This window comes from Dehalococcoidia bacterium (assembly GCA_022449765.1).
GTDB lineage: Bacteria > Chloroflexota > Dehalococcoidia > Lucifugimonadales > Australimonadaceae > UBA2963.
Genome location: JAKUPZ010000006.1, coordinates 1 through 57,671, shown reverse-complemented (window position 1 = coordinate 57,671; position 57,671 = coordinate 1). Strand labels below are relative to the sequence as shown.

Annotated in this window: 58 protein-coding genes, 4 tRNA genes and 1 pseudogene (1 of these 63 running past the window's edge); 40 read left to right on the top strand and 23 right to left on the bottom strand. The window is 43.8% G+C overall.

Annotation, left to right across the window (positions count from 1 at the left end; genetic code table 11):
• The 7 genes in view from MK127_04010 to MK127_03980 are tightly spaced (at most 60 nt apart) and all read right to left on the bottom strand, a layout consistent with a single transcriptional unit that may run on beyond the window.
• On the bottom strand, window positions 1–390 hold the 5' portion of the coding sequence (locus MK127_04010) for a DUF3341 domain-containing protein (GenBank protein MCH2531960.1). 123 nt of this gene lie to the left of the window's left edge; only the first 390 of its 513 coding nucleotides appear in the window; its start codon is at window positions 388–390; its stop codon lies beyond the left edge, outside the window.
• Window positions 391–399: 9 nt separating this feature from the next.
• Window positions 400–1,773, bottom strand: coding sequence for a polysulfide reductase NrfD (gene nrfD, locus MK127_04005; GenBank protein MCH2531959.1), 1,374 nt, complete (start codon window positions 1,771–1,773; stop codon window positions 400–402).
• A gap of 14 nt (window positions 1,774–1,787) precedes the next feature.
• Window positions 1,788–3,161, bottom strand: coding sequence for a hypothetical protein (locus tag MK127_04000; protein ID MCH2531958.1), 1,374 nt, complete (start codon window positions 3,159–3,161; stop codon window positions 1,788–1,790).
• Complete coding sequence (locus MK127_03995; GenBank protein ID MCH2531957.1) at window positions 3,154–3,819, bottom strand: 4Fe-4S dicluster domain-containing protein; 666 nt, start codon at window positions 3,817–3,819, stop codon at window positions 3,154–3,156. The genes MK127_04000 and MK127_03995 overlap by 8 nt, the downstream gene beginning before the upstream one ends.
• Before the next feature lie 60 nt (window positions 3,820–3,879).
• Window positions 3,880–6,126: a molybdopterin-dependent oxidoreductase gene (locus MK127_03990; protein MCH2531956.1), complete on the bottom strand. Its 2,247-nt coding sequence runs from the start codon at window positions 6,124–6,126 to the stop codon at window positions 3,880–3,882.
• Window positions 6,127–6,134: 8 nt separating this feature from the next.
• Entirely contained in the window at window positions 6,135–6,707 is a 573-nt protein-coding gene (locus MK127_03985) for a cytochrome c family protein (GenBank protein MCH2531955.1), read from the bottom strand.
• Between the two features lie 21 nt (window positions 6,708–6,728).
• Window positions 6,729–7,031 (bottom strand): hypothetical protein, encoded by a 303-nt coding sequence (locus tag MK127_03980; GenBank protein MCH2531954.1) that lies wholly within the window; start codon window positions 7,029–7,031, stop codon window positions 6,729–6,731.
• 286 nt (window positions 7,032–7,317) lie between these two features.
• Between MK127_03980 and MK127_03975 the strand changes: the two genes are divergently transcribed.
• From MK127_03975 to MK127_03955, 5 genes are all read left to right on the top strand, one after another.
• The gene (locus MK127_03975) at window positions 7,318–7,533 is read left to right on the top strand and encodes a twin-arginine translocation signal domain-containing protein (GenBank protein MCH2531953.1); all 216 of its coding nucleotides are present in this window, start codon (window positions 7,318–7,320) and stop codon (window positions 7,531–7,533) included.
• A 54-nt stretch (window positions 7,534–7,587) separates the two neighbouring features.
• Window positions 7,588–8,403, top strand: a complete 816-nt coding sequence (locus tag MK127_03970; GenBank protein MCH2531952.1) for an SDR family oxidoreductase — start codon at window positions 7,588–7,590, stop codon at window positions 8,401–8,403.
• A gap of 116 nt (window positions 8,404–8,519) precedes the next feature.
• Window positions 8,520–8,927 carry an Lrp/AsnC family transcriptional regulator gene (locus MK127_03965; protein ID MCH2531951.1) on the top strand — a complete coding sequence of 136 codons (408 nt, stop codon included), beginning with the start codon at window positions 8,520–8,522 and terminating at the stop codon, window positions 8,925–8,927.
• Window positions 8,928–8,994: 67 nt separating this feature from the next.
• Window positions 8,995–9,070 (top strand) — tRNA-Phe (locus MK127_03960).
• A 14-nt stretch (window positions 9,071–9,084) separates the two neighbouring features.
• A tRNA-Gly gene (locus MK127_03955) sits at window positions 9,085–9,159 on the top strand.
• Between the two features lie 61 nt (window positions 9,160–9,220).
• Here MK127_03955 and MK127_03950 read toward each other — a convergent pair.
• The 3 genes from MK127_03950 to MK127_03940 all read right to left on the bottom strand — a co-directional run bounded on the left by MK127_03950 (window position 9,221) and on the right by MK127_03940 (window position 13,420).
• The gene (locus tag MK127_03950; GenBank protein MCH2531950.1) at window positions 9,221–10,360 is read right to left on the bottom strand and encodes an amidohydrolase; all 1,140 of its coding nucleotides are present in this window, start codon (window positions 10,358–10,360) and stop codon (window positions 9,221–9,223) included.
• A gap of 20 nt (window positions 10,361–10,380) precedes the next feature.
• Window positions 10,381–11,682: an aromatic ring-hydroxylating dioxygenase subunit alpha gene (locus MK127_03945; protein ID MCH2531949.1), complete on the bottom strand. Its 1,302-nt coding sequence runs from the start codon at window positions 11,680–11,682 to the stop codon at window positions 10,381–10,383.
• A 91-nt stretch (window positions 11,683–11,773) separates the two neighbouring features.
• Complete coding sequence (locus MK127_03940; GenBank protein ID MCH2531948.1) at window positions 11,774–13,420, bottom strand: methylmalonyl-CoA mutase family protein; 1,647 nt, start codon at window positions 13,418–13,420, stop codon at window positions 11,774–11,776.
• Window positions 13,421–13,558: 138 nt separating this feature from the next.
• On the opposite strand from MK127_03940, the gene ruvB reads away from it, so the two are divergent.
• The 4 genes from ruvB to MK127_03920 all read left to right on the top strand — a co-directional run bounded on the left by ruvB (window position 13,559) and on the right by MK127_03920 (window position 16,333).
• Window positions 13,559–14,593, top strand: coding sequence for a Holliday junction branch migration DNA helicase RuvB (ruvB, locus tag MK127_03935; GenBank protein MCH2531947.1), 1,035 nt, complete (start codon window positions 13,559–13,561; stop codon window positions 14,591–14,593).
• Between the two features lie 33 nt (window positions 14,594–14,626).
• The gene (locus MK127_03930; protein MCH2531946.1) at window positions 14,627–14,947 is read left to right on the top strand and encodes an NIPSNAP family protein; all 321 of its coding nucleotides are present in this window, start codon (window positions 14,627–14,629) and stop codon (window positions 14,945–14,947) included.
• Between the two features lie 48 nt (window positions 14,948–14,995).
• Window positions 14,996–15,069, top strand: a tRNA-Gln gene (locus tag MK127_03925).
• 58 nt (window positions 15,070–15,127) lie between these two features.
• The gene (locus tag MK127_03920) at window positions 15,128–16,333 is read left to right on the top strand and encodes a Gfo/Idh/MocA family oxidoreductase (protein ID MCH2531945.1); all 1,206 of its coding nucleotides are present in this window, start codon (window positions 15,128–15,130) and stop codon (window positions 16,331–16,333) included.
• On the opposite strand, the gene MK127_03915 is transcribed toward MK127_03920, so the two are convergent.
• Window positions 16,334–17,680, bottom strand: coding sequence for a Rieske 2Fe-2S domain-containing protein (locus tag MK127_03915; GenBank protein ID MCH2531944.1), 1,347 nt, complete (start codon window positions 17,678–17,680; stop codon window positions 16,334–16,336).
• A gap of 149 nt (window positions 17,681–17,829) precedes the next feature.
• Between MK127_03915 and MK127_03910 the strand changes: the two genes are divergently transcribed.
• Window positions 17,830–19,158: a Rieske 2Fe-2S domain-containing protein gene (locus tag MK127_03910; protein ID MCH2531943.1), complete on the top strand. Its 1,329-nt coding sequence runs from the start codon at window positions 17,830–17,832 to the stop codon at window positions 19,156–19,158.
• A gap of 31 nt (window positions 19,159–19,189) precedes the next feature.
• On the opposite strand, the gene MK127_03905 is transcribed toward MK127_03910, so the two are convergent.
• A complete protein-coding gene (locus MK127_03905; GenBank protein ID MCH2531942.1) occupies window positions 19,190–19,921 on the bottom strand; it encodes a hypothetical protein in 732 nt (243 codons plus the stop codon).
• 226 nt (window positions 19,922–20,147) lie between these two features.
• Between MK127_03905 and MK127_03900 the strand changes: the two are divergent.
• The 5 genes and pseudogenes from MK127_03900 to MK127_03880 all read left to right on the top strand — a co-directional run bounded on the left by MK127_03900 (window position 20,148) and on the right by MK127_03880 (window position 23,665).
• Window positions 20,148–20,309, top strand: a pseudogene (locus MK127_03900) (DUF427 domain-containing protein).
• Window positions 20,310–20,567: 258 nt separating this feature from the next.
• Window positions 20,568–20,804 (top strand): DUF427 domain-containing protein, encoded by a 237-nt coding sequence (locus MK127_03895; protein ID MCH2531941.1) that lies wholly within the window; start codon window positions 20,568–20,570, stop codon window positions 20,802–20,804.
• A 91-nt stretch (window positions 20,805–20,895) separates the two neighbouring features.
• A complete protein-coding gene (locus MK127_03890; protein ID MCH2531940.1) occupies window positions 20,896–22,590 on the top strand; it encodes an amidohydrolase family protein in 1,695 nt (564 codons plus the stop codon).
• Between the two features lie 15 nt (window positions 22,591–22,605).
• A complete protein-coding gene (gene msrA / locus MK127_03885; GenBank protein MCH2531939.1) occupies window positions 22,606–23,145 on the top strand; it encodes a peptide-methionine (S)-S-oxide reductase MsrA in 540 nt (179 codons plus the stop codon).
• Between the two features lie 79 nt (window positions 23,146–23,224).
• Window positions 23,225–23,665, top strand: coding sequence for an OsmC family peroxiredoxin (locus MK127_03880; GenBank protein MCH2531938.1), 441 nt, complete (start codon window positions 23,225–23,227; stop codon window positions 23,663–23,665).
• 61 nt (window positions 23,666–23,726) lie between these two features.
• Here the strand turns inward: MK127_03880 and MK127_03875 are convergent, their stop codons facing one another.
• The gene (locus MK127_03875) at window positions 23,727–24,944 is read right to left on the bottom strand and encodes a hypothetical protein (GenBank protein MCH2531937.1); all 1,218 of its coding nucleotides are present in this window, start codon (window positions 24,942–24,944) and stop codon (window positions 23,727–23,729) included.
• Window positions 24,945–25,091: 147 nt separating this feature from the next.
• On the opposite strand from MK127_03875, the gene MK127_03870 reads away from it, so the two are divergent.
• The 4 genes from MK127_03870 (at window position 25,092) to MK127_03855 (ending at window position 29,749) form a co-directional block, all read left to right on the top strand.
• Entirely contained in the window at window positions 25,092–26,585 is a 1,494-nt protein-coding gene (locus tag MK127_03870; protein MCH2531936.1) for an ethanolamine ammonia-lyase reactivating factor EutA, read from the top strand.
• A gap of 1 nt (window position 26,586) precedes the next feature.
• On the top strand, window positions 26,587–27,579 hold the full coding sequence (locus MK127_03865) for an aldo/keto reductase (protein ID MCH2531935.1): 993 nt from the start codon (window positions 26,587–26,589) through the stop codon (window positions 27,577–27,579).
• 2 nt (window positions 27,580–27,581) lie between these two features.
• Window positions 27,582–28,202, top strand: coding sequence for a histidine phosphatase family protein (locus tag MK127_03860; GenBank protein MCH2531934.1), 621 nt, complete (start codon window positions 27,582–27,584; stop codon window positions 28,200–28,202).
• A gap of 191 nt (window positions 28,203–28,393) precedes the next feature.
• Entirely contained in the window at window positions 28,394–29,749 is a 1,356-nt protein-coding gene (locus tag MK127_03855) for an amidase (protein MCH2531933.1), read from the top strand.
• Here the strand turns inward: MK127_03855 and MK127_03850 are convergent.
• Window positions 29,746–31,614 carry an ABC transporter ATP-binding protein/permease gene (locus MK127_03850; GenBank protein MCH2531932.1) on the bottom strand — a complete coding sequence of 623 codons (1,869 nt, stop codon included), beginning with the start codon at window positions 31,612–31,614 and terminating at the stop codon, window positions 29,746–29,748. The genes MK127_03855 and MK127_03850 overlap by 4 nt on opposite strands.
• Window positions 31,611–33,401: an ABC transporter ATP-binding protein/permease gene (locus tag MK127_03845; protein MCH2531931.1), complete on the bottom strand. Its 1,791-nt coding sequence runs from the start codon at window positions 33,399–33,401 to the stop codon at window positions 31,611–31,613. Before MK127_03845 ends, MK127_03850 begins: the two co-directional genes overlap by 4 nt.
• A 155-nt stretch (window positions 33,402–33,556) precedes the next feature.
• Here MK127_03845 and rimI point away from each other — a divergent pair, with 155 nt between their 5' ends.
• The 9 genes from rimI (at window position 33,557) to MK127_03800 (ending at window position 39,999) form a co-directional block, all read left to right on the top strand.
• A complete protein-coding gene (rimI, locus tag MK127_03840; GenBank protein MCH2531930.1) occupies window positions 33,557–34,204 on the top strand; it encodes a ribosomal protein S18-alanine N-acetyltransferase in 648 nt (215 codons plus the stop codon).
• Window positions 34,201–34,824, top strand: a complete 624-nt coding sequence (locus MK127_03835; protein ID MCH2531929.1) for a histidine phosphatase family protein — start codon at window positions 34,201–34,203, stop codon at window positions 34,822–34,824. The genes rimI and MK127_03835 overlap by 4 nt, the downstream gene beginning before the upstream one ends.
• Window positions 34,817–35,590, top strand: coding sequence for an endonuclease III (locus tag MK127_03830; protein ID MCH2531928.1), 774 nt, complete (start codon window positions 34,817–34,819; stop codon window positions 35,588–35,590). The genes MK127_03835 and MK127_03830 overlap by 8 nt, the downstream gene beginning before the upstream one ends.
• Entirely contained in the window at window positions 35,587–36,108 is a 522-nt protein-coding gene (locus tag MK127_03825) for a SprT-like domain-containing protein (protein MCH2531927.1), read from the top strand. The genes MK127_03830 and MK127_03825 overlap by 4 nt, the downstream gene beginning before the upstream one ends.
• A 349-nt stretch (window positions 36,109–36,457) precedes the next feature.
• Window positions 36,458–37,387, top strand: a complete 930-nt coding sequence (locus MK127_03820; protein MCH2531926.1) for a TIGR03619 family F420-dependent LLM class oxidoreductase — start codon at window positions 36,458–36,460, stop codon at window positions 37,385–37,387.
• A gap of 16 nt (window positions 37,388–37,403) precedes the next feature.
• Window positions 37,404–38,438 (top strand): N-acetyl-gamma-glutamyl-phosphate reductase, encoded by a 1,035-nt coding sequence (argC, locus tag MK127_03815; protein MCH2531925.1) that lies wholly within the window; start codon window positions 37,404–37,406, stop codon window positions 38,436–38,438.
• Between the two features lie 18 nt (window positions 38,439–38,456).
• Window positions 38,457–38,533: transfer RNA gene (locus MK127_03810), tRNA-Glu, on the top strand.
• 34 nt (window positions 38,534–38,567) lie between these two features.
• Window positions 38,568–39,434, top strand: coding sequence for an LLM class F420-dependent oxidoreductase (locus tag MK127_03805; protein ID MCH2531924.1), 867 nt, complete (start codon window positions 38,568–38,570; stop codon window positions 39,432–39,434).
• 4 nt (window positions 39,435–39,438) lie between these two features.
• Window positions 39,439–39,999, top strand: a complete 561-nt coding sequence (locus tag MK127_03800; protein MCH2531923.1) for a cysteine hydrolase — start codon at window positions 39,439–39,441, stop codon at window positions 39,997–39,999.
• Here the strand turns inward: MK127_03800 and MK127_03795 are convergent.
• The 4 genes from MK127_03795 to MK127_03780 are packed head-to-tail and all read right to left on the bottom strand — an operon-like array spanning window position 39,992 to window position 44,156.
• Entirely contained in the window at window positions 39,992–40,534 is a 543-nt protein-coding gene (locus MK127_03795) for a tripartite tricarboxylate transporter TctB family protein (GenBank protein MCH2531922.1), read from the bottom strand. The two genes, MK127_03800 and MK127_03795, sit on opposite strands and share 8 nt — an antisense overlap.
• Complete coding sequence (locus MK127_03790) at window positions 40,534–42,039, bottom strand: tripartite tricarboxylate transporter permease (GenBank protein MCH2531921.1); 1,506 nt, start codon at window positions 42,037–42,039, stop codon at window positions 40,534–40,536. Before MK127_03790 ends, MK127_03795 begins: the two co-directional genes overlap by 1 nt.
• Before the next feature lie 32 nt (window positions 42,040–42,071).
• Window positions 42,072–43,076 carry a tripartite tricarboxylate transporter substrate binding protein gene (locus MK127_03785; GenBank protein ID MCH2531920.1) on the bottom strand — a complete coding sequence of 335 codons (1,005 nt, stop codon included), beginning with the start codon at window positions 43,074–43,076 and terminating at the stop codon, window positions 42,072–42,074.
• A 48-nt stretch (window positions 43,077–43,124) separates the two neighbouring features.
• Window positions 43,125–44,156 (bottom strand): amidohydrolase, encoded by a 1,032-nt coding sequence (locus tag MK127_03780; GenBank protein ID MCH2531919.1) that lies wholly within the window; start codon window positions 44,154–44,156, stop codon window positions 43,125–43,127.
• A gap of 194 nt (window positions 44,157–44,350) precedes the next feature.
• Between MK127_03780 and MK127_03775 the strand changes: the two genes are divergently transcribed.
• From MK127_03775 to MK127_03765, 3 genes are read left to right on the top strand one after another with little or no spacing between them, the layout of a single operon-like run.
• Window positions 44,351–44,764 carry a heme-binding protein gene (locus MK127_03775; GenBank protein ID MCH2531918.1) on the top strand — a complete coding sequence of 138 codons (414 nt, stop codon included), beginning with the start codon at window positions 44,351–44,353 and terminating at the stop codon, window positions 44,762–44,764.
• Window positions 44,754–45,830 carry an Ldh family oxidoreductase gene (locus MK127_03770; protein MCH2531917.1) on the top strand — a complete coding sequence of 359 codons (1,077 nt, stop codon included), beginning with the start codon at window positions 44,754–44,756 and terminating at the stop codon, window positions 45,828–45,830. The genes MK127_03775 and MK127_03770 overlap by 11 nt, the downstream gene beginning before the upstream one ends.
• Window positions 45,831–45,853: 23 nt before the next feature.
• Window positions 45,854–46,846 carry an NADPH:quinone reductase gene (locus MK127_03765; protein MCH2531916.1) on the top strand — a complete coding sequence of 331 codons (993 nt, stop codon included), beginning with the start codon at window positions 45,854–45,856 and terminating at the stop codon, window positions 46,844–46,846.
• A gap of 14 nt (window positions 46,847–46,860) precedes the next feature.
• Here MK127_03765 and MK127_03760 read toward each other — a convergent pair whose 3' ends face one another.
• Window positions 46,861–47,757, bottom strand: coding sequence for an LLM class flavin-dependent oxidoreductase (locus MK127_03760; GenBank protein ID MCH2531915.1), 897 nt, complete (start codon window positions 47,755–47,757; stop codon window positions 46,861–46,863).
• Window positions 47,758–47,821: 64 nt separating this feature from the next.
• Here MK127_03760 and arfB point away from each other — a divergent pair, with 64 nt between their 5' ends.
• The 3 genes from arfB to MK127_03745 are packed head-to-tail and all read left to right on the top strand — an operon-like array spanning window position 47,822 to window position 49,465.
• The gene (arfB, locus tag MK127_03755) at window positions 47,822–48,244 is read left to right on the top strand and encodes an aminoacyl-tRNA hydrolase (GenBank protein MCH2531914.1); all 423 of its coding nucleotides are present in this window, start codon (window positions 47,822–47,824) and stop codon (window positions 48,242–48,244) included.
• A 45-nt stretch (window positions 48,245–48,289) separates the two neighbouring features.
• A complete protein-coding gene (locus tag MK127_03750) occupies window positions 48,290–48,760 on the top strand; it encodes a glycine/betaine/sarcosine/D-proline family reductase selenoprotein B (protein ID MCH2531913.1) in 471 nt (156 codons plus the stop codon).
• Window positions 48,761–48,784: 24 nt separating this feature from the next.
• Window positions 48,785–49,465 (top strand): hypothetical protein, encoded by a 681-nt coding sequence (locus MK127_03745; GenBank protein MCH2531912.1) that lies wholly within the window; start codon window positions 48,785–48,787, stop codon window positions 49,463–49,465.
• On the opposite strand, the gene MK127_03740 is transcribed toward MK127_03745, so the two are convergent.
• The 3 genes from MK127_03740 to MK127_03730 are packed head-to-tail and all read right to left on the bottom strand — an operon-like array spanning window position 49,462 to window position 52,244.
• Window positions 49,462–50,736 (bottom strand): MFS transporter, encoded by a 1,275-nt coding sequence (locus tag MK127_03740; protein ID MCH2531911.1) that lies wholly within the window; start codon window positions 50,734–50,736, stop codon window positions 49,462–49,464. The two genes, MK127_03745 and MK127_03740, sit on opposite strands and share 4 nt — an antisense overlap.
• Window positions 50,737–50,739: 3 nt before the next feature.
• Complete coding sequence (locus MK127_03735; GenBank protein ID MCH2531910.1) at window positions 50,740–51,276, bottom strand: hypothetical protein; 537 nt, start codon at window positions 51,274–51,276, stop codon at window positions 50,740–50,742.
• Between the two features lie 11 nt (window positions 51,277–51,287).
• Window positions 51,288–52,244, bottom strand: a complete 957-nt coding sequence (locus MK127_03730) for an NAD(P)-dependent oxidoreductase (GenBank protein ID MCH2531909.1) — start codon at window positions 52,242–52,244, stop codon at window positions 51,288–51,290.
• 114 nt (window positions 52,245–52,358) lie between these two features.
• Between MK127_03730 and MK127_03725 the strand changes: the two genes are divergently transcribed.
• The 6 genes from MK127_03725 to MK127_03700 form a co-directional block, all read left to right on the top strand.
• On the top strand, window positions 52,359–53,567 hold the full coding sequence (locus MK127_03725; protein MCH2531908.1) for an MFS transporter: 1,209 nt from the start codon (window positions 52,359–52,361) through the stop codon (window positions 53,565–53,567).
• 101 nt (window positions 53,568–53,668) lie between these two features.
• Complete coding sequence (locus MK127_03720; protein ID MCH2531907.1) at window positions 53,669–54,877, top strand: amidohydrolase; 1,209 nt, start codon at window positions 53,669–53,671, stop codon at window positions 54,875–54,877.
• Window positions 54,878–54,879: 2 nt separating this feature from the next.
• Window positions 54,880–56,055, top strand: coding sequence for a Rid family hydrolase (locus MK127_03715; GenBank protein ID MCH2531906.1), 1,176 nt, complete (start codon window positions 54,880–54,882; stop codon window positions 56,053–56,055).
• Between the two features lie 2 nt (window positions 56,056–56,057).
• Window positions 56,058–56,579, top strand: a complete 522-nt coding sequence (locus MK127_03710; GenBank protein MCH2531905.1) for a thiamine pyrophosphate-binding protein — start codon at window positions 56,058–56,060, stop codon at window positions 56,577–56,579.
• Window positions 56,580–57,143 carry a thiamine pyrophosphate-dependent enzyme gene (locus tag MK127_03705; GenBank protein ID MCH2531904.1) on the top strand — a complete coding sequence of 188 codons (564 nt, stop codon included), beginning with the start codon at window positions 56,580–56,582 and terminating at the stop codon, window positions 57,141–57,143.
• Window positions 57,140–57,671, top strand: a 532-nt coding sequence (locus MK127_03700; protein ID MCH2531903.1) for an amidase family protein, incomplete at its 3' end; no start/stop codon positions are given. The genes MK127_03705 and MK127_03700, both read left to right, overlap by 4 nt.

Here is a 57,671-nt window from a genome sequence, read left to right as displayed (position 1 = left end):
GTAAAGTCCCATATTCTTTCGTGGGAGCCGTGATTCAAAAAGTACACCAAGTACCGTAAATATTATGGCTCCTAACATGGTGTTTTCGTACATGATAATAGTCATAGGAGGGATGCTCAAAAGAGGCTTTCCTCCTGTAACAAGAGGGTAAGAAATTTGAGTTCCAGCCGTCCATAATAGGCCCAAGGCGAAACCTACGAGCGCTCCAATAAGCGGGAACATGTATAGCCTCGTTTCAGGTTCATGCTCACTAAAAGAGCCTTCAGGATAAGGGCTGCCTGAATAGATATCGATGTCTTCCGGAGGAAATCCTTTATCATGCAGCTGGGTCATAGCGCCTGCTACCTGTTCGGGATCTTGGAAAAGTCCCAGTAATTTTTTATTTGCCATACCTCTCTCCTAATCCTCTTTAACCAAAGCAGGTACTACTCGGTTACCGACTTTTACTTCTTCAATAAGTCTTTGTCCCTCTTTTATTTCCCAGATAGGTATCAGAGGGAAGAATTTGCTAAACACGAGCAATAAGAAGCACACAAGTGCAATAGATGCGACAACCAGTGTTATTTCAACAATGCTTGGTGCATAAGTATCGTAATTGAAGGTCCAAGGACCTTTCCTCATCAAAGCCGGTACTATAATGATTAGCCTTTCAAGGAACATACCTACGTTAACGAGAAGGCTTGTCCAAAGCATCCAGGTGAAACTCCGACGTACTCTTCTAAACAGCCATAGTGGGACAGGAATAATATAGGAAGCTGTAATAAACACGAGGAAGAACCAGCTCCATGGAGCTTCAAATAGCCTCAGATTCCATACCGTAAGTTCCTGCTCTTCTTTAAGCCAGAAAGCGAACACAATATCAAGCCAGAAGAAAAACAGCCATGCTGTGGCAACAACAATAAGCAATCGAGCCACGGCATCTATATGTTCTTCCCAAATGTAATTTTCTAATTTGTAAAGTTTTCTCATAACTATCATCAGTGTGACGACAGCTGAAACTCCGGAATGAACTGCTCCGATAACGAAGTAAGGTGCAAAAACAGTGACGTGCCAAGATGGCACTAAGCTGACACCAAAATCCCAAGAAACAATACTGTGTACTGAAACGAATACAGGAAGAATTAGCGCTGATAGCAAGATCCCTGCTATTCCCTGGAGCTTCCATTGTCGAGGATTCCCATGCCAACCAAGCGCAAGGATTCCGTAGACAGTTCTCTTCCAACCTGTACTTCTGTCCCTGATAATGGCTAAATCAGGAATAAGAGCTGTGTAAACGAACAGTATGCTAGAAGTTAGGTAAGTGATAATTGCGGTCGGATCCCAGACCAATGGGGATCGAACGTCGGGCCAAATACCACGTGCCCAGTCGTAAGGGAAGACCCAATAAAAAATTCTCCAAGGCCTACCAGCATGTATTAGGGGCTGCAGCAATGAGGTCATTAAAGCAAAGACAGTCATCGTTTCAGCTGCGCGAACCATAGGCCTTCGCCATTCAGCTTGGCTTAGGCGAAGTATCGCTGAAATCATTACTCCAGCATGACTAATACCTACCCAGAAGATGAAGTTAGTAATGAAAAATCCCCAGAATACTGGTTGGTGTAAGCCAGTTACGCCTAGACCTTTATTCATCATGAAGCCAAATGCGCCAGCACCTATGGCAACCATAAGCCCTAGCGCTGATACAAGTATCACCCACCAGGTAGGCGTACGGAACACAACGTCTAGAAGTTCTTTATTTATTTGAGCGTCAGTTAATGTTCTGCGGTAATACATTCATTTAATCCGTACTAATGCGACTTTGATATTACTCTTACGTGGCGGTTTAAGTACCGTCTAACTTTCACTAATCTTAAACCTTCAGCAACTTCCCAGATTGAAACAACCGGAATAATTTTACTTATAGCCATAAATACCATTATGCAGGCAGCAAGTGAGCCCGCAATAATCATTACGTCAGGTGCTGCAGGCCACTGTGTTGCAGGTCTAGGGTCTAGCACATGCTGCCCTGGATCGACAACTGAGAACGCAGATACAAAAAGCCTTACCTGATTTACGAAGGCTCCAATTAAAATTCCAACACTGACGATGGTTGGCCCCCAAATACTCTTACGTACCGGGCTCCAGACCAGCGCAATCAAAGGAGCAATGAAATTTAGGAATAACGAGATGAGGAAATGAACACGGTATTCCTCAAGCACGAGGAATCGCAAAATTTCACTCTCACCGGGCTGCCTTCCATACCAAAAGGTAATGAAGCTAGCCCAAAAGAAGTAAAACCATAACAATGAAAAGGCTAAAAGAGGTTTTGAAAGAGCCCAAAATTGATCTATCCCGAAATATCTTTCGTAGCCTGCAAATCGGCGCATGCAGTACATAACTACTAATGTCATCGCGACAGCACCTTGGAGCCCGTTCACAACTACAGTCGCTGGTATGATCGCATCTTTATAACCAGGTAAGAGCCCGTGATTAAAATCAGAGATCATAAGAGTTTGGACTAGTGGGTATGTAAGTAAGTACATTACTCCCATAAGGAGAGTAGCTTGATACATGATTTTCCATTGTCTCGTCCCGCCTATCCAACCTAATGAAAGCCATTTAATGAACCTTTGACGAGGCGAGGCAGGCAGGTATTCACTCGCAGCAGCAAGATCTGGTACGGCACATGTCCACAGCATGACTAATCCAATCAATACCAATGTTCCGTAGCCCATAATGTCCCATAGCATAGGAGCACCCTGAGGCCATTCGAACCAGATGCTCATCCTACCTTCAAGTGGAGGCAATGCGATGATTGCAGGGATTAATAGTGCCATCACCACAATTCCTGTGAGTGCCATGTTCTCGTTCATTCGTGTAAACGAACGTCTCCAATTGGCTTTGGTAAGCCGTAGACCTGCGGAAATGACGGGCATTGCAGTAAACGTAGTTACAATAAAGGCTAATGTCGCAACCAAATATCCCCAGTTTGCCCTACTGGCATTGTCAAATCCGTCATTCAGTCTAATAACAAAGCCAACGATCCCGAGCAAGACAAGGAAGCCCAGTACAGCCATTGTGATCCAATAACGTGAGCTAATGACTTGGAATTTCCCTAGGACATCCTGCGCAACTTCGCGATGCGTAGGATAAGGGCCTATTTCTGGAACCTCATTATGCATCTACTTCAACCTGCTTAAGATATTTCACGCTTGGATTGGTACCAAGCACTTCAAGAACACGATACCCTCTTTCATCTTCCCATTTTTTTGATACTTGAGTTTGAGAATTGTTTAAGTCTCCAAAAACCATAGCGTCGGTAGGACAGGCTTGAACACATGCAGGATTGAAAGATTGATCAGCTACTTCTTTCCCGCCTCGAGTTGCCCGTCGAATACGTTGAATGCACATTGTGCATTTCTCCATAATTCCTCTGCTGCGGACAGTAACATCAGGGTTTAATTGGTTTTTTAATTCTTCGGGCCATACTGGTTCCCAGTAATTAAATAATCGGGCGTGATAAGGGCAGTTATTCCCACAGAATCTCGTACCCACGCACCTGTTGTATACCTGAACATTCAATCCTTCATTGTTGTGATAAGTCGCATATACAGGACAAACAGATTCACATGGGGCATTGTCACAGTGTTGGCAGAGCATAGGAAGGAACCTAGCCTTTACATTGGGATATGTTCCCTCCCAATAGCGTTCAATTCGGATCCATTCGATAGCCCGGCCTTCAAGGAAAGTGGACTCCTGATTGATAGGTATATTATTTTCGGATTGACACGCAATCACGCATGCTTGGCATGCTGTACAGCGATCAAGATCGATTACCATACCCCATTTGTGATCCGGCCTCTTTTTTGTTTTTGTCGATACCATCAACTAATCCTATTCTTAATGATGTTTGTGACCATTACTGCCTGCATGATGGTCTCGATGAACAAGTATCAATTCCTCATGTGGCAGTTGACGCGCAGGTTCAATTCCCTCAAGTTTTGGAAGATCACCTTTGCGGTTTGTCCTTGATACATTTACTCGGGTACCACCCCATGCAAATGATCCAGTAATAACTTCTTCAGTGGGCTCAATTATGTCGAGAACATTAGCTCCACGTTTTGCCGCGTAGCTTGTGAAGGCTCTATGGCCTTGGCCCATTGGAATAGCAACTACCTGCGGAGGTGTTGCTGGGTTTATATATACAAGTCCTCGAATCGCATTAGTTGTATTAGATTCGACCAGTACGATGTCATGATCTTTGACATCAAGCTCCTTTGCAGTAATGGGATTTAGTTCAACCCATGTAGTCCACGCAGCGCTGGTCAATGGGTCAGGAGCCGATTGGGCCCAGGGCAGATGAGAATACTCGCCAGCCCCTATTCCTACGCCTTCAAAAGGGACTAAGTAGAAAGGATACTTGTCTGAGTCAACAGAATTAACTTTTGGAGCCTTTTTTGCAAGCGGAGGTAACTGGGCAGAAGCTTTGTAGGTAGAGTCCATATTCCACCATCCACCTCGCTCGAGGGAGCGTTTCCAAAATTCCTCAAAAGTTGGCTGCTTAACTGATCCTGCATTCAATTCGTGCAATTTTTTGGCAGAGCTCCGCAGGGCATCGCGCATATCTACCCATGGAAGTCCGAGCTCTAAAGACTTGGAAGTTTGTAGCAAAGCGTCCCCAAAACTGATCGTGTTATGAAACCTGTTTACCACGGGCTGCTGGAAGGCAATAGTCGTGTATCCTGGGCCTGGGTTTGGTTCGTCAGAACCCCATTCTTCGAGGGGCGAACTTCCGGGCAGTATTAAATCGGCCATTTCAGTTGTTTCATCTAGGAAGCTGCTGAAACTGACGATCGTCTCTAAATTGGACAATGCCTCTCGTGGATTGATTGAGCGAGGAAGACCGTATGCAGGGTTAGCGTCTCTAACAAGAAGTACTTTTGTTTTCCCACTCCGCATATCTGACAGAATATGTTTCCATTTATTCAAGGTGGCCCCTGGAATATTGCGCGAATGAGGGTTGGGGTTGAAAATTAATCCCCCTTTGTGATTCACAGAACCCACTAGAGCGTTCAATGCATAGATTGCATGTAAATTAAATAGGCCATTTGCCTGTGCACCGGCAAGGCCGCCACCAATTGCCAACGCAGGGCCATTTTTGGGGTCAGCAAATTCACGCGCAAGGGCCATAATATTTTCAGCAGACACGCCTATCTGAGAGGCCACTGCTGAAGGTTGGAAGTCGTTGTAAGCTTTTTCAATTGATTCCCCGCCGGTCAGTTGCTTTGCAACTACGGAATCTCCAAGCCCTTCACTAATGATCGTGTAGATCATAGCCATTGCAAGTAATCCTTCGGTTCCTGGGTTCGCATATATCCATTTGTCGGCGACTGCTGCAGTTGCAGAATAACGAGCGTCAATATGAATTAGCTTGCCTCGGGATCTTTCCTTCCCCTGGCGAAATTCTCCGTACCCACGCATGAAGTGTGTTGTGTCACCCCACGTTCCTAAAAAGTCTGCACCAACACTAAGAATTAAACCTGCATTTGCAATATCGAAGTCTGGAATAGTATCTGTGCCAAACAGATCGGAGAAAGCTCGCCTTAAGACTGAATCTCCTAACGTGTCGAATGCAACATGCTCTGATCCATATGAATCTGAAAAAGTCGCAACAACATCAGCAAGCTGACCTCTCAATGGAGGGGTTGCAAGGATAACTGATTCAGGAGCAGCCTCTTTTAAGATAGTAGAGAGGCGTTCAATAGCCTCTGGCCATTCAATTTTACGGAATGGACCGCCTTTTGCGATCCGCACCATTGGGTGTTTTATGCGGTCTGGGTGGTATAAAGCCTGAAGCAGAGATTCCGAGCGAATCCCATGCTTACCAGTATTCATGGGGTAATCAGGATTGCCTTCTATTTTCTTAGCGCGACCCTCCATAACCCTAACTAGAAGCCCTTCGCTTGCAGCTCCAAGTTTTACAGTCGTTGCGTAATAATTATCTCTTCCAGTAACAAGATCCTCAGGCAATTCCACTGGGCTTTGCACTTGAATTTCATGATCAGGAACACGACAGCCATTGAATATAACTGCTCCTAGGCTTGTAGCTCCTGCCCATTTTAAGAATTGTCTACGCGAAAGTGCCATTTACCTTCCTAATAATGACAGGTTGTGCAGTCTGTAGGCGCGCTATTTTCGCGATGACAGTCGACACAATCCCTCATTTTTAGATTTCTAACTTGTTCTACAACTTTCATACTTGCAATATCACCATGGCATGTGGAGCAGGAAAATCCTTGTTGGATATGTGGAGCATGGAGAAATTGCACATGATCTGGCAGACGGTGAACCCGAACCCAATTTACAGGATCCGGCGTTTCGCCCAAAGTACCAATTAGTTTTTTGATCTCAGTTTCTGCAGAAGACGATTCTGATTTTGCACCAGTTATCCGATCAAAATCATGGCAGAAACGGCATTGATTGACCGCAGGAATACCAGCAGTCTCTTCGGCAGAGACTGTCCTATGGCAAAACTGACAGTCCAGTCCTGCAACATTGATATGCACTTGGTGAGGAAAGGCAATGGGTTGTTCTGGCCCGTCGCCAAATCCTAAGACCGCAGGCGGCTGACTCCACCAGGATTGCAGAACAAAATATGCTACAAACGCAAGCAGCAGGGCTACGGCTAGTCCAATTGCTGGGATCACTATTTTGGTAAGTGTATTCATTAAAGAAAATGGCCTAAGTGGCTACTGACCACCTCGATTGAAAATATCAGGAATTACAAAAAGCCTGTCTATAAATAGATAGATGGCATAAGCGGCCATACCTGCAAAGAAAAGCGCGGCAGCGTAAAGTGGCGCACGCATCTTTTTTGCAATGGCTTGGGGAATATCTCTGGATGCAGCTAACGATGGAATCATTCCATGAGCTAAAAGCATAGAAGCTGCAAATCCAAGAGCTGCTCCAAGAATCAGCCATAGTGATGCAAGTAGCTTGCTTAAAGCATCCCAATTTTCTAGAGATATGTAATTCGGATCTGGACCAGTCATTGACACCTAATCTCGCGACATCTGAATTATAGATCCCTGCGATCATTACTTACTGGCGGGGTATAGTTGACATTACATCAACCACACGCTCACGTTAAACCAGCGTAGTGGGGGTGTCAACACCTATTTGTGACGAATTTCGCATATGGAATTTAAAGTGAGTCTTGTATCCGTAAATACTGATGGAAATCAGGTAAACTTGCTTAAGGAAATCTTTTAAACAATCACTTTTTGGCCTTGAAAATGATTCTGATAAATCTACAATAGTCTGTATCAAGGAGACACTATGTCAGACCAAACAGTTTCTTCGCCCCAAGGCAATGTATCGCGTAGGGGCTTTTTAAAGAAAGTCGCTCTTTTGGGTGCGGCAGTATCCTCTTTAGGGCTTTTGTCCAAAGGGCAAGTATTAGGAGTAGGGCGAGGGAAAAAGTCAACTCCTGCAAATTTGCCAGGAGCAGGTTCAATATTTCAGCCACGTGGTGACGGGAGAACGCAAAAGTAAGTGTTGATGCTTATGGCGTGATAATTGGCACTTGAACACCAATGAGGAGGGGATATGGCCGATTTAGCTGATGAGCACCCGCGCATGATGGCAGGCCTTGGCCGACTTCATGGTAAAGTCGCGATTGTTACGGGTGCAGATAGTGGTATAGGGCGAGCCACTGCCAGGCTTTTTGCACTTGAAGGGGCAAAAGTTGTCTGTGTTGATATTGCGGAGCGAGGAAACCCAAGAATCGATCAATTGATAAGCAACGATGGCGGTGAAGCAGTCTTTGTATGCGAGGACGTTAGCCAAGAATCTGGCTGTTTAGCAATGGTGAAAACGGCTAGCGAACAATTTGGTGGACTTGATATTTTGTTTTTAAATGCAGGTACAGGAGTCCGGCAGAAAATACACGAAATGTCTGAGGAAGCATGGGATCACGTTGTTCAATTAAATCTTTATGGGATTTTTCATGGAGTCCGCGCTGCACTACCAATTTTTATGAGACAGGGTCATGGCAATATTGTTTGTACCGCATCCAGTCTAGGTATTTTGGCTAGTCCTAACTATCCTGCATATAGCGCTACTAAGGCAGGAATAATTAACCTTACTCGCCAATTAGCTATTGATTATGGGCCAGAGATCAGAGTCAATTGCGTTTGCCCTGGGCCAATAGAAACCAATCGCGTTCGAGAATATCCCCCAAGAGCTCGTCAAGTGACGGAAGAGCAGAAAATCGCCAGTGAAAAGCGCGTCGCTGGTTTACACCGCTTGGGACTCTCGGAAGAAGTTGCATATTGCGTACTTTTTCTGGCTTCGAATGAGTCTTCTTACGTAACGGGGCATGCGTTAGTAGTTGATGGCGGGCAAACTATCACGGCACAGTGACTTTTATATGGTTTGACCTTAAAGCCTGCCCAGTATAGGGTTGCTTTGGTTCAACTCATCGTACCTAGAGGTGCATCCTGGACGAGTTAGATAGAAAGATAATAGAAATCCTGCAAATTGATGGTAGGGCGACACATGCTGAAATGGCACGCCAGCTAGAAGTCAGCGAAGGGACTGTAAGGCGCAGGCTTTCGAAGCTTCTTGAGGATAGAATTATCAGAGTGCTAGCTATGGCTGAACCTGAGCAATTGGGTTTTCACACATCCGCCTTTATAGGCCTTCAAGTAGACCCCTCACGTGTAGAAGGCGTTGCAAATGAGTTGGTTAACTTGCCTGAAACGGAGCATGTAGCTATTACAACTGGCAGCTATGACATTTTCATTTGGGTAAATCTGGCTAGCTCTGAGGCCCTTGCTTCATTCTTGCATCATAAAGTTGGTACTGTTGAAGGAGTGAGGCAAACGGAAACCTTTGTTAGCTTGGAGACCCGAAAGCGAACAGCTGGACCAGGTTTGCCAAATTAATACATATTTTGTTTGACTGCTATTTTCTTGACAGTACACAAACTGCTTCGTAGCATTAATCCCTCAGGCCGAGGTAGCTCAGTCGGTAGAGCACAGCACTGAAAATGCTGGTGTCCCCAGTTCGAGTCTGGGCCTCGGCACCACGTTTTTAGTATTTGGGGAAGTGGCTCAGGGGTAGAGCGTCTCCTTGCCAAGGAGAAGGTCGCGGGTTCAAATCCCGTCTTCCCCTCCAGGAAAACAAAAAGAAGGCAGCAACGCTGCCTTCTTTTATTTTAGTATCTAAAAAATATTGATTAGGCTTTGGGTGCAGCAAGCATAGGCGCTTCAACTTTGTAAAACCTTGCGCAGTTGTCCCATAAAATTTTTCGCTTGTCCTCATCTGAAATCCCGAGTTCCATGAACGCATCAACTGCCTCTGGGTATCGGGAATCACCATGTGGATAATCAGTAGAAAATACAAGTTGGTCACTCCCAACGTAGTCGATGGCATATTTTGCCGGTTCTTCATCAGGTTCTACAGATACCCAGCATTGCCTTTTAAACAGCTCAGTTGGAGATATTGTCAGCTCTGGCATGTAAGCATCTAATTCTCTTTCATGTGCCTCTTCTACGCGCCAAAGTAGCCATGGTAGCCAAGCACAATTGGCTTCCAAGAACGCTACTCTAAGTTCAGGATGTTTTTCCAATATTCCCCCGCCTATGAAACTACCCATACCCATCATTTGCTCGAAGGGCTGGGAGTAGATACGCCTGAGCATGAAATTGTCAAAATGCTCTCCTGCTTGTTTAGACATCGACCCAGTAGCTTCATGAAACCCGATGGGTATATCTAGCTCTTCAAGGACATTCCACAAGGGCTCGAAATACGGATCATGCCATGGCTTTCCGATCACAACATTTGATCGAACAAAAACTGCTTTAAAGCCCAATTCATTTACAGCCCGCCTGGTTTCTTTGACGGCGTCATCGATGTCATAAACCGAAATCATTCCTGCCCCATACATACGGTTAGGATCTAGCGAGCAAAAATCGTACATCCAGTCGTTATATGCCCTTGCTATAGCCGCAGCGAACTCAGTGTCCATGTTAGGGCGAGTAAGCACACTTAATCCTCTGCTTGGAAACATTACTGCTACATCAATGCCCTCAGTGTCCATTGCTTCAAGTTGTACTTGGGAAACCCATCCACGTTCAGAGTCAGTTTTATAGAGTTTTTGATTACGTTCGTAATTGTGCCCCAATCTATTAATACCACCAGGCGTGGCTTTATCGCCGTCCTCAGGCCAAGTAACCCTTAGGTCTCTTACGTTTTCAGATGTTAGGCCTATAGGGGCATGCACTTTGTATTTTTCATCAATGTACTTTTGCCAAAGGTCTGGTGGCTCCATGATGTGCATATCACTGTCGAAAACCAAAAATCCATTTTTAGACATCTTTTTCTCCTCTGAAAACCTTATCCGCGATTGCTCGCAATAATTTCTTCGGCATGTTGATCCCAGCTTGAGAGAACTGACTGGATATCTTCTTTTAGTTGATCACTTTCACCCGCTTGCGCTGTGAAATATTTGGATATCCTGCTCACTTCTTGGAGTGAAGGCCATCTTTCTAAGGGCAATTCAATGCATTTATTTTTACTGGGATCGCGAATGACATTCATCGGATCTCCGCCGTCTTCGACAATTTGCATTTGGTCGCTGAGTTGCTTGCGAAGCAGGATTATCCCTCTATCGGATTCCCCTAGTTTTTCACCCACTCGATCTGCATTAGAACCTTGGGTTATCCATGCCACGAAATCTTGATGATTGACTAAATCCGGGATTAAATTCCCCGCATTGTCATATATGGGAACAATAAAATGCGGAACTTTTTCCTGCTTAGGTAGAGTAGTACCTGGAGCTGCCTTGTAGAAGAACCAGGTGATGTGCAGAGTAGTTTCGTCATCTACGGGGGTTCTGAATTGGAAGTTGCATTTAACCCCGTCACCCACAAACAGAATGTTTGGGAATAATGCGGGATGTCCTACCTTCCAGTCATGATCATCTTCGGTTGTACCTTCTACTACACGACGTTTAATTATTCCATGTTCAAATTCAGTAAACCCTATTTTTTTGTGGTTACGTGGCAGTATCGGGCTTAAATCTTCCTCTGCACCTAGGGCTACGGCCTTTTCACGTTGCTGTTGGACCCCCCAATATCCGTGTAACCATTCAAGATGAACTGGGTCATGCGAGTTTTCTTGGCATTGCAGCCAATTGCATGGAAGCTCAGCTATCCCTATGTCAGAAAAACCGTTTTCGTAGGTGAACGGTTCCCACATTGGAATTAAGGGCGCAGGGGTCGGACCCATGTATGCCCATAGGAGACCTCCCATTTCCTGAACTGGATATCCAGCAACTTTAACTTTTTCTTTAAATCTGCCGTCAGGCCTTACTGTTTCTTCAAAGGGCTGTTCAATGCACTGCCCGGTTTCGTCCATCATCCACCCGTGATACATGCATCTAAGTCCATTTTCTTCGGGGATTCCATACGAAAGATCGACTCTTCGATGAGGACAAAATCGCTCAATAAGCCCAAGAGTTCCAGATTTATCTTTATAAACGACTAGGTCTTCACCCAAAAGACGCACGGACTTAGTCGGTTTTCCGTCTAATTCTGTAGCAGCTGCGAAGGGATGCCAGTAACGGCGCATTAATTCACCCATTGGAGTGCCAGGCCCCACTTGCGTGAGTCGTTCATTATCTAATGCAGAAAGCATAATTTCCTCCCAGGAATTATTAACCGCATTGTAGCACTGTAAAATGGCACAACAATCCCCGGAAAACCTTAACCTTGATAGTCAACAGAGGCTAAAGCAAATTAGCAGCTTCCGAGCGGTATGTTCCAAATTCGTTCCTTAGCGTGTCACAAATTTCACCAAGAGAGGTGTAAGCCTGAACACACTCAAGTATTGCAGGCATGACGTTTGTTGTGCTTCGTGCAGAATCTTGTAATCGCTTCAATGCTGCTTCACAGGCTGAATTATCGCGTTCTTCACGTACTTGTTTCAGACGCTTTATCTGTCGCTCCGCAGCATCTTTAGGTATTACTTGTAGTTTAACCTGCTCATCGAAGTCATTGGTGAAGGCATTAACTCCAACAATTACCCTTTCACCACTCTCTACTAATTTTAGATGCTTGTATGCAGAATCTTCGATTGCTTTTTTTTGAAATCCTTTTTCAATTGCTGCAACTGCTCCGCCCAATTTATTAATTATTTCCATGTATTCTCGCGATTGTTGCTCGATAGTATTGGTGAGATTTTCTACGAAATAGGACCCCCCCAGAGGGTCAATCGTATCAGCTACGCCGGACTCATTGGCTAACACTTGTTGTGTTCGAAGCGCAAGCGTGGCTGACTCTTCTGTAGGTAGTCCAAGAGCTTCATCTTTTGAATTAACGTGCAGTGATTGGGTCCCACCAAGTACGGCAGCTAAGGCCTGAAGCGTGGTTCGAATAACATTGACTTCAGGTTGTTGGGCTTGAAGAGTAACCCCCGCAGTTTGAGTATGAAATCTTAATACCCATGATCTTGGATTTTTTGCTTTGAAATGATTTTTCATTATATCGGCCCACATTCTTCGAGCGGCTCTAAATTTTGCAGCTTCCTCGAAAATATTATTGTGCGCGACGAAAAAGAAAGAAAGCCGATCCGCGAATTCGTCAACATTTAGCCCCGCATCAATCGCGCTTTGTACATAAGCCATTCCATTGGAGAGTGTGAAAGCTAACTCTTGAGGTGCTGTTGCCCCAGCCTCTCGCATATGATAGCCACTGATACTTATAGTATTCCAAAGAGGAACTTCTTTAGCGCAGTATGAAAACATATCGGTAATTAAGCGCATTGATTGCTTTGGAGGAAAAATGTAAGTGCCTCTAGCGATATACTCTTTCAAAATATCATTTTGCGTAGTGCCTCCCACTTTTTCATGAGGAACCCCTTGCTTATGTGCTACTGCAAGGTAGAGAGCTAAGAGCATTGGTGCGGTGGCGTTAATCGTCATGGATGTGGTCACGTCACTGAGAGGTATCTCATCAAACAATATTTCCATATCAGCAAGAGTAGAAACGGGAACTCCAACCTTCCCGATTTCTCCATAAGCCATATTATGATCTGCGTCGTATCCCGTCTGGGTAGGTAGGTCAAACGCCACAGAAAGGCCAGTTTGACCTTGGGACAGTAGATGCCTATATCTTGAATTGGAGTCTTCTGGCGTCGAGAACCCGGCGTATTGACGCATTGTCCAGAACCTACCTCGGTACATAGACGGCTGAACCCCCCGGGTATAAGGGTATTCGCCTGGGAACCCTATTTTTTCGTCGGGACTTTCTCCGTAGTAAAGCGGCTCAATTGGAATTTCAGACTCTGATAGAAAACTTGACTTTCTCTCAGGAAATTTAGCCTTGGCAGGGTCATAGGTGTTTTGTTTCCATCGATTGAGTTCCTGATCGCTCATAAAGACCTCTCATTTTCGTCAGCCGCAATGTATCTTCAATAATAGCAAATTGGCAGCTTAAGCTAATTCATGGAAATATGTCATTGCCCATTGCTTAAAGCCGTATATACAATCATTCTGCTGAATACAGGAATTGCTATGACTGATCGGATAGTTTCAGGAAACATAAATGATGAGGATTCTTATTCTGAGGGAGGCTTGCGCCCGCGGAAACTATCGGACTATGTTGGCCAAGACAAAGTTAAGGATAACTTAGTTATTGGGATGGACGCAGCTAAGCAGCGCGGTGAACCTCTTGACCACGTATTACTTTATGGCCCTCCAGGGTTAGGTAAAACAACTTTAGCCAGTATTATTGCGGCTGAAATGCAATCTAATATTCGTATCACCGCAGGCCCTGCTGTTGAAAGACCAGGAGATATGGCCTCGTTACTTACTCAGGTAAAGGCCGGAGATGTACTGTTTATTGATGAAATCCACAGATTAGGAAAAGTTGTTGAGGAAATTTTATATCCTGCAATGGAGGACTTTTCTTTGTCTTGGGTTATGGGTAAAGGTCTTCAGGCACAAAGCATAAACCTGAAAGTAGAGCCATTTACCTTGATCGGTGCGACCACAAGGTATTCAATGCTTAGTGCCCCGCTAAGGGACCGATTCGGTACAGTATATAGATTGGATTATTATGATCAATCGGCTATGGAATCTATAGTTAGAAGATCAGCCGGCATTATGACTTTAGAGATTGATCAAGGTGGAATCACTGAGATAGCTCGTAGATCACGAGGAACCCCGCGAGTAGCAAACAGGCTACTTCGAAGGGTAAGAGATTTTGCTCAAGTTAGAGCTGATGGACGTGCCACACAAGAAGTGTCATCGCAAGCCTTGGGACTGCTTGAAGTGGACCATCTGGGGTTAGATGAAATTGATCACCGGCTTTTAACCACTATTGCTGAAAAATATGACGGAGGCCCTGTAGGCATCGATACTTTGGCGGCATCTACTGGTGAAGAATCGGATACTCTCATGGACGTCTATGAACCTTATTTAATTCAATTAGGTTTTTTGAATAGGACACCGAGAGGGAGAACGCTTACACGTGCTGCATATGAACATTTGGGTATGAGTTTGCCCTCAAAATTCAACATAACGCAGCCGAGCATGTGGGAAAATTAAAGTGAGAAGTGGAAATAAATAATGATTTATGAAATGCGTACATACACTGCAATGCCTGGAAAACTGCGTGCTCTTGCGAAACGGTTTGAAGACACAACGCATCAAATGTTTTTGAAGTACGGGTTTCGACCATTGGGCTACTGGACTGAAGGAATCGGAGACAACACGAAGCTTCATTACATCCTTGAATGGGAAGATGATAATGAACGCCTATCAAAATGGGCAGAATTCCGAAAAGATCCCGAATTAGCAACTGCATTTGCAAAATCTGAGGAAAATGGCCCACTAGTGGCAAATATCCAGAATTCAATTTGGATTAAAACTTCATTTTCGCCGACTATTTCAATTGATTAAGGGTGATGACGCCATGGCTTAATTAAGAGTAGAATGTGCTTTTGACTTTGCCCCGTGGTGCAGTGGTAGCACAGCAGACTTTGAATCTGTTGACTTAGGTTCGAATCCTAACGGGGCAGCCAATTCTTCTCCCCACTAAAAATAAGAGTCTTGATTAAGAATAGATGGACAAAAAGTGAAATGAAAAGGCAAGAGTTACGCATTGGTGTTATTGGGTTAGGACGCGCGGGATCGGGGATGTTAACAGCCTTGGCTCAGCACCCTAATGTCCAAGTCACTGCTGCTGCTGATTTATACCCTCAGCATTTGGAAAAATTCAAATCTGAATTCGGGGGTGAAGCCTACAAAAATGCAGCAGATTTATGCAGCAGTAATTCGGTCGATGCAGTTTATATTGCAACGCCACATGCGCTACATGTCGAGCATTTTTTAATGGCTGCCGAAGCCGGAAAACATGCAATTGTAGAAAAACCGATGGCACTTTCGATGGACGACTGTGATGCCATGATAGCCGCTTCGGAACGCTTGGGAGTTCATTTAATTGTGGGTCATACCGCGAGCTTCAATCCAGTAGTACAAAAAATGAGAAAGCTTGTTGTTGAGAAAGAATTTGGGGAACTCGCATTTATGAGTGCTACCGCATATACCGATTTTCTGTACCGCCCGCGAAGACCCGAGGAACTTGTCAGTAAGCTTGGTGGAGGCATCATGTACAACCAGATACCTCATCAAGTGGATGCTATTCGTTTCATAGCGGGAGGATTGGCACGAAGTGTGAAAGCATCAATGTATGACTTGGATCCACTTCGACATACAGAAGGAAGTTGTAATGCCTTTTTGGAGTTTCATAACGGGGTATCGGCAACACTAACCTATAGTGGCTATGATCATTTTGAATCGTCTGAATTATCCAACAATCAAGGCCCCAAAAAATCTACCCAATACGGTTCTACTAAGCGAATTCTATCCTCCGCAGTCGATGCTGAAGGCGAAGTGGCGATGCGCGTAGATACAGGATTTGGTGGGATTAACTCTGTTTTCAGCTCTGCTAAACCCCAAACATCTGGATCTCTATTGCAAGGAGAATTGGGTTCTTTCATTGTCACTTGTAATAATGGTGATCTTCGTATGCTACCTGATGGCGTAGGTGTTTATTCGGATGATGGATTTCAGTTAGTTAGCCCAGAACCTTGGGTAGGGTTACAAGGAAGAGGCGCGGTTATTGAAGAGCTTTACCACGCAATTTTTTCCAAGAAGAAAGTGATACATGATGGTCGATGGGCAAAAGCTACAATGGAAGTGTGCCTTGCAATGATTGAGTCTGCGGGGTCAAGAAAAGAAGTTATGCTTAATCACCAGGTTCCTACTCTAGATTTTGACAGTTAGCTACACCGCTGAGTAATTCACGCTACTAGAAGCATGCCTAAAATATTCTGATCCCTCAACCCAGTTTTCGCTTCGGGCTAGAACGACTGCAGCTGAGCGCACATTGTACCCAGTTGGATTCTGTACAGAGATGGGTTCTATTCCGTGCTCATTCAGTAGCTTTGCTGCGCGTATGAGTGCCTTTCGAGTTCTGATAATGGCACTATCACTGATGCCAAGATGCTCATTTCCGCGATTGACTATAGTCCCCATGGTTTCTTGCATACCTGAATCCTGTACCCAGGTGCCTGGAAGTCCCGTATATTGAATTTCCTTTTGTATATCCCAGTCAATATTGAAATCGTTGTCGATATGATGCTTCGGCCACCAATTCGCCTCAGGCTTGCTAGAAGGTGGAAGAAATGCATGTACCGTAGGATGTAATCCTTCTTGACCTTCCCTTGGCCCGTTCTGCAGGCCTCTTATCATAGTGGGGCTTAATTCTTCAGTTGGATGATAAGTAAAGCAAAGTGCAATCGTATGCTCGTCATCCATTGGGATCCATGCATGCCCACTGAACGCAGGGTTATCGCCATAAGGAGGGATAATAGTGTGGAATGGATATAAGAATTGTGTGATACGCCAGTAGTAAGAGTCTTTTTCAGCGTTACGTTGTGCACCAATTAACACTCCATAATCAGTATCTAGTACTTGGAAGCGTGGATGTCGGTCATTCATTTTGTAAACTAGACCTTGTTGATAAGTACCACCGGTACGCTCCGTCCCGGAAAAAGGATCGACGAATCTTGAATGTAAAAACCCTGAATGCGAGGAATCAATTTCGCCTTCCATTGCCTGCATATAATTATTTTGAGCTACTCGCTTTGTGAGATAGCAATGTGCTTCAGGCACCAAGTTCCACTGGAGCTCCGGTAAATCTGGTGGGGTGTCTTGTTTAGGGCCCATGTATACCCAGATAACCCCGTTCCTTTCCCTAGTCGCATATGTTTTGATACTTACCTTGCTCTTGAAATTCGATTCAGGTGGTTCTGACGGCATGTCTATGCAATGCCCTTCTTCATCAAACTTCCAACCGTGGTAAACACACCTAATGCCTTCTTGTTCATTTCTACCAAAAAATAAAGATGCTCCTCGGTGAGGGCACGAAGGGACCATAGCTGCTGTTTGCCCTGAACTAAAACGCATTACCAAGAGGTCTTCGCCCAGTAGCCTAGTACGATGGGGCTTACCATCAGCAACTACTTCAAATGACAAGATGCCAGGAATCCAATATCTTCGCATGAGTTCCCCCATGGGAGTACCTGGCCCTACTCGTGTCAATAATTCATTATCAGATTGCCTCAACATTTACGTGCCTTCCTTTAACTAGCGAGACGCAAGCAAAGCTTATTTCGGATAAAATACCACATATGAACTATATTGTTTTAGGGATTTCCATCTCTTCTTAAAATAGTTAATATTTCTAATAGAAAATCTGAATTTTCACTGGAGGGAAAATGCTTACCCAAGAGCAGAATGACCGTCTAACGCAGGTAGGACCAGGTACTCCTATGGGTGAGCTTATGCGTCGATACTGGCACCCAATAGCTGCTAGTGCAGAATTGGATTTGGACAATCCTACTAAAGAAATTAGATTATTAGGCGAGGATCTAGTTTTATTCCGAACTACAAAGGGAGTAGTAGGTGTAATCGAACCGTCATGTGCCCATCGAAAAGCAAGTCTGGCATATGGGGTTCCTGAAGAAAACGGTATCCGATGTGCCTATCATGGGTGGATTTTCGATGAGAATGGTCAGTGCGTTGATCAACCTTCAGAACCTGAAGGTTCAAAATTCAAAGAAAAAGTGAGAATTAAGGCCTATAAAGCTCAGGAAATAGCTGGGGTTATTTGGCTTTACTTAGGGCCTACGCCTGCTCCCCTTTTGCCCAATTACGATATGTTGGTTTGGCCTGGTGTTCGCACAACTTGGTCAGTTGAACTTCCCTGTAATTGGTTACAGTGTATGGAAAATTCAATGGACCCTCTTCACTTTCAATGGCTTCATCGTTATTGGGGTGGCTGGCAAATGAATAAATTAATGCCGATAGAGCAGCGCGATAGCTGGAACAGGCAAATTGGCGGTAGAGGAGCAGATCATAAAAAAATTGGGTTTGAAGTTACAGATTATGGGATTATAAAGCGACGACTAGTTGGAGACGAGACTGAGGAAAGCGACCATTGGAAAATGGGTCATCCTATATTTTTCCCTAATATTTTGAGAATCGGACAAGATTTGCAATGCAGAGTACCGGTGGATGATACCCATACACTACATTTCATGCTTGAGTGGCGCGCGTTACGTTCGGGTGAGGAATCAACCGACTATATCCCACATGAAAAATTTGAGCCCTTTGACGAATTAGGAAAAATTCGACGTGACTATGTAATTGGTCAGGATCAAGTTGCTTGGATTATCCAAGGAAGCATTACTGATCGAACTACCGAAAGGTTAGGCGTTGGAGATATTGGAGTCATAATGTATCGCAGGCTTCTCGAAGAGCAAATGCGATTAGTTCAAGAAGGGGAAGATCCGATGAATACGTATCGAGATGCTTCTCAAAACGAAATAATTATTGCTCCATGTGAAAGCTTTGATTATCCAGGTTATGAAGGTATTCCGCGAGGACCATTTACCAATATTGTTGTAAATAACACAGTGGAAGCAACATTGTCTGGTGAGGGTGAAATTTTAGAAGAGTTTGTTGAAGCTGAAAAAGTTATCGATACGCCTGGGCAATTTTCGCTTCTGACCCCGCCATTGAAGAATGACATTCATGCCAAGTAAATCCTTACTCAAGAATCAGAATAAGAATTTGCTAAGAGAAATATCCATAAATTATTACGCAGCCGAACGCTGTGCTGGCTAGCCCCGCTATGAACGCAATGTAAGTATTGAAATTTTTTGCGTTGGCAGTGAGCGCAAAAGGAACACTAAGCGCTATTGTTATTGCACACATTGATATGCATGTTCCTACTCCAAACATCACTAAATAACCAACTCCAACCCAAATAGACTCTATTTGAGGAAGAAGTACAAGCATTACTGCCGCACTACCCGCAAGTCCATGGATTACCCCAATAACGTACGATTTCGTTCGAAAGGAAGGCTTGCTCATACTCCAAAAATTATGGGTAGAGATTTTTATCGGTTCGATTTCAGTAGCATGGGTCGCGTGAACATGTAAGTGGGATTGTCCGTCATGCTCATGTTGGTGTAGGTGAAGGGTCCCTCTTTGGAGGTTATAGAACACTTGGAACCCTAGGAAAAGCAACATGAAGCCTACAAAAAGCTCTAGAGTTGGTGCGAAATTAACGTAATGCGTTAAAACTGCCTCTTTTAATAAAAGGATAATGATTCCTAAAACAAAAAGAGGAGTTGTGTGGCCTAGGCTCCACGATAACCCTACCCAAATTCCCTTCCATGCGCTGGCCTCTTCTTTTGCGATCACAGAAATAGCTACTACATGATCCGCGTCAGTAGCATGCTTTAGGCCCAATAAAAATCCAAGCGCCAGGGCAGCCCAAGCCCCAGTTTCTAGTTCTATCATTCGCTTTACCTCGGGTTATAGCGATAATATATCGTGACTGCAGGTTTCCTGCATGTTTTTCAGTATTCTTTAGCTTCGGGAGGTCAGCATGACACAAGCTTTCAGGGCATTAAGTGCAAACGCTCAAGGGATAAATGAGCACTTGGCATTTATGGAGCCCACTTCTAAGAAAATCCGAGTGGAGTTTGCGGGAGAAACAATTGCAAGTAGTAGCAGGGTTCTCATAATGCATGAGACAAACCATCAGCCTGTTTATTATTTCCCTTTTAGTGATGTCCGGATGGAACTTTTGGAGACCTCAATTCGCTCAACGCATTGACCAATCAAAGGGGATGCTCAGTATTGGAGCATCAGAGTTGGGGATTCATTCAGTGAAGACGCGGTGTGGTGCTATTCGGAACCGCTTGAAGACTGCCTTGATATTCGCGGGTATGTTGCATTCTATTGGAGCAAAGTGGATGCTTGGTTTGAGGAAAATGAGCAGGTGTTTTTCGGTGTCAAAGATCCTTACACAAGGGTCGATTGTCTTCGTAGTAATCGCCTAATTGAAATCTATATAAATTCACTGCTCGTAGCTAAAACTACTAGTCCAATTTTGCTCGTAGAGACGGGTCTCCCAAGGCGTTTTTATATTCCATTATCCGACGTGATAACTTCATACCTTGCGCAAAATTCTCGAAAAATTCCTTCACCTTACAAAGGTGAGGCGCAATACTATGACTTTAAGAACGAAGAAGAATCCATTGAGGATATAGCTTGGGTTTATAACAATCCGATCCCGGAAGTCTCTGCGATTCAAAATTGCATTTGTTTCCCTCAAGGTAAAGTAGACATGTATGTGGACGGGGTTTTGGAAACCCGCCCCAAAACTCGCTGGGATTAGCATTCTCTATTTGTATTGCTGGAACTCGCCACTCGGAGTAGTCTTTGAGCCTGATTGGGATAGTTGGTGAAACGTACTTACAGGAGGGAATATGTACGATTTACTGATAAAAAATGGTCGGATTGCTGATGGTTCAGGGATGCCTTCATTTATTGCGGATGTTGGCATTGTAGAAGGACGAATAACTGACATAGGCCACCTTGGGACATCTGCTCGCCAAGTAATTGATGCTTCTGGCTTAGTCGTAGCACCTGGTTTCATTGATAACCATTGTCACTTTGATGCTCAGGTTACTTGGGATCCGTTATGTACTTTTTCTCCACAACACGGTGTTACAACCGTAATTTTTGGCAATTGTTCGCTAACTCTGGCACCTACTAAGCCTGAAGATCGCGAAGACCTCGCTATGATGCTTTCGAGAGTTGAGGCTATTCCGATGGAAAGCTTAAAAGAAGGAATACCTTGGGAATGGACTTCCTTTGGTGAGTATTTAGATTTTATTGATCAAAATCTTGGTATTAATGCGGGTTCACTTGTTGGTCACTCAGCTATAAGACGCTGGGTTATGGGTGAAGATGCTTATGAACGTGAGATAGCTACTGAAGCTGAATTATCGCAAATGAAAGATTTACTCAGAGAGTCTATTCAGGCTGGAGCTTTAGGGATCTCATTTAATCGCAATCGTGGGCATATGGATTTATTGGGCCGACCTATTCCTGGAATTGTACCTCCCGTAGAAGAGTTATATGAGCTTGCAACTGCGCTCAAAGATGTTGGGGCAGGAGTCATCCAATGCGGGGCTGCGTACCCATTAGAAATTAGAGATGGGTTTGCGACAAGGCTTGGTGAAGTTTCACATAGACCGGTTGTATACAATCAAATCGTTCATAATTCAAACGAACCCGATAGATGGAAAATGCATCTTGATCTAGTGGAGAAGCGGATAAGCGAAGGGTACCAAGTATACCCGGTTGTGAATCCCCGCCCTTCAGCACAGCGTTTCACAATGCGAAATGCGCAAATTTTTGACCGACTCCCAACGTGGCGACCAATAATGCTTGGTACAGTACAGGAGAAAATAGCTGCTTTTAATGATATGGATCTAAGAGATGCTTTGAAGAAAGAAGCAGTTGATGGCGATGATTTGCCGATCGGCGCATTACCAATTAAATGGGATCGTATTTTAATTACCAGAACATTGAAAGAGGCCAATCGTCATTTCCAAGGTATGAGCATTGCTGAAATGGCTCAATCCCAAGGGAAAGAGGTATTAGATGCCTTCTTAGAATTGATGGTAGATGAAGAACTGGGGACAGGGCTGCAAAATTCACAGCAGGGAGCTGACGGTGGAGTTATGGCTGCGTTGATATCCAGTCCTTATACCTTGATAGGCTTATCTGACGCTGGAGCGCATGTAGTTTTTGAGGCAGGTTATGGGTACAGCACAATGGTCCTTGGTAGATGGGTTCGTGAAGAAAAAGCCCTTTCATTAGAGGAAGCTGTAAGAAAGCTAACGTTTATGCAGGCCTCTATATATGGATTGTATGATCGAGGCCTGATACGCCCAGGATTTAATGCAGACATAGTTATTTTTGACCCTGATACAGTGGGTGCTTTGGAACCTGAGGAAGTGGATGACTTACCTGGTGGATTGACCAGATTAAAGCAAGAAGCGATAGGAGTTTTATTTACAATTGTGAATGGGGAAATTCTATTGAAGAATGGGATACATACAGGTGCTCTTCCTGGCCGCGTGGCGAGGAGTAAGGCTCTTGCTTTTGTGTAGGGGATAAAAGGAATCATGAAGTCAAAAATTACTTTAGCAGGTGGATGTTTTTGGTGCTTGGAGGCTGTTTACGAGCGACTCAATGGGGTTGAACAAGTAGTGTCGGGCTACTGCGGTGGAGATGTAGATCAACCCACTTATCAAATGGTTTGTACTGGCAACACTGGCCACGCTGAAGCAATACAGATTACTTATGAGGACAGTTTGATTTCAGATCAAACTGTGATTGATCTTTTTTTTGCATTTCATGACCCAACTACATTGAATCGGCAAGGTGCAGATGTTGGTACTCAGTATAGATCGGCAGTTTTTTACGAGACTGAATCGCAGAAGCAGTTGGCACTAGACGCTATTAAACGGGTAACAGATGAAAAATGGTGGCCAGCACCAATAGTTACTGATGTGGCTCCGCTAAACAAATTTTTCCCTGCTGAGGATTACCATCAACAGTATTTCCAAATGAATTTTTCTCAACCTTATTGCCAAATTGTTATTTCACCAAAAGTTGAGAAGCTATTCAAGGAATACTCACACCTTTTGCAAAAGAACCAGTAAACTACCAGCGTTTGACCTTTTGGTGTATTGCAAATGATACTTCTACAGGTCAGTTGAATATTAATTTTTTGGAGGGAATATGGCAGCAACACGTTCTGCGCATGCAGTTTGGGATGGAGATTTATTATCAGGAAAAGGAGTGGTGACTGCATCTACTTCAGGTGCATTTGACCAACTTTCAGTGTCTTGGAAAGCAAGGACTGAAGAGCCTGGTGGCAGCACAAGCCCTGAAGAGCTTGTTGCAGCTGCTCATGCAAGCTGCTTTTCAATGGCGCTTTCTGCCGGCTTAGGGAGGGCGGGTACACCACCTTCCAAGCTCGAGGTTGATGCCACGGTTACATTTGAGCAAATTGAAGGTGGATGGAAAGTTTGCTGTAGTGATCTAAAAGTGATTGGGACTGTACCTGGTCTTGATCAAGCTGGTTTTGAAGCAGCTGCAGAAGCGGCAAAAGATGGCTGCCCGATATCGGGCGCTCTAAAAGGAAACGTAGAATTAAGTGTGCAGGCTACTTTGAATTAACTTAAGTGGTTGTATAAATAACAGAAGGGCTCCTCATTTTGAGGAGCCCTTCTTGTTTGTCTTATTTCACTCCCGCAAGGGAAATAAATCCTTCACGTAGTACAGGGTCTTTAAGCGCTTCGGTACCTTGAGCAAGTATCGTTTTCATCTCGTCTGGTCCCGCATACCCTACTTCTCTACCCAGCAGTTTGGCAGCTGCTAAAAACTCTGGGTCTGCAGCTGTAGCTTTGAATGCATCAACCCAGATCCTATACAGATCCTCTGGAGTATCAGGATGCATTATAAATAGCCTGTTCATCTTGTCATTTATTGTTTCTGTTACGTTGAACAAGGCCTTTTGTGCATCAGAGAGTTCAATCACGTCAAATAAATGAGGTGGAATACTAGCACCAAGTTCGTTTTGGACATAATTCGTGAATTCTGCGTCGTTTTCAGGCTCTGTTCCCCATCGGAATACTGGAACAATTTTCTTTTCTTCAACCCATCGGGGGAATAAGCTTTTAGCTGTGTCAGGGTCCCCTCTAGATGATAGGTCGATTTCCCTGCGGTCAAAGGCTGCGGCTATTTCAGATGTCCCGCCGTACCCATATACGTTTTTGATGGGACCTCCGACTAACTCAACGAAAGATGCTCCCACTCCACCAGTATCTCCAGGGGCAGTAGCTCCAACCTTAGCAGGAGATCCTTTTGCTAATACGTCTTCCCAGCTTTGGGCGTAATCTTTAAAGGCGTACATTGCGTTAACTACCGATACTGCTGACGCTGTTCCAAGGATTTTCACAGTATTGATATCTAAGTTGGGTACGTCAGTTCCAACTAATTCTCGTTTGAAAAATCTTGGATGTGCAACACCAACGGCAAATCCGTCAGGGGCTGAATCCGCAAGTGTCTCACGAAATATTCTTTCCCCTCCTGCTCCCGGTATATTCCGGACCACAAATGAAGGGTTTCCAGGTAAGTGCTTTGGTAAATATCTACCCATTAGGCGGGCGAAGGTGTCATATCCTCCACCAGGCGAGAACCCTACGTTAATCACCACACGCTGTCCTTTGAAATGTGCCTCCGCATCAAAGGCTTTCGTAGGTGTGGGTGTAGCAGCAGGCTTACGTACCACTCCTCGAGGTGTAGGTGTTGGTGCAGGGGCGGGTGTAGGTGTGGCCACTGCTGCAGCGGGTGCAGCTTTAGCAGGTGCTGGAGTGGGCGTTGGATCGTCTCCACCGCATCCAACCAGTACCAGCATGGTTGCGGCTAGCACCAGAAATGGAGTGATAAGTCGCATAACTATTGAGCCTCCTGTTAATCGGGACTTTATTATTCTATGAACAATATTTAGCAGTAGGCTCACTGTCAACCTTATGTATCATCATTTCTCACCAGATAGCGTAAGATTTAGAAGCAAATAAGCAAGATATTATTTTGGAGGAATATGACCCAGCCACTTGGAGGGTTTACGGGAACCGAACGTTCATTTATTGGTGAAGAAGAACTCCACCTTATTAGCGTAGGAGTTGATATTGGCTCTTCTACTTCACATTTGGTTTTTTCTGAACTTGAACTAGAAAGAAGAAATACTAGGTACGTGATTGTAAAGCGTACGATTTTACGAGAGTCAGAAATATTACTTACTCCATATACCGAAGACGGCACGACTATCGACGCGCATGCCTTAGGAGAATTTATTAATTCGCAATATGTCCTTGCCAATTTGAAGCGAGACCAGATTGATACTGGGGCATTAATTCTGACTGGAGTTGCAGTCCAGCGACATAATGCACGTTCAATTGCAGAAATTTTTGCTGAAGAAGCAGGGAAATTTGTGGCAGTCAGCGCGGGAGACGGACTGGAAGCAACTATGGCTGCACATGGCTCTGGTGCAGTGGAGGAGTCTGAGAAAACATCTGGCGTAGTTATGAACATAGATATTGGTGGAGGGACTAGCAAAATCACTATTTGCCGAAACGGAAAGGCATTAGAAGTTACAGCAATAGATGTTGGTGCACGCATCCTAGCTTTTGATGAGGATGGTTCTATCACACGAATTGAAGAGGCCGGCAAATTTTTTGCAAAAGAAGCCGGTGTTGAAATTGCAATTGGCACAGCGATTTCATTAGAACAGCGAGAGATAATTGTTGCAAAAATGATGGATCGCTTGAGGGAAGTAATTTCGCTGAGAGGTGTTTCTGAAGAAACGAAAAAATTATTACGTCTACCAGAGTTAACGTTTGAAGGAAAAATTGACACAGTAATTTTTTCTGGAGGTGTATCTGAATTCATCTATGGGAGAGAGACATCTAATTTTGGAGATTTGGGTTCATTGATAGCGTCTGCAGTTCGCAAAGAGATAGCGGAACTTGGGGCGATGATTATGGTTCCCAATGCGGGGATTAGAGCTACTGTAGTGGGCGCGTCGCAGTACACAGTTCAAGTTAGCGGTAGCACAATATTGATCTCTCCACTTGATGCAGTGCCCATAAGGAATGTTCCTGTTATGACGCCGGATTATGGATTGCAAGCTGATGAAGAGATCGATCGCAATTCGATTTCTGAATTGACCAAAGTCGCACTTGCTCGTTTGGATTTGCTTAGCTCAAGCACTCCAATCGCAATAAGCTTTGCTTGGAAAGGCTCTGCTACATTCGCAAGGTTGAATGACTTCACTCGAGGAGTAGTGAATGGGATGCAAGAAGTAGTCAGTAACGGCAACCCTATTGTTTTAATAAGTGATGGGGACATTGGCGGACTACTAGGTCTGCATCTGGTTGAAGAAGTCCAATTTCCAAACCCGGTTATTTCAATAGACGGGCTTGAACTGAGAGAATTTGATTACATTGACATTGGTGAACTTATACAATCTTCTGGTGCAGTTCCAGTTGTAATCAAGTCTCTTGTTTTTCCAGGATCTACTCAAAGGTTGGATTAATATGGAATATAGAAAAATCGGCCAAACTGATTTAAAGGCTTCAGTTATTGGCACTGGAGGTTACCCGTTTGGTCCCCCATTGCTAGATCAAGTTCAATCTGCGCAGGTTATTGAAAAAGCGTATGAAATGGGTATTAATTTTTTTGACACATCTGACGTATACGGCCAAGGGCAGAGCGAAATATTCTTGGGGAAAGCAGTTCAAGGATTCAGGAAGAACATTATCCTCTCTTCGAAATTCAATTTGAATAACCTCGAAGGCAAGTCACCACGCCAAAGGATCTATGACCGTTGCGAAGAGGCACTTACAAAGCTTAGAACGGATTACCTTGATCTATTTCAGGTCCACTTTTCCACACCAGATGTCCCACATGACGAACTTCTTGGGCCCTTAAATGAATTGGTTGAGGAAGGTAAAGTTCGATACCTAGGTAACTGCAATACATATTCTTGGAGATGGCTTGAAGAGCTTCAATTTTCGAGGCAAAATAAATTGCCAGAGTTTGAATCAAGTCAAAATCACTACAGTTTGCTCCATCGTCACCCGGAATTAGAATTGATACCTTTTTGCAGAGAACATGGGAAGTCATTGTTGGCGTATTTCCCTCTAGGAGGGGGATGGCTCACTGGTATATATGAACCTGGAAAGCCATACCCAGTCGGCAGTCGAGCAGCCAAAGTCCCTACAGGTATAGTGACTAGAATGCGATCCGAGAGAGTTGATCGATTGGTTCCAGTATTAGAAGAATTCGCTCATCAGAGAGGGCATTCACTGTATGAATTGGCACTTGCATGGGTTATTTCACACCATGAAGTCGCAGTTACACTAACTGGATTTGATCAGCCAGAGCATGTTGAAAAAAACTTGCGAGCACTCGATTGGAAATTATCTACTAGTGAAATTGATGAATTAGATAACCTCACTTCGTGGTGGGACGGTAGCAATGCCATAATTGATAACAGTGAACCTACTCCTAGGACTTTAGCAAAGTAATTATGGCTGAGTGGTATTTTGTTAGGCATGGAGAAACGAAATGGAATGCAGAGCGTCGTGTGCAAGGGCACACTGATATTCCTCTTCACGAGCCCGGTCGTAACGCATTGCAATTCACTGCAAAAAGACTTGCGTTAGTTCATTTCGATTTTATTTATTCTAGTGATTTGGTTCGTGCTACCGAAACAGCAGAAATAATAATCGCAGGCAGCAAGACAAATCCACCCGAAGTACGCATTGACCCCATGTTGCGGGAAGTATCATTCGGTGATTTTGAGGGTATGACTTGGGAGGAAATGTCTTCAAGTGACCAAGGATTAAGGCTACATCAAGACCAACGGAACCTTGACTACGCACCTCCAAAAGGAGAGTCATATCGGGATCTGCTGAATCGTTTATCCAAGTTTGCTGATTTCTTGCAATTAAACCATGCTAAGGACGATGTATTAATTGTTGGCCATGGGGCTGCTTTACGAGCGTTAGTTGTGAAGTTATTAGGGTTAAATGACCAAGCGTATTGGTCTTTGACAGGATTGGGCTCTGGTAGTATCACACGCTTAAGCTGTAGACGCACAGGTAATGTCATGATCAATTGGAATGAAGTTGGCCATTTTCCGATATAATTAAATTCCTAGTTAGCTGGTATAATCACTTAATCAAATAAAAGGTCAGAACTTTGCCACGTATTAAAAAAGAAAAAAAGCAGAAACCGGTAGAAACAACCGAGCAGTTTGTTGAACGTATGAATAAGCAGGACGAAACTCGGAATGGCAAACGTATACGATTTGGATTTACTAAGCGCGCTCGTTAAGTAATGCCAGAGCCATACGAACTGAGTTTAACTGAGGCTGTAGAAGAGATAGCCTCCCGGCGACTTTCCGCTGTAGAGCTTATGCAGTCTATTCATCGGCGTATAGAGAAGACAGAACCATCTTTTCAAGCTTGGGCAACGTTACTATTTGAAGAGTCTTTATCATTAGCCTCGAAGTCTGATAAAAAAGCCTCAGGCAGAGGAGCTCTTGAGGGTGTGCCTTATGGTGCAAAAGACATATTTGATACTGCCGGAATCAAGACTGCAGCTGGTTCACGCATATTTGCTGATCGTATTCCAGGAGAAGATGCTTCTTGCATAAAGATTGCGCAAGAAGCGGGGGCGATTCTTCTGGGAAAAACGCACACTACTGAATTTGCTGATGGTGACCCCGCACCCTCGTTTAATCCTTGGAATATGGAGCATACTCCTGGAGGCTCAAGCACTGGCTCGGGTGTTGCCGTAGCTGCACGCATGGTGCCATGGGCATTTGGTACCCAAACAGTAGGCTCAGTGTTGAGGCCAGCAGCATATAACGGCATTGTTGGGTTTAAACCAACATTTGGACGCATATCTCGCTTAGGTGTAATTCCAATGGCCACCTCATTTGACCACGTGGGGTTTTTAGCCCGCACTGTAGATGATATGGCTCTTCTACTGAATGTATTTGCGGGTTTTGATCCTCATGATCCTTACTCCCAGAAAATGCCTGTGGACAATTATTTGAAATCTATCATCGATGTACCTCGCTCTCCAACAATCGGATTGTTAAGAGGATGGTTTTTTGAGGAGGCAGACTCAGGTACCCGGGTATCGATTGAACAAACCGCCCAAAAGGATGCGAAAGCTGGCGCAATAATAGAGGAAGTAGACTTAGGTATTGATTATCCAAGGGCATATGCAGCACATCGCCTAATGCAAGAATCCGAAATGGCCCTATGGCATCAGCCTTTATACATCGAGAATCAGAACCTCTACGGTCCTAAAATTAGTGTCTATTTGGAGAACGGATTTTCACACACGGCAATGGAGTACGTAGAAGCCTCTGAATATCGAATAAAAGTGCAAAGACTTGCCGCCTCAGCCGTGAAAAATGTTGATGCGCTTTTGATGCCTTCTGTTTCTGCCCCGCCACCAAAAGATAGAACCCAGACCGGAGACACAAGATTCCAAAGCCTATGGAGCTTTACAGGATTCCCTAGTATTTCTGTACCGATAGGTTTGTCAGGTGAAGGTTTGCCAGTAGGAGCGCAATTATCTTGTGCTCCGTTTGATGAATCAAAATTACTGCGGGTTAGCAAATGGATTGAGGAGACTTTGGGTGCACAGCTATGCCCACCCGAATTAGGTAATAATTAGTTATCTAAGGATTCATCAAATTCATTTGCGGGGGCATCTTCTCTGCGAATACCTTTTGCACTAATCCTCGCATGCAATTCATGCTGCTGTGCATACAGACCATTTAATTCAATTAGGCTGTCATGATTCCCTAATTCGACTATTTCCCCTTTATCCATTACTACTATTTGGTCAGCATTCCTAATTGTGGATAGCCGGTGTGCAATAACCACTGCGGTTCGGCCGCTAAGTAGTGTTTTCATTGCAGTTTGAATGAGTTGCTCTGTTTGGGTGTCTACGCTTGCTGTAGCTTCATCCAGTATTATTATTTGAGGATCTGCGACTAATGCCCTTGCAAAGCTGATGAGCTGACGTTGTCCTAAGCTCATATTCCCGCCTCTTTCTTCCATCATTGAATCATAACCTTGGGGCAAACTTGCTATGTGATGATGAATTCCTACGGCTTTAGCAGCGTTAACTACCGTTTCATCAGATGCTTCAGGGTGGTTGTAGCGAATGTTTTCTAAAATTGTCCCTGAAAATTGGAACGGTTCCTGAAGGACGATACCCATTTGCTTGGCGAGTGAGTTCCGTGTCACTGAGCGGATATCAACGTTATCTATCTCAATGGAACCTGCCGTGACGTCATAGAACCTTGATATTAAAGCGGCCATTGTTGTTTTGCCTGCTCCTGTGCGACCGACAAGAGCAACTGTTTCGCCCGGGTTAATTTCTAAATTAATGTTGTGTAGAACCGGCTTGTCTTCTTCATATGCAAATGAAGTGTTTCTATAGGTAATAGCCCCTTTTATCTTAGGCATTGGCTTTGCGCCTTCAATATCCTTTAGTTCCGGTTCGACATCTAGTAGATCAAAAATACGAGACCCAGAAGCCATTGCTCTTTGTAGTTGTGTAAATTGCTGTGTGAGGCTGCGGATAGGGTCGAAAAATCGTTGGATGTATAAGGTGAATTGGATTAGTTGTCCTGCACCTAAAGATCCTGCGAGAACTAGTCTCCCTCCAACAATAATGGTAGCTGCCAGGCCAAATGACATGAACATTTCGACGGCTGGCATTAAAGAAGAGGAAAGCCTTTGTGCTCGTAGATTAGTATCTAAGTGATACCTATTAACGTCATTGAAGGTTGCAAGATTCTTAATTTGCCTATTCATGCTTTGAACCACACGAACCCCGTCAAGGTTCTCGGCTAGGGAAGCATTGACGTTTGAAATTGCTATTCGGACTCGTAAAAATGCAGGCCTTGCATGGTTTTGCCACACCCAGATTACCCAAATCAAAATTGGCAGCGTAACAAACGACCATAAGGATAATTTCCAGTCGGTTGCAACCATGAATCCAATTATTCCTATAAGGCTAAGCAAATCTGCAATGCTTAATACGATAATGTCTAAAAATTCTTGTAGTTGATATACATCATTCTGTGCACGAGACATTACAGAGCCTACTTTGTTTCTGTTATGGAATGACATAGGTAGTCGCTGTAGGTGCGTAAATAAATCGGTCCTTAGATCGTAAATTACACGCTGGCTGATTTTCGCGAGGATGATTTGGTGGCTATAGTTTGAGATGTAGTGAATTACTAGCACAAACCCGAAAATGATTATCAGATTATTGAGGCCATCAACATTCTTTGTTTCAACATACCTGTCGATTCCGATTGCAACTATCGCGGGTATAGCTATTGTGGCAAGTGTGTAAACAATTACTCCTAGCATACTTATGAAAACGCTCAATTTGTAAGGAGCAAGGTATTTAATCAATCGTATGACTACTCGTTGGTCATATAGACGCGTGCCTTCGTCGTCAATATCACCTTTTTGGGCACGCATAAGGAAGTTGCCACCACCACCGGTATTCATCATCATGAGGAGGTACCCCTGCTGCCTACGCTTGAAGGAGTTGTAGATATTCCATTCAAGTTAGTTGCATATTGAAGCTCAGTAACTTTTGTGAATAACCCTCCAGCCACGATTAATTCGTCTGGAGTTCCCGTTTCCGCAATCTTTCCTTCCTCCATTACAACTACTAATTCGGCATTTTGAATTGATGACAAACGATGGGCGATAATGAAGGTTGTTCTTCCTTTGATGACTTCTGATAACGCTTTTTGAATCCGCGATTCAGTCCCTGCATCTACACTTGACGTGGAATCATCAAGAATGAGGATTGCAGGATTTATTGCTAGTGTACGTGCGATTGAGAGTCGTTGCCGCTGACCACCAGACAGGGAAACTCCTCTTTCGCCAATAACTGTTTCGTATCCATCTGGAAGGGCGACGATTTCATCATGAATTTGGGCAGTTTTTGCCGCCTGAATAATCTCATCCATTGTTGCATTTTCATGGCCATAGGAAATATTTTCGGCTACTGTCGCACTGAATAAAAATACATCTTGTTGCACAACCCCAATGTTGGAACGTAAAGAAGACAAGCTTATTTCCCTGACGTCGATTCCATCTACGCAAATTGCACCGTCATTCACATCATAGAATCTGGATAATAAGCTCATAAGCGTAGTTTTACCTGACCCTGGAGCACCCATGAGAGCTATTACTTGACCTGGTGAAACATTGAGACTGACGTTTTTAATTGCATCAGCATTGCCGTAAGAAAAGGTCACATTATCGAATGAAACTGAGCCATGAACATTACTTAAAGTATGAGGATCGTCTTTTTCTCTTACCGGCGAAGGGGCATCTAGAACTTCAAAAAGTCTTTGACCCGCAGATGCAGCTCTAGCGAATGTGTTGACTAGGAAACCTACCATTCGCATTGGTTGAACTAAAAGGCTTGTGTAAAGAATGAACTCTGCCAGCGCACCTATGGTTATACGTTCATCTATCACAGCCCTTCCGCCGAACCAAAGTATTACACCCGAGGACGCCCAGAAGATAATTTGCATTAATGCGCTATTGGATGACTGCGCTCTTCTAGCGATGTAAGTAGTTTCGTAAACTGCTTCGTTTTGATAGTCAAATTTGTTTTCTTCGTGCTCCTCTGCACCGAATGCTTTTACAACTCTTTGGCCGGCTAAATTCTCCTGTAGTACGGTAGTGAGTTTGCCCATCTCAACTTGCGCTTGTAACCACATCTTCCTCATTCGGGTGCTAGCGTATATTGCACGGGCTGCAATCACAGGTACAAAAGAAAGGCTAATTAACGCCAATTCTACATCTGTTAAGAACATCATTACTGCAGAGCCAATAACAAGCATGGTGATTTGGCCTGATCGTACCAATCCCATACTCACAAACATCCTCATCATTTCGACATCAATAGTCGATTTGGACATTAAGTTTCCAGTGTGCTCTCGATCGTGGAAGGCAAAACTCAGATGTTGCAGCTTGTCGTAAAGCATGTTTCGTATTGTGTATGAAACATGCTGAGAAACTGATTCTGCGAGGTAAAGATTTGCATAATTGAAGATACCTCTTAGCGCTACTACGCCAATAACGATAGCGCCGAGGTACACGAGTACACGAGTGCTTTGTTGCTCGTCAGCACCTTCACTAATTGCATAATCAATTGAAAATCCTATGAGCCTAGGTATGGAAAGAAATAGAATAGTCGCAACTATTAGTGAGGCCCATGCTCCAGCCATGCGGGAACGTTCAAGGGCAGCGATCTTCGTGATTCGCCAAAGGATCTTCATGTGCACCCATGATACCCATTCGAAATTTCATCACAGTTGACTTCGAGTCGAAATGATTGATGGAATAAATATAGAGCAAATACACCCTAAAGGGAATTGCTAGAAAGACGTATTACCTTACAATCTCATCAACTCAGTTTATTTTTGTGGTAGGTATGGCAGGTAAAATAAATCAAAAAAATATATTGTCGTTTGCTTATTCACTGCGTCCGATGTCAATAGACGATCTTGATCAGGTTTCAAGTATCGAGCGTGTGTCTTTCCCTACTTTATGGCCTCCTACTTCTTATCGTAAAGAGATCGTTAATAAGGTAGCAGAGTATATAGTTTGCATCCGTGATGGTGAGTACCTTACTGTTCAGAGGCAGCGTAAAGATTGGCGGCGGCTCTTTCGCAAGAACCTCCCTCCAATCACCGTTAAAAAAAGATTAGTCGTTGGATTTCTTGGTATTTGGTATATGGGCGGTGAGGCTCACATTGTTACAGTTGCTGTTAGAGAAGAATATCGAGGTCAAGGTATTGGCGAGTTACTTCTTATCGGGTCGCTAGAACTTGGTGCAGCACGCTCGTCTCAAGTGGTGACGCTTGAAGCGCGAGTGTCAAACGAAATCGCTAAAGCTTTGTATGCAAAATACGGATTTTTTGAAGCTGGGATGCGTAGAAGGTACTATTCAGATAATAATGAAGACGCTGTGATCATGACGACTCCAGATTTAGTATCTGCAGAATACCAACAATTCCTCTCCGAGAAGAAAAAAGAATTTGAAGCGCGTTACGGTGTGAATATACGGGAATATTTATGAAAGACGTAAGATTAATCTTGGTTCGGCATGGCCAAACTGCATGGAATGCAGAAGGCCGTGTACAAGGTGGCGGAAGTCTCGACCGGATAGGTTGTATTCAAGCCTCCGCTCTTGCACAACGTTTAGTTAATGAACCTATTACGCAGGTTTATGCGAGCCCTGCTCTACGCGCTAGGCAGACTGCAAGGTACACAGCAGGATTACTCGGAATAAGGGTTCGCCAGAGTAGCCTCCTAAAAGATTTAGATTACGGTCGTTTTGCCGGTGCGTTTATTGCGGATGTTAAAGAAGCAGCTCCTGGTTTATTTGAGCAATGGCGAGACGCTCCTGAGACAGTAACATTTGAGAACGGGGAAAATTTAGCCAACTTACGTTTGCGAATGAACAAATTTATTAGAAAGATAAAACAGTCTCATCAGGGCGAGACTGTTTTGGCTGCTACCCATGACTCACCGATCAGAATCGCAGCTTCAATTGCTCTTGGACTTCCTGACTCTGAGCACAAACAAGATTATTTAAAGGCGCCCCTAGCATCAATGACAATATTAAATATTTCTTCTGACTCTATAGTACTGGAGGCATTTAGAGACATTTCACATCTTGAGAATACCGATGGGTGATCCGAAAACTAGCGCAAGGCGTAGGAAAGTACTACGGCCCCGTAGTGTTAATGGAATAAAACCTTATTCAGTTGACGAAGTCTACGACATACTCGCAGGTCATTATGGTATTCCGGATAAAGCTAGGCGAATGGATCCTACTTCAGAACTGATCTGGACAATTCTGTCGCAACATACATCTGACATCAATGCAGAAAAAGCATTTACAGCATTGGCAGATAAGTATAACTCTTGGCAGGAAGTACTTGATGCACCAACTGATCAGCTTGTATCAGTTATCAGAAGCGGGGGACTAGCTCAACAAAAAGCCCCTAGAATTCAAATAGCACTACATTCTATTTATCAGCGGACAGGTGGATTTGATATTGCATTTCTGTCTAGCTGGAACCTTGATTTGGCCAAGTCATGGCTCCGTGAAATTCCGGGCGTAGGTCCAAAAACTGCAGGTGTCGTTTTATCGTTTTCATTAAATCAGCCTGCAATGGCAGTAGATACACATATATATAGAGTTTCTAAAAGGCTGGCTCTAATTGGACCAAAAGTTACCGCAGATCAGGCTCATGATTTATTGGAAAAATGGGTGAAGCCAGACAGAGTGCTCAATTTTCATGTTTTTTTAATTTCGCACGGACGGGAAATATGCAAAGCACTCCGGCCACTATGTTATATTTGCCCGCTTAATGGACAATGCCCATCAAGAGAGAAACTCATTACGAAAAATGATACGAGGTCCGTAACAAAGACATTGAACTACAAGCCCCTATGAGTAAAATCGATTACCCATCTAGTGCCATCAAGAATCGAATAGACGAACTTTTGATAACTCTATGTATGGAGTATCAGATACTTCCGATGCCAGTAGTGGAATGGTCAACGCGCTTTAAAAGAGTATTAGGCAAGGCATATTTGAATGAAAGAAAAATAAAACTCTCTGCTTGGCTGAGCTTAGAGCAAGCAGAAGAAACTTTGCGGCACGAACTTGCACATATTGCATTAGGCAATAATTCCCAAAACCCACACGGCCTAAAATGGAAGCAATGGGCTGGATATCTAGGAGCTAGGCCTCGGGCAACGTCAGCTTCTCTTCCTGCAAACATTGATTTCTCAAATAGCACAAAGATATATAAGGGATTGGAATGTCCAAATTGCAATTTGCGATTTATACGCTTGATAGTGAAACCGCGAATTTACTGTAAACGTTGTGGGCCTAAAAAAGGAATGCTACTACACAGGATATCTGCTACGCGCTCACATTTAATCAATTGGCTTACAAAAATGTACTAAAAATGCGTAAATTGCCATGCAACCAGACTTGGCAGAGATTACCGATAAGCCTAAGATAAAACTGCAGCGATAGGCTGCAGAAAGGGGGTGATCTAGTAGTGTCAACATCATTACCTAGCACTGCTGCTTCACCCGCTGCTCATCTGTAGGGACCGACTGGTCGATATCGGTCGCCCCTCGATGTTTCCAGGGAACTCAGATGGGGGTTCCAGTGGGAGTTGCAGCAGGGTGCGCCTTTTTGGATAGATTGCTAGACAAAAAGGATTAGGATGGGTGCCTCGGCTACGGCCGGGGCACTTAGTTTTCTCCCATATTTTTCTACTATAATATGGTGCCTTAAGAGGTAGTCGTGTCAATAAAAATTGGATTGTCAGGAGTTTCGGTCGTCGCAAAAGAAGGTAGGGATGCCTTTTTGTCTTACGTCGATGAGGCCGAGGCTCAAGGGTGGGACTCCATCTGGTTTTCAGACAGAATAGTCGGACCTACATTGAGAATCGACCCTATTGTTGGCATGTCCATGATTAGCGGTAGGACTAATAAGCTGAAATTTGGAACTGGCGTATTACTGATGTCTGTGAGAAGCCCAGTTACTATGGCTAGGGAACTTGCAACTTTAGATAATCTATCAAATGGAAGACTGGTTGTCGGAGTTGGAGTAGGCCAAGAAGCGCTTGCAGAATATGAGGCAATGGGTGTACGGAAGCAAGATCGCGGCCGCCGATTGGACGAGGCAATTCAAGTGATGAGAGAATTATGGGCGAAGGATACTGTTACCTACGAAAGTGAGTTTTTAAAACTTGATAATGCTTCCATAGGTATTCATCCTTTTCAGCAAAATCTTCCAATATGGATAGGTAGCAGATCAGAGGCTGGTTTGCGAAGAACAGGTAGATTGGGTGATGGCTGGCTACCTACCCAGCTAACACCTGCCGAATTTCGTGTAGGTGTTTCGAAGATAAATTTGTACGCAAATGAAGCGGGAAGAACAATTCCTCAAGATCATTTCGGCCTTCAAATCAGTTGTTATATTTCAAAAACTGGTCATGTTCCTGACTTAATTAAAGAAAAATTTTTACTGAAACGAAGGACTGATGTCCCTCTTGAGGATTTAAATTTACTAGGTACTTCATCTCAGGTTATGGATCGATTGAAGCAGTACATTGAAGCAGGTGCTACTAAATTTGTATTTAACCCTGCATGTGGGTTTGATGAGATCCATGATCAAATGGCATTATTATCAGAATATATCGTAAATCCGTTTCATCAGAAATTGATCTGATGGTGTTTGGAGAGCTATGAAAATAGGGATTATAAATGTTACGGGCTATGCAGGTATTGAGCTTGCCAGGATTTTGTATCGTCATCCTGAGGCAGAAATTGTCAGTATTACAGGTCGTAGCCAGGCAGGTGAGGAGCTTGCAAAAGCATTGCCTCATTTGGCACGTACAATTTTGCCAATTGAGCCCGAAATTACTCAAAGTGTAGATATAGTCTTTTCAGCATTGCCGCAAGTTGCGTCTGCTGAGGCATGTATTCCATATATTCGGGGTGGTGTAAAAGTAATTGACATCTCTGCAGATTTTCGACTAAAAGACTCATTGGAATACCTCGAATGGTACGGGGTGAAGCACCCTGCGCCTGATTTACTTGAGTCATCAGTCTACGGACTCCCTGAGCTTAATCGTACGTTGATTAAAGATTCACAAGTTATTGCAAACCCAGGTTGCTACCCTACGGCAGCTCTGCTTGGATTGGCGCCTTTAGTTTCACTTGGGTTAATTGAAGAGCAGATAATTATAGATTGTAAATCTGGTGTATCTGGGGCAGGTCGCGGATTAAGCATGTCTACTCATTTTTCGGAAGTTAATGAAAATGTGATGGCTTACTCAATTGCCGGTCATAGACATTTACCTGAAATAAACCAAGAGCTCAGAAAATTGAAAGACAATTTCGAGCCCAAAACTATTTTCCAGCCACATTTAATTCCTATGACGAGAGGTATACATGACACTATATATGCCTCATTTAATGATAAAATGAAATTGTCGCCGGAACAGGCTTCCACTGAGGTTATACAAATTTTCAGAGACCATTATGCTGCTGATGACTTCGTACACATAATGGATGCTCCTCCGCAGACAAAACAGACCTGGGGCAATAATGATTGCTTGATATACCCTACAGTGGATAAAAGAACAGGGAAGGTGGTAGTGTTTTCTGTACTTGATAACCTCGTCAAGGGAGCTGCCGGCCAGGCTGTGCAAAATATGAATATAATGTTTGGATTACCTGAAACCATGGGATTGGAGCAGTTGGCAATATATCCTTAGGGAGTAAATTAAAATCACGCCCCCATAGTCTAGCGGCCTAGGACGCCACCCTTTCAAGGTGGAGATCGCGGGTTCGAATCCCGCTGGGGGTACCACCAACTGATAATTCCCCTTTTTATGGAGGCTGGTTTGCGAATTGGAGCTGTTTTTCCACAAAATGAAATAGGGGACGATTCTGGAGCAGTCAAAGCATTTGCCCAGGCGGCAGAGGGCTTGGGCTACGATTATTTGGTTTATTACGATCATGTTTTAGGAGCTGACACTTCCAATCGACTGGATTGGGCAGGACCTTACACTCATTTAGATACATTCCATGAACCACTTGTTACATTTGGATACTTGGCTGCCGTAACTGAAAAAATAGAATTAACTACCTCTATATTGATTTTGCCTCAACGTCAGACTGCACTCGTGGCAAAGCAGGCTGCGCAGGTGGATTTACTTAGTGGTGGCAGACTCCGATTAGGAATTGGAGTTGGCTGGAATGAAGTTGAATTTGAAGCTCTTGGTGAAAACTTTAGAGATCGAGGAAAACGATCAGAGGAGCAAATTGAACTACTTCGATTGCTGTGGACAAACGAAGTAGTTGATTTCCATGGCAAATGGCACACTATTGACCACGCCGGATTGCGTCCTATGCCCGTGCAACGACCCATCCCAATATGGTTTGGAGGAGGGAAGACGGACACCGTACTTAAGAGAATTGCTCGATTAGGTGATGGATGGATGCCTCAAGTCCCCCCTAACGACCAAGGTAGAGAAATTTTGAATAAGTTTAGGCAGTATGTTTTCGACGCAAATCGTAAAACGGAAGATGTTGGAATAGATGCGCGAATACGACTGCAGAACGGTTTTGATCAGGCGTTGATTGATTTTAATACCTGGTCTGAATGGGGGGCGACTCATATTGCAGCGAATTCTCTCCACTCAGGGCTAACACACGTTGATCAGCATATTGAAATGATTGAGAAATTTCGAGAATTGACTCGGGAGTGAAATAATGAAAACGGCAGTAATAATTTTAGATATGGCCAAAGGTTACGGTTGGGAACCGGGAAGCTATGGTTATGAAATGGTAGCAAAAGTTAAGGAATTAAAAGATGCGGCACATGCAGCAGGTGCGCCGGTCATCCATGTTAATTCCCTGAGGCGGAAAAGCGATAATGTTGGGGATTGGGATAAGGTTTTAATGAAGGAAAAGACTGATGCCGTAGATGTTATTCCTGAGCTTCAACCCGTAGATAATGACACCATCGTTTACAAGAGATACTTAAGTGGGTTTTCTTACAATGATCTTGACTATGTTTTACGTACAATGAATTGCGATACGGTTTTGATTGCAGGAGCTTCGACTGATAATACGGTGCTTTGGACTTCTGCGGATGCCTTTCAACTTCGCTACAAAGTCATAGTAGTTGAAGACTGCACTATGGTACATCGCGAAAATGAGCCCCTTGAAGTTAAGGAATATGCATTACGGATTATTCGTAATGTGTTACATAGCCAAGTAATGCCATTAGCAGATGCGATTCAGGATTATATAAAACCTATGGCTAAGTAAGAGGAGGAATAGATCCTCCGCCCACAATACCTGGTATAAATTTTGGCAATATTCCTGGCCAAAGCGGGATGTCAAGAATTAGCCTGAATACTATAAAACATGGAATTAATGCAACTAGCATTACGCTGGATGCACGAGATAGTTTCAATTTTGATTCTATAGCTAAGAAAGCGATCAGAAATATCGGCGTGGCTAAGTAAAAACCCAGTAGGAAAATGCTGATGAAATAGCCAACAAGCCAGCCATACACGATGCCGACTCTTCGCCAAGTACCGCTTTCCATCTGGGCGGCGTTATTCTGCTCGGGCGCATCATCTTCTGAAACTCCAAATGCACGTGTGAACTTAAGTAATCCAGGTGCTAATTCAGCTACTATCAAGATAAAGAGGAACCCAATTGTGGGGAAGCCAATCACCCAAGCTACTAGCTGTTGCTTTCCTTCGTAGGCTATAGCACCTAGTACAATACTTAGCGCTATTGCCATGAGAAAGAATTCGGTTAATAGATTTATGCCGTTAAGCTTGTACTTAGACATCAATTGCTCTCCGAGTTAGCTCTCGCGGGGTTGGCAGATCTATAGAGCGACCACCCAAGCATGGAAACAATAGCTATAAGCAAAATTATAGAAACTGGCCTTGTGAAGAATATGCTGTAGTCGCCTTGAGAGATTTGTAAGGATTGTGTGAATTTCTCTTCGGCCAGATGGCCAAGCACGAACCCAATAATTAATGTAATTAAAGGGAACCCCGCTTTTCTCATGAAAAATCCCACTAATGCCGCAAAGATTGCAAGCAATACATCCCATATATTACTGCGCACTGCATAGACACCTATAAGTGACAGTATTGCAACAAAAGGTGCGATATATTTGACGGGAACAAGGCTTATTTTCGCAAGCCAAGCTCCCCCGGCCAAAATAACTATTGTAGTTAATATTTGTGCGCCTATTACCCCAAGAATAATGGCCCATACAATGTCGAGCCTGTTAACTAGGAGATCGCGTCCAGGTTGTATCCCATGAAGAATAAAGGCGGCCATGAGAATTACCATTTCGCCGTTACCGGGAATCCCGAAAGTTAAAGTAGGCAATAAAATTCCGCCATCTTTGGCGTCATTGGCAGATTCTGAAGCTACAACCCCTGCTGGGTGGCCTGTCCCAAATAATTCTGGATTTTTTGAAGCTTGTTTCGCGGTACTATAAGAAAGGAAATTAGCAACAGCGCCCCCCGCGCCTGGGATTGACCCTATTACCGTTCCAATGATGGAACCTCTGAATAGAATAGCTTTGTGTTGGAACACCTCCAATGCTCCTCGTAGGATTTGCTTCATTCCCCCGAGGTTGACTTTGGCGTCTTGTGCGATCGTTCCTCCTCTTGACGTATAAACCATGAGTTCACTAAGCGCAAAGAATCCGATCACCAATGGAACTATTTCAATTCCATCCCATAAATATTCACTTCCCAAGGTATATCTACGAACTCCAAATACCGAGCTAAATCCAATTAAAGATAGAAGAATACCGACTCCGCCAGCCGCGAGGCCTTTCACCATATTTTGCCGAGATGCAAATGTGACAGCGATTAATCCTAGGATCACCATCCAGAAGAAATCTGGAGGTGTAAACCAAAGAATTAAAAGCTTAGCTACTGGCAATAATGCCGCTAAAACCACAATGCTGAATAGAGTGCCAAGTCCTGATGCGGTAGCTGCAAGCCCTATTGCACGCCCACCTTCACCGCGCCTGGTCATAGGGAAACCATCAAATGTGGTGCATACGTTTGCTATTGTCCCTGGAGTGTTGAGCAAAATAGCTGGTACAGCCCCCCCGGTACTTGCAGTTCCAATGATTCCTGCAAAAACGTACATAGCAACGATCGGATCCCACCCGAAAGTGAAAGGCATGATGAGCGTCATTGCAATTACGCTTCCTAGGCCTGGAATAACTCCAAATATCACCCCTAGTAACGTGCCAAGGCAGATGGCAGCAATGACCGCTGGGTCGCTCATGTTTGCTAATGCAGCGATCATTGCTTCAATCATTTGTTATCACCGTATGAGCCACTATCAGATAATTACCTCGACTGTGATTTGGCTCTAACTAATTCAAGGTACTCACTTACTATTCCGCTCATCCCATCAACTACACTAGAAGTTTCAGCAGGACTGAGTCGTGATACAGCCATACCTTTTTTATTAATCCCTGCAATTACATCGGGGTCTTGTAGAGCTCTGTCAAAAGATTCACTAAGCTTTTTCACAATATCGTCTGGTGTCCCAGGCGATGCGGCTACGAGGCCATTGTTGGCAAATTTACCACCACCCAATTGAGGGAAACCAAGCTCTTTCACGGTTGGGACATCAGGCAAAGGTGCAAAACGATCGTCTTCGTAGATCCATAAGGCTTTAAAGTCCGGACTTTGCACCGCAGAAAGAGTACTTCCAGCCATTGGTCCTAGGGCAAGCTCGCAATCGCCTCTTAGAAGCCCTGCTTGTGTCTCAGCTCCCTTGTAGCCAGTTACAGGATTCCATGCAATTTTCATTACTTCAGTCGTTACTGAAGCTACAAGAAATGAGTGTCCAGAGAGCCCTGATAGGCAGAATCTAATATCGTCGCCTGCTGCAGCTAATTCGGCTGGTGTGTTGAATTTACTGTCTGCTGCAGTGTAAAGACCATAGGTCTGAATAACTGCACGTCCGATCCAGCTTAAATTATTGAAATTGACTCCCTGTGGGTCAATTTTTTCTGCAAGGATTTGATTGGGCATATTCATGATGGAAATGGCGTATCCATCTGCCGGAGCCTTGTGGATTTCCTGAGCAGCGCGCCTACCTCCGCCCCCTGCTAGATTACGCACAACGACATTAGTACCAAGATCAGTACTCATCTCTTCGGCAATAATTCTGCTTGCGGTGTCAAAACCACCGCCGGCAGAGAAACCTACATACCATTCGATATCACTAGAAGGGTAGTCGTCGCCTCCAAAAATACCGCAGCCTGCAGAAAAAACTGAAATTGAAGTAATCAAAACTACAACGGCTGCCAACCTCACAAAATTCTTAGTCTTAACTAAAAGCATATTTCCTCCCTTTGCCTTTTTCTTAGACTGGCGCTTTTTTATCGCGGCTCAAAGCGCATAGAGCCTCGTTGGATTTGTGTCTAATATTTTGTCTGCAATCGAATTATCTAGGCCTCCGTTTTCACGCAAATTTCTTAGTGCGTGAAGTTCGGTAGAAGTGTCATTGTGCCCATAATCTGTGCCGAGCATTAAATGATCATCGCCTGCCTGTTCAATTATGTAGCCAAGGTCATCAGCTGTTTGCACTGCCACCCAAATATTTCTCTCTTCCAAAAGTTCTTTACCTGGCCAAGCTACTCCACGTTTAGCAAATCTCAGTGATAGATCATTTAAGGCATAGGGCAACCAAGATGCACTGATTTCAACGAACCCCCATCTTAGGTCGGGAAATTTTTTATGCATATCTTTCATGATCAAGTCATGAAAGGCTCCAACTGCAGGAAGTTTAAAAGTCGAAAATCCAGCATCTCGCCCAAAATAATCAAAGAAAGCAAAATTACCTGTTGCAGCATGAACGCATATGGGAAGATTCAGCCTTTGAGCTTCTTCCCAAACTGGGTATAGGTAAGGATCTGAAAGTCGATGGGAACCTTCAATCCCGCGCATAAAAACTGCACAGGCTCCATTTTGTTTACCGAAATTCAACTCTTCTATACATTTTTCAATAGACATAGTGGGTATAATCACCGCCCATCGGAGTCGACCCCCGCCTTGACGGTGTATGTCTGCCAACCAACGGTTGTAGCCCTGTGCTAGGGCTATCTCTACTTCAGGATGACTTGCAAGAGGGCGCAGGAAAATGCTTGGATAGAGCACGTGCATAGAAACATTAAGTTCATCCATATGAGCCAAGCGTTTTTTTATGTCGCTTGCTTCACGCGTTTCTTCGTCAGTATCAAACCCGATATTTGAACCTTTTCCGAAAGCCCGGCCGTCTATGTACCAAAATTCAGGGGAAGAGGTTTTATACCCCTCTTTTGGTAATAGCACAGCAGGCCTATAAGGCTGTAAATCTTCAGGGATAAAATCCCAAGTTCTTTCAGATTCTACGACATGCGCATCTGCATCAATGACTGACATAGAAAATCCTTAAATTAAGTACTGTTAATGTCTTTTTCCGTATTATTTGCGTACATTACTACGATTTTTGCAAAAACGCTAAATTCCATTCAAGTTGCCTTCGTTAATTCAAATTTTGTTTTGCTGGGGTTGATACTCAAACTTAATAGTGATGGAATGCATTTGTAATTCGGAAATAGAGGATATTTATAAAAATGGAACAATTAAAACTTGATGAAGCTATGAGAATGATTTCTGCCTCAGTTCAGAAAGCGGAAGAATTAGGAATAAGAGTCTGTATTTCAATTCTCGATCCACGTGGGGACATTATCGCGGTAACAAGAATGGATGGTGCTTTGTGGAGAACAGTTCCTATTTCGCAAGGGAAAGCAGCAGCCTCTGCCGCGTGGGATATGCCTAGTGGAGATTTAAAAGACCGATGGGATCAACCGGTCGTACGAGCACTTTCGATGATGGAAAATGGCCGCCTTATCCCATGGCAGGGAGCATTGCCAATACGCAGAGAGGATGGCACTTTAGTAGGTGCAATTGGTGTTAGTGGTGCGAAACCTGATCAAGACGAATTGGTAGCAAAATCTGCCATTGAGATTATTAGCAGTGCAAGATAATTTTAAAGTCCAAGAATCTGATGCTATAAGAGTTTCATCCCAGGATTTGAAACATATTACCCGCGAGCTTTTTCGAAAAGCAGGGGTTCCCCAAGAGGATGCTGTAATAGCAGCTGAAGTCATTGTGATGGCTGACTTGCGAGGTGTAGATAGCCATGGTGTTTCCAATATGCTTCAGGTTTATTTGGAGAGATATTCAGATGGTTCACAAAATCCAGAACCTCAATGGCATATCCAAAGAGAAAGAACTGCATCCGCAAATATTGATGGTGATAGAGGCCTTGGAATTATTCTTGCGCCCAAGGCAATGGAAATAGCTATCAACAAAGCTCGAGAAAATGGAGTAGGGGTTGTAACTATGGCTAATAGTGGTCATTTAGGTATGGCTGCCTACCACGCTATGATGGCTTTACCCCATGACATGATTGGAATGTGCTTGACTGCAACGAGCCCGTCGGTTTTACCCACATTTGGTCGCATACCTCGCCTTGGAACAAACCCAATTGCAATTGCGGCCCCCGCAAAATTTTGCAGACCTTGGGTTTTTGATATGGCTACAAGTGTTGTGCCCGTAAACAAAGTTCGTAATGTTAAGAGAATAGGATCGATGCTTCCAGGTGGGACTATCGCAGACGCCGAAGGATCACCTTTAATGGAACCTGCCTTTGTTCCAGATGATTTTAATTTATTGCCCCTTGGTACTCATCGTGATGGAGGCTCGCATAAAGGTTATGGGTTAGCGGTTGCTGTAGATATATTGTGCTCAGTACTAGCGGGTTCTGACTACGGCATCACTGCAGATCGATCGAATTATCGACATTATTTTGCTGCATATAATATAGATGCATTTAGCGACGTAGAGGCTTTTAAGCAGAGGATGGATCATTTCATCATGGATCTTAAGAAGACTCCTCCTGCTCAAGGGCATGACAAAGTATTGGTGGCAGGAGATCCTGAATGGCAAGCATTCGATGATCGATCAGTTAACGGGATACCGCTTCATTATGAGGTGGTAGCTTGGTTACGACAGATTTGCTTGCAATATGGCGTTGAAACAAATATTTAAGGCAGTAAGAGGGAAAATCGAATATGAGAGCAGCTTGGTATACAAAATATGGTGCCGCTAAAGATGTTTTTGAAATAGGGACACTGCCTGATCCAGAGCCATCAGCAGGTGAAGTTTTAGTTCGTATAGTTTGCTCAGGAGTTAATCCTTCAGATTGGAAAAGTCGTACGGGCTCAAGAGGACCTGAAATGCCCTTTCCATTTATTGTTCCTCATAGTGATGGCTCAGGGGTCATAGAGCAAGTTGGCATTGGCGTTGATACTTCTCGCATTGGCCAGAGGGTTTGGCTATACGAAGGGCAATGGCAGAGGCAGTTTGGTACAGCAGCAGAACTGATTGCGATTCCAGCTAAACAGGCCGTACCACTAGCCAGTGATGCAAGTTTTCAAGAGGGGTCATGTATAGGAATTCCGGCAATGACTGCTCATCGTTGCTTGTTTGCTAGTGGTCCAGTCAAAGATATGACTGTGTTAGTAACTGGAGGCGCTGGTGCAGTTGGGCACTACGGGATCCAATTGGCAAAATGGGGTGGAGCTAGAAGAGTTATTTCAACAGTGAGCTCCGATCTGAAGGCCTCGCTTGCAATTCAATCTGGAGCTGATGATGTTATAAATTACCGTAAAGATAATGTCGCTGAGGCAGTATTGGAAATAACTTCAGGTAAAGGAGTCGACAGGGTAGTCGAAGTCGATTTTGGAGGTAATCTAAGCAGTACTCAAAATATGATTGCATTGAATGGCGCTGTAGGAAGTTATGCCTCTACCGGTAATCGTGAGCCATCGGTAGATTACCAAGCATTTTCAAGGAAAAACGTGACAGTACATTTTGTATTGGTTTATTCAGAACCGGAATACGCAAAGATAAAAGCAATTGAAGATATAACTAAAGCTATGGACGAAGATGCGTTAGTTCACCGTATTGCAAAAACATTCAACCTAGATGAAATAATTTCTTCACATCAATTACAAGAAAGTAATGACGCAATAGGTAATATCATCATAAATATTGATGAATGATTTTCTAGCTAAGGTTACGTAATCTTAGCTATTATTTTTTCTCCGAATTCAGGTATTTGTTCATCAATAATGTCATTAAGAAATTGGACATGGAAAGTATCCACGCCCGCTTCTCGATAGGTTTCAATTATTTCTAATACTTGGTCAGGACTGCCTGTAAGTCCTCCTTGATTCCCGAAAGTAGGAGCGAGCTTGGAATCAGGGTCGTCATTTCCAACATACGCATTGCAATTGACTACCCGGTGAATAGTTCCGGGGTCACGATGAACTCGAGTAGCAGATTCTTCAAGAATCTCGAGCTGTGCTTTGTAGGCATCAATATCCGCAGGCCAGCCTCCATTTCGGATCCATCCATCAGCCTGCTCCCCGGATAATCGAAGCATTCGTGGTAGTGCAGCTCCAAGAAAAATTGGAATAGAAGCATTGACTGGACGCGGTGTAACAACTGCATTTTCTACAGAATAGCGATTACCTTGGTAACTGAAAGAGTCGCTTTGCCAAGTGCCTCTTAATATTTCTATGGTATCGATAACTCCATCCACCCTGTACCCAGCAGAGCCGAATTCAATTCCGTAATTAACAAAATGATCTTCTTGGATACCTGCGCCGAGAGTCAGTATTAAACGATCTCCTCCCGTTATTACATCAAGGCCAGTAGCCATTTTTGATAATAACGCGGGGTTACGGAAGGGAACATTCAATGTTGAATGAGTTACTCGAATTTTTGAAGTTTGTACTGCCACCGCAGTAGCGAGCGTCCACCCTTCTAGGTTGTTCTCTGGGGGTCGATCGCTGAAGGAAATATTTGCAAAACCTGCAGCTTCAGCAGCTTTTGCGACTTTAATTATTTGATCGTAGGGAAGTCCTCGAGGATTTATTCCGAAGCGTACGCGATTTTTGCTGCGAGTCATATTGCCTCTTATGAAAATAAAAGAGAGCATAGCATAGACGCTGTACCTTCAATAAAGGCTTGGCTTGTTAAAAATATCTAGACATATAGAGATACCAGAAAATGAAGTGAGATTCAGCTTCATTACTTCTTCAGGTCCAGGCGGCCAAAATGTTAATAAGGTCTCAACTGCAGTTCAGCTCTACTTTGACGTTACTCATTCGGTATATATACCTGAAAACATAAAAAAACGCCTTCGTATTCTTGCAGGTAAAAAAATGACTAGAGACGGGGTGATCATTATTAAGGCACAGCGTTTTCGTAGCCAGGATCGTAATAGGATAGACGCTTTAAATCGCTTTACGGACTTAATTCACAACGCTTCACGCCCCCCACAGATTCGCCGCCCGTCGGCCCCAAGTAAAAGTTCAATCGAAAGGCGATTAACTGATAAGCGCAATAGATCACTACGTAAGGAAATGAGATCAGCAAGCCTTGATCATGAGTAAGTCCTTTTAGTTGATCAATGAAATAAATATATTTACTATTGCTATATGCCAAGGTTAGAAGATTTAAGTGAAGTTGCAAGGCAAGCTCACCTCAATTTCCCCGCATTCGAGCATGACGATTCTCCTCACGTGCCTTTTACGAAGGCTCTTTCTGAGGCAAAATTAGCTTTAGTTACAACCGCTGGGCTCCATAGAAGAGGAGACCTGCCTTTTTCAGGAGGAGACCAAACTTATCGAGTAATCCCATCAACTACGCCCTTTGAAGATATTCTTCAAAGTCATGTAAGCATAGGGTTTGATCGCTCAGCTTTTATGCGGGACCCTAACGTAACGTTCCCTTTAGACAGATTGAATGAATTGGTTAGGCAAGGGAAAATTGGAAGCCTGTCCAGTGATTTTTACTCTTTCATGGGCGCAGGCCGAAGTCCGCGTCAAGTAGAGAATGAATCTGGCCCTGAGGTAGGGCGCTTGCTGCTTGAAGCGAACGTTGATGCTGTTTTACTTACACCAACTTGACCAAATTGTTCGCACACGGTCAGTGTGCTTGCGCGATCTATAGAAGAAGTCGGAATCCCCACTGTAGCCATAGTATTTATAAAAGAGCATGCAGAGCGAGTTAAACCCCCTCGGGCTCTTTGGGTTCCTTTTCCTTATGGTTACGCGTTGGGTGAACCTAACGATCACTTACAACAAACTGAAGTAATTATGGGATCTTTAGCATTGCTTGCTAGAGATGATGTACCTGTTTTGGAAGAGTTCCCTGCAAATTCAAATTTGCCGCCTCAAGTACTGCAATCCAGCATGGCAACAAAATCTAATAACGGGCCTCAAAACGCAGCGGACGAAGTTACCGCGTTGAGAGGGTATTACGAGAGATGGGTTGAAGAGAACAATGGTAGGACAATGGTTGGCTTATCGGGAGTTCCCCAGAGGCAATTCAGAGGACTAATCCACTTTATGCAGTCATACGTAGAGGATCCAGGAACCACTTATTCTCGAATACCATTGGATATGGATGTAGGACGATTCTTACGATTAGCCTCTGACGATTTAAAGGCGTTTTATTTGGAGGCTCGCTTTTGCCAACGGCCTGAGCAAACAGACAATGAACTTCACAACTGGTTTTGGGGACAGACAAGTATGGGTGAATTACTTACCAATATTGCGAATAAGCTTGAATTAGATGGCGATGAGCGTAATGGCCAAGGTATTGCTCGTTAACCAGCATTGGGCACTGAAGGAACTGGTGGTTTTCTTGCAAGTAAGAAAAATAATGTGCCTAGTGCAGTTGTAATTCCTAGCGTAGAAAAGGCAAAAGTATAGGATCCAAAATAATCATATAGAACGCCGGCATATATAGGCCCAATAATGCTTCCCCCTGCAGTAATTGTATTGGACCACCCTGCGATTTGACCCAAGTGTTTTCGTCCAAAATAATCTGCTCTTATCGCCATCATTAATGGGCCCCGCATTCCCCATGAAACTCCGTGCAACGCGATTGCTGCAATAATTGTAGGTAAGCTAGTATCAAAAGCGATTAAAAAAATCCCCAGTCCATGCCCGATCATTGCTCCTGCAGCTACAAATCGTTTTGAATAAAGATCTCCAATGATCCCGCCGCTTATTTGCCCGGTTATTTGCGCAACCATCAGGCCTGGAAAGACTAATGCTGCTTGCGCAACGTCCCAATTGTTCTGTTCGACAAGATGAGGAATTAAATGAACAGCAATTGTTCCTACAACGAGTAAGGCCCATCCGTGACCAATGGAAATTAACCAAAATGACCTATCTCTTACAGCTTGGCGTACGGTTAAGTCAGTATCTTCTCCAGGGGTATTGGCCTTTGAATCCTGTGCTCCTATGACAGGCTCAATTCCGTCTGGTTGAAGCCCAATATCTTCTGGTCTTCGCTTAAATACGTGTGAAGCAGGGATTCCTACGATAATTGCTGCAATTCCAGAAAACATTGCAGTATCACGCCAGCCGAACTCAGTGATTGACCAAGCTACAATTGGTGATAATAGCGCACCAGCAGCAAATCCAATCGACGTTACAGACATCGCACGGGCACGTTTTTTTACGAACCAGTGGGCCAATGCCGTATTAACTGTGAGAAAGCCTGCAAGGCTAGTGCCCATGGCAATTATCGTAAGTACCGCAAATAAATGCCATAACTCTTGGATTTGTCCTAGTAGTATAAGTCCCCCTCCAAAGAGTAAGGTTCCCATCCTCATGATTGGTCGTGAACCATACTTATCTAGCATCCAGCCTTGAATAGGGCCTAGTAACCCTGTTTCTATTCTCAGCAACCCGAAGGCCCAAGATATGGCACCTCGGCTCCATGCGAACGTTTGCTCAAATTGAACTACATACAAACCTTGGGAGAGAAAGAGCAAGCCTCCATGCATTATCTGGCTAAAGAATGCAGCTATCACCATTTTCCAACCATAGTAAAGCGGAGCTCTTTTTTTTGAGGACTGTAGATTAGTCAAAATTTAGTCGTACCATTGGCCAGAGAATGTTCTTATTTCTGGGTAACTTGGGTCATCGATAGTTGTTTTAAACGGAGGGAATAATAAATCGATAATCATTCCAGGGCCTCCTGACGGTCCATGGATATTGCCAATTTGATTGCGCAGTTCATCGATTTGTGATTGTAATTTTTCGGCAACTGCAATGAGAGAAGATACTTCAGATGAACCACTTTTAATTTGTGAGTTTAATAGTTTAATACCCTCAGCGACTTCTTCTGATGTCTTTACCTTTACTTCTGCTAGGCCACCATGAAATTCTCCCGGCTTATTCCAAGTAATAAAGGGAGCCATTCCGCCAGCCCAATGAAACGACAATTCACCGGTCTCATGACTATGCCGCACACCTGGCTCACCTGGAAGCTGGAGCAACGCTGTTACTAAGACATGTTCATTTTCTAAGACAGTAAATACCCTGCGCCTTGGGCGGCCAGTAATTTCAAGGCCTCTCCAACCTTTCTGCTCTTCAGGTAATTCAAAAGGATTTATTTTTTGAGGCATAGATTCTCCAATTAGTTGTTTATTAGGGAACGCAAATGAGCGATATAGTCTTCCATTCCTGTCTCAATATTAAATTTTGGAGAATATCCAACATCCTCTTTTATTCTACTAAGGTCCATAACTGGATTTGGAGGATTTGCTCCTGGGCTTCTGCCTGGTATTAATGCAGAACAGGTAGCCTCTGGGATCGATTTTTTTATGGCCTCAAATATCTGCTTGTTAGAAGTAGCTAGCCCTGACCCAATATTGTAAGTAGCGTGCTTTAACTTACTTGACTGATGGATATTTTTTATACCTGCAGATAAATCAGATACATGGGTCCAATCACCTTCATCATCTTCGCTAATAGAGCCATTAGGTCGATCTGAAAAATCAGGCTCTATGTTCTTTAGTGCAGCCTCACATATACGGCTCATAGGGTTGAACATGCTGTAGTAGTAAGGGCCGTATATACTGCCAATCCTAAGAGAAACTACGTCTATATTTGCACGAGCAGCATAGTGAAAGGCATGTATTTCCATGCCTTTTTTGAATGCTTCAACTTGGGTTCGTGATTGAATTGGAAGAGGCATATCTTCTCGGAAAGGACCATTTGGCAAACTGCCATATACAGAAGTTGAACTAGCAAGAGAAAGGCGCCTTAGTCCAAGTACACGCGCAGTTTCTAGTAAACTTTGGAGTCCTTCTGTGTATACGCGATAATCTTCTTGTGGGCTTATCCCTCGTGCTGGTGGCGCTGCGAAAGATATTATGCTTTCAATTTTATGCTTATGTGCAACATTGATGACTTCATAGCATTTAGTAAAATCCATATTCTCAACAAATAGACTGCTATTGAGATGTTGCTCTAAAGCCCCCGGTACTCGCCTTGCGTTATGTTGCGTACTTACAACTTTCTCCCCTGCTTTAATTAATTCCAAAGTTACGTTTTGCCCTATGAATCCCATTCCTCCAACAACTAGAATCATTGCGTACTCCAAATTAATTTGTAATGTTTATGTAGTTTTATCATTGACGAGTCTATTGGGATACTCTTAGCCTGCAATTTTAATAAGTAAGAAAATCTGTAAAGGAACTAACTGATGGGGCTGCCCAGAACATTTGATGCGCTAAAAGTAAGCGAGTATCGAAATTATTTTGTTTCCATGCTTTTTTACTTAGGTGCTATGCAAGCGACTACACTGGCCAGGCCAGTTTTAGCGTTTGAACTTTCAGACCGAGCACCTCTTGTACTCGGGATAGTTATTGCAGCAAACAATGCTCCATCTTTAGTGCTATCTCCGTTTGCAGGTTCTTTAGCAGACCGTATGTCGATGCGGAATATCTTGATGGTTGCGGCAATACTCATGGCGGTCTTTGCGGGAATCACCGCATTAGGAGTTGGGTATAGCGTGTTGGATTGGTGGCACGTAACCATCATTGGAGTATTCCAAGGAAGCGTCATGGTTTTCATTACACCTACCAGACGCGCAGTTATTGGGGGCCTGGTAGATCGCTCGCTTTTGCTAAATGCTACGGGTCTTCATACGATGTCTCAGAACACGAACCGTATGCTAATGCCCCTTGTTGCGGGGATTCTTTTTGCTCATGCTGGCCCTGAATGGGCGTATTTACTAATTGGCGTGTTGTACATTATTGCTTTATTTTTACTATTTTTGGTGCCTGCTCAAGGCTCCTTCAGTTCCTCTATTAGAAATAGAGGAGGCTCGGCGTTGGAGGGATTCCGATACGTACGGCAACAACCAGTAATCAAAAATCTTTTACTGGTGGGATTGGTGATTACAGTATTCGGGCAGCCTTTCCAGCATCTTCTACCATTGGCACAAGAATTCCTCCAGATTGAGGCAGATGGCGTTGGTTTACTGTTTACATTTTTTGGGGCAGGTTCATTATTAGGCTCGACGATGTCAGCATCATTAGGTGATTTCCAGCGAAAAGGGCTATTGTTGATTGGGTTTTTTATGTTATTTGGGGCAGGGGTAATTGGCTTTGCTGCATCTAGCTGGTTTTGGCTATCTCTAGTATTAATGATTCCTATTGGAGTAGGTCAATCTGGTCGCACTGTTCTACATCTTGCTGCTCTTCAGGTTTATACGGAAGATGAAATGAGAGGCAGGATCCAAGCACTTAATGCAATGATGGGAGGATTGATCCCAATTGCGGTACTAGGAATCACTGCACTTGCAGAAATATTTAACGGCCGTGTGGCTTTATCTGCTACGGGTGGAGTAATTTTCATGTACGGGTGCTGGGAAATAATTTTTTCGAAGGCACTCAGAAATCTAAAGTGAATTTATACCTGTGAATAAGTTAGATTTTCTTGACACAAAGATGTAGCAATCCTACGATTCAGGTATTCAGTTGCGTATCAGACATAAAGGGAGATTTCTATATGCCAGACGAAAATGTTCGCTCAGATAAATTAGGTGGTACTGCGAGGCGTCGTAACTCAAGTACAAGAGATGTTCGGGATGGCACAAATATAGAATATAAATACATCTCTGCTGATAATCATATCGATCTTGTTTGGTACCCTAAGGATATTATTCAATCTCGTATATCCTCCCAATTCAAAGAGAAAGCCCCAAAGGTAGTTGAGTCCGACAAAGGTACTGCCTGGGAGTGGGAGGGTGATATTCACGCTTTTGCTGCAGACGGTAAAGATTGGCCAAAATATGCAAAGCGCTTTGAACCAATCAGCGTAGAGGAAGGCAAATTACCTCCGGCGGATCCCGAAGTTCTCTTGCAGCATATGGACCTAGGCCAATTATATGCCGGTGTATTTTATGGCAATACTCGTAAATGGACGTTCAAGGACAAGAATTTAGAGAAAGAAGTTTACAAAGCATTTAATGATTGGGCTGTGGAAATGTCCACTTACAATTCTGATCGTTTATTTGTACTTCCTTGGCTGCATGCTGCATTCCCGGAAACTTGCGTTGATGAGCTAATGCGTTTAGTTGATAAGGGAGTACGAGCCGTTGAACTTAGCCCAAATGACATGGGAGAAGATGTTTGGTCTCCTGTGTGGGAGCCTTTATGGTCTGCAGCAGAAGAGACTGGAACAATCATATGCACCCATATTGGTGATGCTGCAGGGACCCCATATCCTCCTAATGAATATGGCCAGTCACTAGCTCATTTTTCTCAGGTACCTTTTAACCCGGCCGGCAAGCATATTGCTCAGTTCGTATTTAGCGGAATGTTTGAGCGCCACCCTAATTTGCACGTGTCGATGGCAGAATGTCGAATTGGCTGGCTCCCATTTTTATTCCAGTGGATGGAACGTTGCCATAATGATCGGATGCCAGATTCAATTAACCCGCTTAAAGAAAACCCATTACATTACATTAATAACAATATGAGCTTCACCTTTGAAGAAGACTATATTGGGGCAAAAATGATTCCAGACCCAGAGTTTCTGATTCGTGAAAGTGTTATCTGGGGTTGTGATTATCCTCATGAACAAGGCCAAACTTGGCCAGATGCAAGTCCTGCTATGGATCGCATGTTTACGGGGACAGATCCTGATTTGGTTCAAGATGTTGTATGGAATCGTGCACAGAAAATCTTTGGAATAAAAGGCCCAGGTAATAATTAATTATGGCGGAAAATCGATACAAGAAAGAAATTTTATTGTCAGACGAGCGTAATAGAAATGTTGCTGCAGTTGTTAGGTATGGGCCTCATTTATTTCTTTCAAGCTCTGATGGCCATAGAGATATTAACACCGAGAAAATTCAACCTGAATTGGACAATCAGCCTATACCCCAATGTAACAATGCTTATGGAAGGCAAGCATTAAGGCTGCAAAAAGCTGGATATGGGGGAGATTCTGCGGTTTGGATCGAAAATTTCACATCAGGTCAATATTGGCGATTAGAGCGTATGGCAACTTGGCCTGAGCATTTTGGGGAAGAAGGACATAAACTCGCAGTAAGTTTTGGCGCGCAGTGCAAGATGTCAGGAGTGAATATGCTGACGGCTGTAGTTCAAGCTGTTACTCCTGATTTGGAACGCGAGGTTTTTGTTCATCAACCGCATAGAGGGCGCGCATCTCGTATAACCCGGTGCGGTGATTTCACTTATGTAATTGGTGTTAGAGGCAGATCCAACCCGTTCACAGATGAAGAAGCTGAAGAAGAAGTTAGTAGTCAATTTGACACAGAACTGTTCTATACATATGAGTGGTTACGTTCTCATTTAGAAAAAGGAGGAGGTTCTCTAGACGACCTTATTAGGACTGATTGCGCTCTAAAAAGGATTGGAGATACAGGGAAATACCGAGAAGGCCTTAAGAACAGGTTCGATGGGAAAATTCACTTTACTGGGTATTCAGTAGGTACGCTTTTAGGTGGTAGAGGAGTCATGGAAATTGGTGGTTTAGCAGTCAATCCCGGAGGGACGAAAGAAATTGTATGGCTAGCAGAAGACCCTTCCCGAGCGCAGGCAGTTAAAGCCAATGGTTTGGTTTTTGCATCAGCAGCCTCAGGTTTGTCTGACGCAAAAACAGGAAACATAATTCAAGAATTATACGGAGATCCTGTAGCACAAACGCACCAAGCTTTCAGAAGATTGGATGCAGCGCTAAACAGATTTGATACGTCGGTAGAAAATACGCTTCGGTTAGATGTATTTCTTGATGATATTAATTTTGAGGATACGTTTATTGAATTGGCTAAACAATATTTTGGCGGAGATCCCCCAACGATGAATATTGTGGGAGTTGATCTTGAAAATAACGCAGAGATCGAAATCTCTTGCATCGCGGGGGCTTAAGTATGCCGTCAGACCAACCTGTCGCAACCGGTGTTAGCTCAGAAGAGATTGTTAGTAAATTAAAAAATTTGGGTGTGGATCATGTTATCTGCATTCCAGACTCGTATCAGAAAACTTTAATTGCTCGATTGACTGACGATCCAGATATCTCTTTTATGATTGCTTGCACAGAAGACGAAGCTATAGGGATTAATGCAGGGTTATATATCGGGGGTAAAAACCCTGTACTCGTTATACAAAATAACGGTATTTTTGCCTCTATCAATACTATTAAAGCTATCCCCCTAGACGCAAAAATCCCAACACTTATGTTTGTCGGGCAGTTTCAGCGAGACCCTATGCTGCCAATTGAGGAGAGTAAATCCAGAGCGGTTCGAATGGTAGAACCGACTTTGGAAACATGGGGTGTTCCCTATTATCGAATAGAGACACCTGAGGATATTGGCAATATAGAGCTTGGGTATAAGCTTGCGCACGATACCCTGGGACCCGTAGCAATCATCATAGGAGCACCCACAATATAGATGGAACGACAAGAAGCAATTGATTTATTAGCAGAAGGAAGATCCGGAGCGATCGCAGTCGCAACGATGCAGTCCATCTACCCTTGGCATCAAGCTGAACAGGCAGAATATTTACATATTGATGCATCCCAATGTATGGGGAGCGCAGCTTCGATTGGCCTAGGTCTTGCTATGGCTCGTCCTGATAAGAGAGTAATGGTTTTAGACGGAGACGGTAGCCTTCTAATGCAACTCGGTTCTTTAGTGACTGTCGCTAGTCAACAACCACGTAAATTTTTTCATTTTGTATTTGCTAACGGATTACACCAAAGCACTGGTAATCAAGACCTCCCTGGTATTGGGCGATTCGATTGGGTTGCTTTGGCCATTGGCTCAGGGTACGCAAACGCGCTAAAGATTGAAACAGCAGACGAGCTTTTGGTGAAATTACCTTCAATATGGGACATGGAAGGACCTGTGTTGATTGAACTAAGTATTGAACGAGAGGCTCAAGACCCTCGCTGGGCTGGTGTTCCCATGGCTTCGCAATCGGCAATTCTAAAAGAGCAGTTGGCTGCTTTATGAAAACCAATCTCTGGCAATTATCTGCATTGGAGTTGATTAATGCGTACAGGAAAAAAGAAATTTCACCGGTTGAAGTTGTAGCGGACGTTTTTGCACGTATTGAAAAATTTAATCCTTCGCTTAGTGCGTTCCTAGCACTTAATTATGATGACGCAATTGACTCTGCCAAAAATGCAGAGAGGTTATGGCTAAATTCTGAAGAAAATGGATTATTGTGTGGTGTTCCAATATCACTGAAAGACAGTATAGAACTGGGCGGTGTTCCTACAACCTATGGATCCAAGGCCTTTGAAAATAATGTTCAGCCGGACTCAGAGATAGCAATCAGAATTCGTAATCAGGGTGGAGTCATCATTGGAAAAACAAATCTGCCTGAGTTCGCTTTACATGGTGCTGTAGATAATCGGCTGAGCCCTGCCGGTAGGAATCCTTGGAATTTAGATCACACATGCGGGGGCTCAAGCGGAGGCGCGGGATCTCAAGTGGCTACAGGCTTGGGGCCATTGGCCATTGGGACTGACTCTGGGG

Bases quoted from the DNA above. Each gene is read 5' to 3' on its own strand.
- nrfD (MCH2531959.1), bottom strand. From the start codon at position 1,773: ATGTATTACCGCAGAACATTAACTGACGCTCAAATAAATAAAGAACTT.
- MK127_04000 (MCH2531958.1), bottom strand. From the start codon at position 3,161: ATGCATAATGAGGTTCCAGAAATAGGCCCTTATCCTACGCATCGCGAA.
- MK127_03995 (MCH2531957.1), bottom strand. From the start codon at position 3,819: ATGGTAATCGATCTTGATCGCTGTACAGCATGCCAAGCATGCGTGATT.
- MK127_03990 (MCH2531956.1), bottom strand. From the start codon at position 6,126: ATGGCACTTTCGCGTAGACAATTCTTAAAATGGGCAGGAGCTACAAGC.
- MK127_03985 (MCH2531955.1), bottom strand. From the start codon at position 6,707: ATGAATACACTTACCAAAATAGTGATCCCAGCAATTGGACTAGCCGTA.
- MK127_03980 (MCH2531954.1), bottom strand. From the start codon at position 7,031: ATGACTGGTCCAGATCCGAATTACATATCTCTAGAAAATTGGGATGCT.
- MK127_03975 (MCH2531953.1), top strand. From the start codon at position 7,318: ATGTCAGACCAAACAGTTTCTTCGCCCCAAGGCAATGTATCGCGTAGG.
- MK127_03970 (MCH2531952.1), top strand. From the start codon at position 7,588: ATGGCCGATTTAGCTGATGAGCACCCGCGCATGATGGCAGGCCTTGGC.
- MK127_03950 (MCH2531950.1), bottom strand. From the start codon at position 10,360: ATGTCTAAAAATGGATTTTTGGTTTTCGACAGTGATATGCACATCATG.
- MK127_03945 (MCH2531949.1), bottom strand. From the start codon at position 11,682: ATGCTTTCTGCATTAGATAATGAACGACTCACGCAAGTGGGGCCTGGC.
- MK127_03940 (MCH2531948.1), bottom strand. From the start codon at position 13,420: ATGAGCGATCAGGAACTCAATCGATGGAAACAAAACACCTATGACCCT.
- ruvB (MCH2531947.1), top strand. From the start codon at position 13,559: ATGACTGATCGGATAGTTTCAGGAAACATAAATGATGAGGATTCTTAT.
- MK127_03930 (MCH2531946.1), top strand. From the start codon at position 14,627: ATGCGTACATACACTGCAATGCCTGGAAAACTGCGTGCTCTTGCGAAA.
- MK127_03920 (MCH2531945.1), top strand. From the start codon at position 15,128: ATGAAAAGGCAAGAGTTACGCATTGGTGTTATTGGGTTAGGACGCGCG.
- MK127_03915 (MCH2531944.1), bottom strand. From the start codon at position 17,680: ATGTTGAGGCAATCTGATAATGAATTATTGACACGAGTAGGGCCAGGT.
- MK127_03910 (MCH2531943.1), top strand. From the start codon at position 17,830: ATGCTTACCCAAGAGCAGAATGACCGTCTAACGCAGGTAGGACCAGGT.
- MK127_03905 (MCH2531942.1), bottom strand. From the start codon at position 19,921: ATGATAGAACTAGAAACTGGGGCTTGGGCTGCCCTGGCGCTTGGATTT.
- MK127_03890 (MCH2531940.1), top strand. From the start codon at position 20,896: ATGTACGATTTACTGATAAAAAATGGTCGGATTGCTGATGGTTCAGGG.
- msrA (MCH2531939.1), top strand. From the start codon at position 22,606: ATGAAGTCAAAAATTACTTTAGCAGGTGGATGTTTTTGGTGCTTGGAG.
- MK127_03880 (MCH2531938.1), top strand. From the start codon at position 23,225: ATGGCAGCAACACGTTCTGCGCATGCAGTTTGGGATGGAGATTTATTA.
- MK127_03875 (MCH2531937.1), bottom strand. From the start codon at position 24,944: ATGCGACTTATCACTCCATTTCTGGTGCTAGCCGCAACCATGCTGGTA.
- MK127_03870 (MCH2531936.1), top strand. From the start codon at position 25,092: ATGACCCAGCCACTTGGAGGGTTTACGGGAACCGAACGTTCATTTATT.
- MK127_03865 (MCH2531935.1), top strand. From the start codon at position 26,587: ATGGAATATAGAAAAATCGGCCAAACTGATTTAAAGGCTTCAGTTATT.
- MK127_03860 (MCH2531934.1), top strand. From the start codon at position 27,582: ATGGCTGAGTGGTATTTTGTTAGGCATGGAGAAACGAAATGGAATGCA.
- MK127_03855 (MCH2531933.1), top strand. From the start codon at position 28,394: ATGCCAGAGCCATACGAACTGAGTTTAACTGAGGCTGTAGAAGAGATA.
- MK127_03850 (MCH2531932.1), bottom strand. From the start codon at position 31,614: ATGATGATGAATACCGGTGGTGGTGGCAACTTCCTTATGCGTGCCCAA.
- MK127_03845 (MCH2531931.1), bottom strand. From the start codon at position 33,401: ATGAAGATCCTTTGGCGAATCACGAAGATCGCTGCCCTTGAACGTTCC.
- rimI (MCH2531930.1), top strand. From the start codon at position 33,557: ATGGCAGGTAAAATAAATCAAAAAAATATATTGTCGTTTGCTTATTCA.
- MK127_03835 (MCH2531929.1), top strand. From the start codon at position 34,201: ATGAAAGACGTAAGATTAATCTTGGTTCGGCATGGCCAAACTGCATGG.
- MK127_03830 (MCH2531928.1), top strand. From the start codon at position 34,817: ATGGGTGATCCGAAAACTAGCGCAAGGCGTAGGAAAGTACTACGGCCC.
- MK127_03825 (MCH2531927.1), top strand. From the start codon at position 35,587: ATGAGTAAAATCGATTACCCATCTAGTGCCATCAAGAATCGAATAGAC.
- argC (MCH2531925.1), top strand. From the start codon at position 37,404: ATGAAAATAGGGATTATAAATGTTACGGGCTATGCAGGTATTGAGCTT.
- MK127_03800 (MCH2531923.1), top strand. From the start codon at position 39,439: ATGAAAACGGCAGTAATAATTTTAGATATGGCCAAAGGTTACGGTTGG.
- MK127_03795 (MCH2531922.1), bottom strand. From the start codon at position 40,534: ATGTCTAAGTACAAGCTTAACGGCATAAATCTATTAACCGAATTCTTT.
- MK127_03790 (MCH2531921.1), bottom strand. From the start codon at position 42,039: ATGATTGAAGCAATGATCGCTGCATTAGCAAACATGAGCGACCCAGCG.
- MK127_03785 (MCH2531920.1), bottom strand. From the start codon at position 43,076: ATGCTTTTAGTTAAGACTAAGAATTTTGTGAGGTTGGCAGCCGTTGTA.
- MK127_03780 (MCH2531919.1), bottom strand. From the start codon at position 44,156: ATGTCAGTCATTGATGCAGATGCGCATGTCGTAGAATCTGAAAGAACT.
- MK127_03775 (MCH2531918.1), top strand. From the start codon at position 44,351: ATGGAACAATTAAAACTTGATGAAGCTATGAGAATGATTTCTGCCTCA.
- MK127_03765 (MCH2531916.1), top strand. From the start codon at position 45,854: ATGAGAGCAGCTTGGTATACAAAATATGGTGCCGCTAAAGATGTTTTT.
- MK127_03760 (MCH2531915.1), bottom strand. From the start codon at position 47,757: ATGACTCGCAGCAAAAATCGCGTACGCTTCGGAATAAATCCTCGAGGA.
- MK127_03750 (MCH2531913.1), top strand. From the start codon at position 48,290: ATGCCAAGGTTAGAAGATTTAAGTGAAGTTGCAAGGCAAGCTCACCTC.
- MK127_03735 (MCH2531910.1), bottom strand. From the start codon at position 51,276: ATGCCTCAAAAAATAAATCCTTTTGAATTACCTGAAGAGCAGAAAGGT.
- MK127_03730 (MCH2531909.1), bottom strand. From the start codon at position 52,244: ATGATTCTAGTTGTTGGAGGAATGGGATTCATAGGGCAAAACGTAACT.
- MK127_03725 (MCH2531908.1), top strand. From the start codon at position 52,359: ATGGGGCTGCCCAGAACATTTGATGCGCTAAAAGTAAGCGAGTATCGA.
- MK127_03720 (MCH2531907.1), top strand. From the start codon at position 53,669: ATGCCAGACGAAAATGTTCGCTCAGATAAATTAGGTGGTACTGCGAGG.
- MK127_03715 (MCH2531906.1), top strand. From the start codon at position 54,880: ATGGCGGAAAATCGATACAAGAAAGAAATTTTATTGTCAGACGAGCGT.
- MK127_03710 (MCH2531905.1), top strand. From the start codon at position 56,058: ATGCCGTCAGACCAACCTGTCGCAACCGGTGTTAGCTCAGAAGAGATT.
- MK127_03705 (MCH2531904.1), top strand. From the start codon at position 56,580: ATGGAACGACAAGAAGCAATTGATTTATTAGCAGAAGGAAGATCCGGA.